The organism is Embleya sp. NPDC050493, assembly GCF_044458105.1.
Lineage (GTDB): Bacteria > Actinomycetota > Actinomycetes > Streptomycetales > Streptomycetaceae > Embleya.
Window position 1 is genome coordinate 481,763 of record NZ_JBITHP010000004.1, and the last position, 45,218, is coordinate 526,980.

General features: G+C 71.5%; 33 protein-coding genes. 18 read left to right on the top strand and 15 right to left on the bottom strand.

Features of this window, described 5'->3' with window-relative positions; all coding sequences use genetic code 11:
* The first annotated feature begins 174 nt into the window (after positions 1 to 174).
* The 3 genes from ACIBM5_RS11995 to fahA are packed head-to-tail and all read left to right on the top strand — an operon-like array spanning position 175 to position 3,489.
* Positions 175 to 1,377 (top strand): homogentisate 1,2-dioxygenase, encoded by a 1,203-nt coding sequence (locus ACIBM5_RS11995; RefSeq protein ID WP_396006721.1) that lies wholly within the window; start codon positions 175 to 177, stop codon positions 1,375 to 1,377.
* Positions 1,374 to 2,246, top strand: a complete 873-nt coding sequence (locus ACIBM5_RS12000; RefSeq protein WP_396006722.1) for a hypothetical protein — start codon at positions 1,374 to 1,376, stop codon at positions 2,244 to 2,246. Before ACIBM5_RS11995 ends, ACIBM5_RS12000 begins: the two co-directional genes overlap by 4 nt.
* Before the next feature lie 22 nt (positions 2,247 to 2,268).
* Positions 2,269 to 3,489, top strand: a complete 1,221-nt coding sequence (gene fahA / locus ACIBM5_RS12005) for a fumarylacetoacetase (RefSeq protein WP_396006723.1) — start codon at positions 2,269 to 2,271, stop codon at positions 3,487 to 3,489.
* A gap of 225 nt (positions 3,490 to 3,714) precedes the next feature.
* Here fahA and ACIBM5_RS12010 read toward each other — a convergent pair whose 3' ends face one another.
* From ACIBM5_RS12010 to ACIBM5_RS12020, 3 genes are all read right to left on the bottom strand, one after another.
* Positions 3,715 to 4,206 carry a hypothetical protein gene (locus ACIBM5_RS12010; protein WP_396006724.1) on the bottom strand — a complete coding sequence of 164 codons (492 nt, stop codon included), beginning with the start codon at positions 4,204 to 4,206 and terminating at the stop codon, positions 3,715 to 3,717.
* A gap of 195 nt (positions 4,207 to 4,401) precedes the next feature.
* On the bottom strand, positions 4,402 to 5,289 hold the full coding sequence (locus ACIBM5_RS12015; RefSeq protein WP_396006725.1) for a CAP domain-containing protein: 888 nt from the start codon (positions 5,287 to 5,289) through the stop codon (positions 4,402 to 4,404).
* Between the two features lie 91 nt (positions 5,290 to 5,380).
* On the bottom strand, positions 5,381 to 7,018 hold the full coding sequence (locus ACIBM5_RS12020) for an ABC-F family ATP-binding cassette domain-containing protein (protein WP_396006726.1): 1,638 nt from the start codon (positions 7,016 to 7,018) through the stop codon (positions 5,381 to 5,383).
* Between the two features lie 85 nt (positions 7,019 to 7,103).
* Between ACIBM5_RS12020 and ACIBM5_RS12025 the strand changes: the two genes are divergently transcribed.
* Complete coding sequence (locus tag ACIBM5_RS12025; protein WP_396006727.1) at positions 7,104 to 7,850, top strand: PIG-L deacetylase family protein; 747 nt, start codon at positions 7,104 to 7,106, stop codon at positions 7,848 to 7,850.
* Between the two features lie 364 nt (positions 7,851 to 8,214).
* Here ACIBM5_RS12025 and ACIBM5_RS12030 read toward each other — a convergent pair whose 3' ends face one another.
* The 6 genes from ACIBM5_RS12030 to ACIBM5_RS12055 form a co-directional block, all read right to left on the bottom strand.
* Positions 8,215 to 9,348, bottom strand: a complete 1,134-nt coding sequence (locus ACIBM5_RS12030; RefSeq protein WP_396006728.1) for a DegT/DnrJ/EryC1/StrS family aminotransferase — start codon at positions 9,346 to 9,348, stop codon at positions 8,215 to 8,217.
* A gap of 32 nt (positions 9,349 to 9,380) precedes the next feature.
* Entirely contained in the window at positions 9,381 to 10,871 is a 1,491-nt protein-coding gene (locus ACIBM5_RS12035; RefSeq protein ID WP_396006729.1) for a hypothetical protein, read from the bottom strand.
* A 95-nt stretch (positions 10,872 to 10,966) separates the two neighbouring features.
* Positions 10,967 to 12,052, bottom strand: a complete 1,086-nt coding sequence (locus ACIBM5_RS12040) for a GNAT family N-acetyltransferase (RefSeq protein ID WP_396006730.1) — start codon at positions 12,050 to 12,052, stop codon at positions 10,967 to 10,969.
* Positions 12,049 to 13,152: a glycosyltransferase gene (locus ACIBM5_RS12045; RefSeq protein ID WP_396006732.1), complete on the bottom strand. Its 1,104-nt coding sequence runs from the start codon at positions 13,150 to 13,152 to the stop codon at positions 12,049 to 12,051. Before ACIBM5_RS12045 ends, ACIBM5_RS12040 begins: the two co-directional genes overlap by 4 nt.
* Positions 13,152 to 15,080, bottom strand: a complete 1,929-nt coding sequence (locus tag ACIBM5_RS12050) for an AAA family ATPase (protein ID WP_396006733.1) — start codon at positions 15,078 to 15,080, stop codon at positions 13,152 to 13,154. The genes ACIBM5_RS12045 and ACIBM5_RS12050 overlap by 1 nt, the downstream gene beginning before the upstream one ends.
* 147 nt (positions 15,081 to 15,227) lie before the next feature.
* The gene (locus ACIBM5_RS12055; RefSeq protein ID WP_396006734.1) at positions 15,228 to 16,424 is read right to left on the bottom strand and encodes a glycosyltransferase; all 1,197 of its coding nucleotides are present in this window, start codon (positions 16,422 to 16,424) and stop codon (positions 15,228 to 15,230) included.
* Between the two features lie 129 nt (positions 16,425 to 16,553).
* Between ACIBM5_RS12055 and ACIBM5_RS12060 the strand changes: the two genes are divergently transcribed.
* From ACIBM5_RS12060 to ACIBM5_RS12085, 6 genes are all read left to right on the top strand, one after another.
* Positions 16,554 to 17,684 (top strand): glycosyltransferase, encoded by a 1,131-nt coding sequence (locus ACIBM5_RS12060; protein ID WP_396006735.1) that lies wholly within the window; start codon positions 16,554 to 16,556, stop codon positions 17,682 to 17,684.
* 122 nt (positions 17,685 to 17,806) lie between these two features.
* The gene (locus ACIBM5_RS12065; protein WP_391589815.1) at positions 17,807 to 18,928 is read left to right on the top strand and encodes an ABC transporter permease; all 1,122 of its coding nucleotides are present in this window, start codon (positions 17,807 to 17,809) and stop codon (positions 18,926 to 18,928) included.
* A complete protein-coding gene (locus ACIBM5_RS12070) occupies positions 18,918 to 20,138 on the top strand; it encodes an ABC transporter ATP-binding protein (protein ID WP_396006736.1) in 1,221 nt (406 codons plus the stop codon). Before ACIBM5_RS12065 ends, ACIBM5_RS12070 begins: the two co-directional genes overlap by 11 nt.
* A gap of 6 nt (positions 20,139 to 20,144) precedes the next feature.
* Complete coding sequence (locus ACIBM5_RS12075; RefSeq protein ID WP_396006737.1) at positions 20,145 to 21,416, top strand: glycosyltransferase family 4 protein; 1,272 nt, start codon at positions 20,145 to 20,147, stop codon at positions 21,414 to 21,416.
* Entirely contained in the window at positions 21,413 to 22,501 is a 1,089-nt protein-coding gene (locus tag ACIBM5_RS12080) for a glycosyltransferase family 4 protein (protein ID WP_396006738.1), read from the top strand. The genes ACIBM5_RS12075 and ACIBM5_RS12080 overlap by 4 nt, the downstream gene beginning before the upstream one ends.
* Positions 22,498 to 22,719, top strand: a complete 222-nt coding sequence (locus ACIBM5_RS12085) for a hypothetical protein (protein WP_396006739.1) — start codon at positions 22,498 to 22,500, stop codon at positions 22,717 to 22,719. The genes ACIBM5_RS12080 and ACIBM5_RS12085 overlap by 4 nt, the downstream gene beginning before the upstream one ends.
* 91 nt (positions 22,720 to 22,810) lie before the next feature.
* On the opposite strand, the gene ACIBM5_RS12090 is transcribed toward ACIBM5_RS12085, so the two are convergent.
* The 3 genes from ACIBM5_RS12090 to ACIBM5_RS12100 are packed head-to-tail and all read right to left on the bottom strand — an operon-like array spanning position 22,811 to position 26,037.
* Entirely contained in the window at positions 22,811 to 23,962 is a 1,152-nt protein-coding gene (locus ACIBM5_RS12090) for a glycosyltransferase family 4 protein (protein ID WP_396006740.1), read from the bottom strand.
* Complete coding sequence (locus tag ACIBM5_RS12095; protein ID WP_396006741.1) at positions 23,959 to 25,092, bottom strand: GNAT family N-acetyltransferase; 1,134 nt, start codon at positions 25,090 to 25,092, stop codon at positions 23,959 to 23,961. Before ACIBM5_RS12095 ends, ACIBM5_RS12090 begins: the two co-directional genes overlap by 4 nt.
* Positions 25,093 to 25,110: 18 nt before the next feature.
* Positions 25,111 to 26,037 (bottom strand): polysaccharide deacetylase family protein, encoded by a 927-nt coding sequence (locus ACIBM5_RS12100; protein ID WP_396006743.1) that lies wholly within the window; start codon positions 26,035 to 26,037, stop codon positions 25,111 to 25,113.
* A 327-nt stretch (positions 26,038 to 26,364) separates the two neighbouring features.
* On the opposite strand from ACIBM5_RS12100, the gene ACIBM5_RS12105 reads away from it, so the two are divergent.
* The 5 genes from ACIBM5_RS12105 (at position 26,365) to ACIBM5_RS12125 (ending at position 32,348) form a co-directional block, all read left to right on the top strand.
* On the top strand, positions 26,365 to 27,957 hold the full coding sequence (locus tag ACIBM5_RS12105; RefSeq protein ID WP_396006744.1) for a GNAT family N-acetyltransferase: 1,593 nt from the start codon (positions 26,365 to 26,367) through the stop codon (positions 27,955 to 27,957).
* The gene (locus tag ACIBM5_RS12110; RefSeq protein ID WP_396006745.1) at positions 27,957 to 29,525 is read left to right on the top strand and encodes a GNAT family N-acetyltransferase; all 1,569 of its coding nucleotides are present in this window, start codon (positions 27,957 to 27,959) and stop codon (positions 29,523 to 29,525) included. Before ACIBM5_RS12105 ends, ACIBM5_RS12110 begins: the two co-directional genes overlap by 1 nt.
* A complete protein-coding gene (locus ACIBM5_RS12115; RefSeq protein WP_391589825.1) occupies positions 29,522 to 30,337 on the top strand; it encodes a polysaccharide deacetylase family protein in 816 nt (271 codons plus the stop codon). Before ACIBM5_RS12110 ends, ACIBM5_RS12115 begins: the two co-directional genes overlap by 4 nt.
* Positions 30,291 to 31,487 (top strand): glycosyltransferase, encoded by a 1,197-nt coding sequence (locus ACIBM5_RS12120; RefSeq protein ID WP_396006747.1) that lies wholly within the window; start codon positions 30,291 to 30,293, stop codon positions 31,485 to 31,487. The genes ACIBM5_RS12115 and ACIBM5_RS12120 overlap by 47 nt, the downstream gene beginning before the upstream one ends.
* An 87-nt stretch (positions 31,488 to 31,574) precedes the next feature.
* Positions 31,575 to 32,348: a sugar transferase gene (locus ACIBM5_RS12125; protein WP_396006749.1), complete on the top strand. Its 774-nt coding sequence runs from the start codon at positions 31,575 to 31,577 to the stop codon at positions 32,346 to 32,348.
* A gap of 357 nt (positions 32,349 to 32,705) precedes the next feature.
* Here the strand turns inward: ACIBM5_RS12125 and ACIBM5_RS12130 are convergent, their stop codons facing one another.
* A complete protein-coding gene (locus tag ACIBM5_RS12130; RefSeq protein ID WP_396006751.1) occupies positions 32,706 to 32,861 on the bottom strand; it encodes a hypothetical protein in 156 nt (51 codons plus the stop codon).
* 679 nt (positions 32,862 to 33,540) lie between these two features.
* Positions 33,541 to 34,596 (bottom strand): O-antigen ligase family protein, encoded by a 1,056-nt coding sequence (locus ACIBM5_RS12135; protein WP_396006753.1) that lies wholly within the window; start codon positions 34,594 to 34,596, stop codon positions 33,541 to 33,543.
* A gap of 98 nt (positions 34,597 to 34,694) precedes the next feature.
* Here ACIBM5_RS12135 and ACIBM5_RS12140 point away from each other — a divergent pair, with 98 nt between their 5' ends.
* Entirely contained in the window at positions 34,695 to 35,312 is a 618-nt protein-coding gene (locus ACIBM5_RS12140) for a NeuD/PglB/VioB family sugar acetyltransferase (protein ID WP_396006755.1), read from the top strand.
* Here ACIBM5_RS12140 and ACIBM5_RS12145 read toward each other — a convergent pair.
* Complete coding sequence (locus tag ACIBM5_RS12145; protein ID WP_396006757.1) at positions 35,305 to 36,240, bottom strand: NAD-dependent epimerase/dehydratase family protein; 936 nt, start codon at positions 36,238 to 36,240, stop codon at positions 35,305 to 35,307. The genes ACIBM5_RS12140 and ACIBM5_RS12145 overlap by 8 nt on opposite strands.
* Before the next feature lie 233 nt (positions 36,241 to 36,473).
* Here ACIBM5_RS12145 and ACIBM5_RS12150 point away from each other — a divergent pair, with 233 nt between their 5' ends.
* Positions 36,474 to 39,701 (top strand): DUF4082 domain-containing protein, encoded by a 3,228-nt coding sequence (locus ACIBM5_RS12150; RefSeq protein ID WP_396006759.1) that lies wholly within the window; start codon positions 36,474 to 36,476, stop codon positions 39,699 to 39,701.
* 232 nt (positions 39,702 to 39,933) lie between these two features.
* Positions 39,934 to 44,682: a DUF4082 domain-containing protein gene (locus ACIBM5_RS12155; RefSeq protein ID WP_396006760.1), complete on the top strand. Its 4,749-nt coding sequence runs from the start codon at positions 39,934 to 39,936 to the stop codon at positions 44,680 to 44,682.
* Positions 44,683 to 45,218: the final 536 nt, after the last annotated feature.

Here is a 45,218-nt window from a genome sequence, read left to right on the forward strand (position 1 = left end):
TATTTTTGGGGCTTGGTGTTCGTCGTGGTGGGGGAGGGGGGGGGCGAGTCCCCCTATCAGTCCGTCCCCCCCCCCCCCCCCCCCGCCCCGGCCCCCCCCCCCCCCCCCCCCGCGCCCCCCCCACGGGAGTCGGGCCGGCAGGGCACCGGGAGCGGACGGAGGAGTCGGGCAGTCATGGCGTACTACCGCAGCGTGGGCGAGGTGCCGCCGAAGCGGCATACCCAGCACCGCCGCCCGGACGGCGGCCTGTACTACGAGGAGCTGATGGGGGAGGAGGGCTTCTCCTCCGACTCCTCGCTGCTCTATCACCGCGCCATCCCGTCGGCCATCGCCGACGCGAGCGTGTGGGAGGTCCCCGACCAGAGCATCGTCGCCAACCACCCGCTCAAGCCGCGCCACCTCAGGCTGCACGAGTTGTTCGCGGACAACGAGTGGAAGGCGGTCGACGCGGTCACCGGCCGCCGGCTGGTGCTGGGCAACGGCGACGTACGGATCTCCTACGTGGTCGCGGGCAGCCCCTCCCCGCTCTACCGCAACGCGCTCGGCGACGAGTGCGTGTACATCGAGTCCGGCTCCGGCACGGTGGAGACCGTCTTCGGCGCGCTCACCGTCGGCGCCGGCGACTACGTGATCCTGCCGCGCGCCACCACCCACCGGTGGGTGCCCGGCACCGAGGAACCGCTGCGCGCGTACTGCATCGAGGCCAACTCGCACATCGCGCCGGCCAAGCGCTACCTGTCCCGGTTCGGCCAACTGCTCGAACACGCGCCGTTCTGCGAGCGCGACCTGTGCGGGCCGGTCCAGCCGCTGTTGGCCGAGGGCACCGACGTCGAGGTGCTGGTCAAGCACCGCGGCCTGGGCGGCGAGATCGCCGGCACCCGCTACGTGTACCCCACCCACCCGTTCGACGTGGTCGGCTGGGACGGCTGCCTGTACCCGTACGTGTTCAACATCTCCGACTTCGAGCCGATCACCGGCCGGATCCACCAGCCGCCGCCCGCACACCAGGTGTTCGAGGGCCAAGGCTTCGTGATCTGCAACTTCGTGCCGCGCAAGGTGGATTACCACCCGCTGTCGATCCCGGTGCCGTACTACCACTCCAACGTGGACTCGGACGAGGTCATGTTCTACTGCGGCGGCAACTACGAGGCCCGCAAGGGGTCCGGGATCGGCCAGGGCTCGATCTCACTGCACCCGGGCGGGCATTCGCACGGGCCGCAGCCCGGCGCCTACGAGCGCAGCATCGGCATCGAGTTCTTCGACGAGCTCGCGGTCATGGTGGACACCTTCCGGCCGCTGGGCGTCGGCGAGGGCGGCATCGCGAGCGAGGATCCGGGTTACGCGTGGACCTGGGCCGGGAAGGCGCCTGGACCATGAGCGCACCCACCGACGCCCCCGAGACCCTGCACCAGGCCCTGTTCACCGGACTGTGGGACGACGCGGCGCTGTTCCCGCCCGGCAACGCCCCGATGGCCGAGGCGGTGCCGGCCCACCGGCTGTACCGCACCGAGTGGTTCGCACCGTTCGTGCGCAACTTCCTGGTCGGCGCGGCGCACGTGCCCGACCTGCTCGACCTCGCCGATCCCGACGCACCGCTGCGGATCGTGCTCGTGGCCCCCGGCGGCCCCGCCACGGTGGGGCCCGCCGTACGCACCATCCTGAGCACCCCCGGGTTGATCCTGGAGGGCATCGAGGTCGCCGGCGACGGCGAGATCGGCAAGGCGGTCGCGGCGCTGCACGAACACCTGCCGGAGATGACGGCGGGCTACGTCGAGGTCCTCAAAGGCGCGGGCCTCGACGCAGACCTGGACAATCTCGCCGGCACGTACGGGCGGCCCAAGTTCCGCACCGGCGGTACCGCCGCGCACGCGTTCCCGGACGAGGCCGAGCTGGCCGCGTTCGTGCACGCGTGCCGGATCCGCGAACTGCCGTTCAAGGTCACGGCCGGGCTGCACAACGCCGTGCGGCACACCGACCCGACCACGGGTTTCGAGCACCACGGTTACCTCAACCTGTTGCTCGCCACCCACCACGCCGTCGCCGGCGCCGAAACCGACGTGCTCGCGGACGTGCTCGCCATCCGCGACAGCGCCGAACTCACCCGGATGGCGCACCGGCTGACCCTGACCGAGCGCACCCGCCTGCGCGGCTACCTGACCTCGTACGGCACCTGTAGCGTCGCCGAGCCGCTCCAGGACGCGCTCACGCTGGGTCTGCTCGGCGAGCCTCCACATCACCGCGACTGATCCGATCGAGGAGCCCCACGCCATGCCCACCACCTGGGTCCCGCTGCCGACCGACACGGTGTACGGCATCGACAACCTGCCGTACGGCGTGTTCACCACCGACCGCGAACCGGATCGGCCGCGCGTGGGTGTGGCGATCGGCGACTTCGTGCTGGACGCCGGCGCGGCGGCACACGCGGTGGGCGCGCCGGCCGACGTGCTGGACGCGCCGAGCCTGACCGAGCTGATGGCGGCCGGCCGGGCGACCTGGAGCGCGGTGCGTGCCTCGCTCACCACCTGGCTGACCGACACCGACCTGCGGGCGAGCGTCGAACCGCATCTGATTCCGCGTCAGGAGGTGGTGCTCCGGCTGCCGTTCGAGGTCGCGGACTACGTCGACTTCTACGCCTCCGAGCACCACGCGACCAACCTCGGCAAGATCTTCCGGCCCGGCTCCGAGCCGCTGACGCCGAACTGGAAGCACCTGCCCATCGGCTACCACGGCCGGGCCGGCACCGTGGTCGTCTCGCACACGCCGATCGTGCGGCCCAGCGGGCAGCGCAAGGCGCCCACCGACGCGGCGCCCTCGTTCGGGCCCACCCGCCGACTGGACATCGAGGCCGAGGTCGGCTTCGTGGTCGGCACCGGCTCCGAACTCGGCACCCCGGTCGGCCTGGGCGACTTCGCCGAACACGTCTTCGGGGTGTGCCTGCTCAACGACTGGTCCGCCCGCGACATCCAGGCCTGGGAGTACGTCCCGCTCGGCCCGTTCCTGGGCAAGTCCTTCGCCACGTCGGTGTCGCCGTGGGTCGTGCCCCTCGAAGCACTCGGCGTCGCGCGCGTGGCACCCCCCGCGCGCGACGTCGAGCCACTGCCCTACCTGGACGACCGCGCCGGCGAGCCGTGGGGCCTGGACCTGGCCCTGGAGGTCCGGCTCAACGGTCACCTGATCTCCCGGCCGCCGTTCGCGGCGATGTACTGGACGGCCGCGCAGCAGCTCGCGCACATGACCGTCAACGGCGCGGCGCTGCGCCCGGGCGACCTGTTCGCCTCCGGCACGGTCAGCGGCCCCGAGGCGGATCAGCGCGGCGCGCTGATCGAGATCACCTGGAACGGCGAGAACCCCCTCAAGCTCCCGGACGGGTCCACCCGGACCTATCTGGAGGACGGCGACGAGGTCACGATCACCGCTACCGCTCCCGGCCCGAACGGCACTCGTATCGGATTCGGCGAGGTAAGCGGGCGCATCCTGACGGCGCGCTGACTCGATGCCGGCTCCCGCAACTTGCGGGAGCCGGCATTTCGCTGTGTGCGGGCATTCCACGAGGTGCTCGCGGCGGCCCGTACCGGGGGCCACGGCGGCCTCGTGCGGCTCTGCCGTGAGCTCCCGGCCGTCCGGCCGCGGTTCGCCGTCGATGCCGGCCACGAGCGTCCGCAGGGGCGGCCGAGCCACCCGGTGCGGACCCTCGTCCCGGTCATGCGCCGCGAGTCATCCGGTCCGGATCGCCCGGTGTTGGCCGCTTTTGTCGTAATAGCCGGGGCTTGCCACCAGCGCGGTGCGGAAGTACAGGCCCTCACCGACCACGCCGTTGTTGTTGCCGTGGCCGGGCACGAACGGCTGCCACAGGGCCACCAGCAGCTCCGGGGCCACCAGCGACGCGCCCTCGGTCTCCACCCGCACGGGTGTCAGTTCGCCGAGCAGTCGGGTGACATCGACGGCGGGCGTGCCGAAGACGTCGACGCCCAGACACAACACCGTGTCCGCGAAGTCGTCCTCGGACCGGTGCACCTCGATCGCCTCGACCAGTCCGTCCTTGTCGCTCACCACATGAATCGAGAGGTCCGCACCGAAGTGGGCGAACCCACGAGTGCGTCCCGACAGATCTCCTCCGAGTTCGCGCAGAGCCGCCTCTGCCTCGTCCATGGACATGCCGATCTTGATCGGCCCTACGCCGTAAGGCGGATCCAACTCAAGCTGCACGTGATCTCCCTCGCCTCGAACAACCGAGTATGGCGCACCCTCATCGGGGCCCCTCGCACCCGGTTGCCGGTTCGGCACCCGTGGGCGACCCGGTGCCCGTACCCGAACGACAACGTTCCGGTCGCCGCCGGCACCGGCTTCGCCTTTGTACCCGTTCGGGTCAATCGAGCCGCCGCCGACACCGGCTCCGGCGCGTCAGCGCGGGGTGCCGAAGACCTGGGTCCACGAGGTGCCGTAGGTACCGCCGGTGACATACCCGACACCGATCTCGGTGAACTCCGGAGTGAGGATGTTCCTGCGATGACCGGGAGAGTCCATCCAGCCCTGGACGACCTCGGCCGGGCTCTGCTGGCCGCAGGCGATGTTCTCGCCTATCCGGCTGTACAGGTAGCCCGCCGCGATCGCCCGGTCCCACGGCTCGCGGCCGTCCGGATCGGTGTGCGAGAAGAACGCCCGGTTGATCATGTCCGCACTGAATGCCTGTGCACACGCCGTCAGTTGTGGCTGCGGGGCGAGCGGGCCCAGACCGTGCCGGGCCCGTTCGGCATTGGTCAGCTCGACCACCCCGCGCTGGAACTCGGTGAGCCCCGACGGGGTTTGCGTCTCCTCCTCGACCTCGACGCCGAAGTCCCGAGCGATCCCGGCCAGCCCGTCCGCGTACCCCTGACCCAGTGCGCGCACCTTCCAGCCCGCGCCGCGCCGGTAGATCTCCGCCAACAACAGCACCGTCTCGGTACGCGGCCGAGGCGGGGTGAACCGTGCCAACAGCGTGCCGCCCGCACCGGTGAGCGTCATCGCCGGCGGCGGCAACTCGCCCAGGGTGTGCGTGGTGTCCGCGGGGCTGACCACCACCGTCACCCGCACGGCGCCCGCCCGCAGGCCGCTCGGGTCCACCGTGACGGTGTCCCCGCCCAGGCGCACCCCGGGCGCGGAGAGCTGGTTGAAGAAGACGAAGTCCGCGTCGCCGGACACCTGTCGATCCTCACCCGTGATCAACGCGGAGATGTCGAACGGACCGGGCACGCGTACGCGGACCACGCCGCCCGGCAGGGATTGGTTCGCACCCGGGGGCAGTTCGTTCATGACCTCGGATTCTAACGACGGATCAGACCCGGTGGCCCGGCGGTCCACGACCCGGATCGGACCCGGCGACCCCCGCCGGCCACGACCCGGATCAGAGCTCGGTGACCCGGCCGTCCGCGACTGCGATCCGTCGGGTGGTGCGCACCGCGTCCAGCATCCGCCGGTCGTGCGTGACCAGGAGCAGCGTGCCCTCGTAGGACTCCAGCGCGGACTCCAACTGCTCGATCGCGGGCAGGTCCAGGTGGTTCGTCGGCTCGTCCAGAACCAGCAGGTTGACCCCCTCGGCCTGGAGCAGCGCCAGCGCCGCACGAGTGCGCTCACCCGGGGACAGCGTCGCCGCCGGGCGCAGCACGTGCGCCGCCTTGAGCCCGAACTTGGCCAGCAGCGTGCGCACATCGGCCGGAAGCAGGTCCGGCACCACCGCGCAGAACGCGTCCAGCAGCGGCCGGTCGCCCAGGAACAGCCCACGCGCCTGGTCCACCTCGCCGACCACGACACCCGAGCCCAGCGCGCCGTGACCGGCCGTCAACTCGACCCGCCCGAGCAGCGCCGCGAGCAGCGTGGACTTGCCCGCGCCGTTCGCGCCGGTGATCGCGACCCGGTCCGCCCAGTCGATCTGCAGCGTCACCGGACCCAGCGTGAAGCCGCCGCGCTCGACCAACGCCCCGTTCAGCGTGGCCACCACCGCGCCCGCGCGCGGGGCCGCGGCGATCTCCATCCGCAGCTCCCACTCCTTGCGCGGCTCCTCGACCACATCCAGGCGCTCGATCATCCGCTCGGTCTGCCGCGCCTTGGACGCCTGCTTCTCGCTCGCCTCGGATCGGGTCTTGCGGCTGATCTTGTCGTTGTCGGTGGACTTGCGGCGCGCGTTGCGGGTGCCCTTGTCCATCCACCCGCGCTGCATCCGGGCCCGGGCCTCCAGGTCGCCGCGTTTGTCGGCGTACTCGTCGAACTCCTCGCGCGCATGCCGGCGGGCCACCTCGCGCTCGGTCAGATACGCGTCGTAGCCGCCGCCGTAGCTGCGGATCTGCTGCTGGACCAGATCCAGCTCGACCACCCGGTCCACCGTGCGGGCCAGGAACTCGCGGTCGTGGCTGATCACCACGGTGCCCGCACGCAACCCGGTGACGAACTTCTCCAACCGGTCCAGACCGTCCAGGTCCAGGTCGTTGGTCGGCTCGTCGAGCAGGAACACGTCGTACCGGCTCAGCAGCAGCGACATCAGACCCGCGCGGGCGGCTTGACCACCCGACAGCGCGGTCATCTCACGATCCAGGTCCACGGCCAGGCCCAGATCGGCGGCGACCTCCTCGGCCCGCTCCTCCAGGTCCGCGCCGCCCAGGTCCAGCCAACGATCCAGGGCGAGGCTGTACTCGTCGTCGGCGCCCGCACGGCCCTCGACCAGGCCCTCGGTCGCGGTGTCGAGCGCGGCCTGCGCGGCGGCCACGCCGGTACGTCGGGCCAGGAACGTCCGGACCGTCTCGCCCGGCCGCCGCTCCGGCTCCTGCGGCAGATGGCCCACCGACGCGGTCGGCGGGCTCAGTTGGATGGACCCCGCCTCCGGCTCGGCCAGGCCGGCGAGGAGCCGCAACAGGGTGGACTTGCCCGCGCCGTTCACCCCGACCAGGCCCACCACATCGCCCGGGGCGATCACCAGGTCCAATCCGGAGAACAGGACACGGTCACCGTGTCCGGCAGCAAGGTCTTTGACGACGACTGTGGCGCTCATGAGGATACGAATCCTATCGGCCGCCGGCAGGATGACCACGTCCGCGTGGCACCGGCCCGTGCGGCCACCTGGGAAGGACCAAGCGATGACCACCGAACCCCGGCCCGAACCGTACGAGGCGCTGCCCGAGGACTGGGAGCGCGCCGTCGCCATCGTGGCGCACCCGGACGACCTCGAATACGGCGCCGCCGCCGCGATCGCGCGCTGGACCCGGCAGGGCAAGCACATCACGTACGTCATGGTCACCAGCGGCGAAGCCGGCATCGACGGACTCGATCCGGACGAGTGTCGCCCGCTGCGCGAGGCGGAACAGATCGAGTCGGCGCGGATCGTCGGCGTGGACACGGTCGAGTTCCTCGGTTACCCGGACGGCGTGCTCGAATACGGCCTGCCGCTGCGCCGTGACCTGTCCCGCGTGGTTCGCCGGCACCGGCCCGAGATCGTGATCACCGGCAACTTCCGCGACACCTGGGGCGGGGTCATGCTCAACCAGGCCGATCACATCGCGGTCGGCCGGGCGGTCGTGGACGCGGTGCGCGACGCGGGCAACCGCTGGGTGTTCCGCGAGCTGCTCGCCGAGGGGCACGAGCCGTGGGGCGGGGCGCGTGCGGTGTGGGCGGCAGGTTCGCCGCAGGCACGGCACGCGGTGGACACCACCGAGGACTTCGCCCTCGGCGTCGCCTCGCTGGAGGCGCACGCGGCCTACCTGGCCGGGCTGGGCCAGGGGCAGATGGCGAACGCGGGGGAGTTCCTGGAGGGCATGGGCCGGGCGGCCGGAGCGCTCCTGGGCACCCGGTTCGCGGCCTCGTTCGAAGTCTTTCCGATGGCATGACGATCAGCCGACGAGTGCTCCCTGCGCTGTGCGGCTGATGCACAGGCGGTGCCCCAGCCGGGGCCGGGTGCCACCGCGGCTCGGCCCGATTCGCGGCGGGTGGCGTCGAGCAACCTTTACCGCCCCCGCCGCGTCGCCGATCGTGGCGTAGTCCACCGCGACGAAGTTCACCGGCCGGCCGCGCCGCGCCGCGCCTCGCACGCGCCGGCCCGGCCGGGCCGAATTCAGCCCGACCGGACGCATGTGGAACGGCCGGGCCGAAGCGGTACTCGTCCGCCCGGCCGGACCGGCACCCTACGGCTCGGCCGGACCGACTCGCCTGGGCCCGGCCGGGCGAACGTCCGTCAGCCCGGCCCCGCGGCGCTTAGGCCATCCGTACCTCGCCGGCGTGCGCATGCAGGCGGATCACCGCGTCCGCGACGCGGCGAACCGTGGGCTCGTCCATGTGCGACCACAGCGGCAGCGTCAACACCCGCGACGACACGTCGTCGGTGATCGGCAACGGCCGCGAAGGCAGGTGCGCGTACGCCTTCTGGCGGTTCACCGGCGGGTGGAAGTAGCGGCGCGAGTCGATCCCGTCCGCCTTCAGCGCCCGGGCCAGTGTCGGTGCGTCCAGCCCGAAGGCGTCCGGGTCGACGATCAGGGTCATGTCCTTCCAGGTGGACACGTCGCCCTCGGCGAGCGCCGGCAGCCGCAGCCCCGGCACCTCGCGCACCGCGTCCGCGAACACCCCCACCAGGTGCGAGCGGGTGGCCACCCGCTCCGGCAGGCCCCGGAGCGAGACCAGTGCCAACGCCGCGTGCAGCTCGGACATCCGCGCGTTCAGCCCCGGGAACAGGCAGTCGTAGTCGCCCGGATTGCCGTATCCGCGGCCCAGCCGGCAGGCCTGCGCCAGCCCCTCGTCGCGGGTGGCGATCAACCCGCCCTCGCCCGCGATCACCACCTTCGTCGGACTCAGCGAGAACACCTCCGCCGTGCCGAAGCCGCCGATCGGCGTGCCCGCGCGCCGGCTGCCCAGCGCGTGTGCCGCGTCGTAGACGATCGGTACGTTCGCGTCGGCCGCGACCTTCGCCAACTCCTCGACCCGGCACGGCGTTCCGTACACGTGCGTGGCCATCAACGCGGACGCGCCCGACTCGGCCAGCAGCGCCGCCGCGTCGGTCGGGTCCAGGGTCAGGCTGTCCGGATCCACCTCGGCGAACACCGGGGTCGCCCCCGCCCAGTGCGCCGCGTGCGCGGTGGCCGAGAAGGTGAATCCCGGCATCGCCACCGAACCGCTCACCCCCAGCGCCTGAAGCGTGAGCATCAGCCCGCTCGTGCAGTTCGACACCGCCACCACGTACGGCACTTCCAGCTGCGCCGCCGCGGCCTCCTCCAACTCGCGCACCGTGGACCCGTCGGTCAGCTGACCGCTGGTCAGGATCGCGTCCAGCCGCCGGGTCAACTCCTCTCGCTCGGGCACCTGCACGCGGGTCAGCGGCAGCCCCTCCGCGAACATCGCATCTCCACCGAGTACTGCCGGCTTGCCGGTCACCGCCATACCCCATCCCCCCTGGATCCACCGGGATACCCCGGACTGGTCGAACTTGCTTCCCCACTCATGGCATCGGCCGCGGTGGCCGGCGAGGGCCGCCCCACCGTGCGCCGTCGCCTGCGTTCCGAACTCCCGCCCTTGTCGGTATCGGTGCGATCCGGCTTCGACACCGCGAGCAACACCAGCACGAACGGGAACACCTGGACCCGTTCGCGGGTGAGGATGCCGAAGTTGCGGATGTTGGCGAACGCGAGCGCGAACACCAGCGTGTAGACGATCACGAAGGCCACGTAGGGTCTTCGGATCAGCAGACCCGGGATGCGTTTCAACCGGGGCAGCGCGACCACGAACAGTCCCATCAGCACCACGCCTTCCAGCGACGCCACCAGGGCCTGGATGTTGTGCGCCTCGAACGGGAACGGCCGGAAGAGCACGGTCACCAGCGACTGCGGCAGCGCGGCCGGCGAGATGGACAGCGCCGCCGAGTCGTCCACCGCCTGCGCCGAACCGCCCTGCGCGGTCTGCGTCTGGGTCTTGGCGATCACCTGATTGGCCTGCGCGGCCCCGATGCCCGGTGTCCCGAAGAAGGTGCCGACCTGCTGGAGCGCGAGTACGCAGCCCACGCCGAGCACCAGGATCCCGAACCCGGCCCGCAACGGGCCCAGCGCGGAAGCCTGTTGCGGCCGGTTGCGCAGCAGGTAGCCGACACACAGCCCGCACAGCAGCAGCACCGTGACATGCGGGCGCACCATCGTGGTGCCCACCGCGCCCAGGATCAGGAACACGAACGCGCCGCGCCGGCGCACCAGGAGCAGCGCCACGCCGTAGGCGGCCATGCCCAGCGTGAACATCATCCAGGTGTCCTTGCCGATCCCGGACGGCCAGAACAGGAGCGACGGCAGGAAGAACAGCAACTTGCCGTAGCGGCGCCGGTCGCCGTCCGGATAGGCCACGTTGAACGCGCGCCAGAACAGGTACAGGCCCCAGAACCCCAGCCACGAATAGACCAGGTAGCCGGCCAGCAGCGACTGCCCGACGATCGCGTACACGATCCCGGTGACGATCATGATGAAGCCGGTGCCGATCACCTTGCGGCCGATGTCCACGGTGAAGTCGCCGTCCCGGAAGTGCGGCGCGATGGCCCGCCCGACCAGGTCGTAGGTGGCCGCATCGGCTCGGCCCTCGTAGAGCACGAAGGACATCCAGTACCGGGCGAAGCAGGCGAGCAGCTTGGCCACCAGGGCGCCGATCACCAACCGGCGCACCCACGGCGGCTCGTCGCGGGAGAACCGGGACAACAGCGGCACGCTGATGGTCAGCAGCAGCGGGAAGACGATCAGCGCGCCCCACGTGTCGTACGGGCGATACTCCATCGCCCACGCGAACACCGAGACGTAGCAGCCCACCGCGGTGAGCGCGAGCAGGGAACCCCACGGCAGTCGCGACGGAGGCACCCACCGGGCGTACGGCGCAAGACGGGACGACAACGGAGCTCCTTGCGGGGACGACGTACCTGTGCGGCGTCGGGCGGGCGGCGGCGGGTGCCGGGTCGGAACCGGTCCGGCGGCGGCCCGCCGAATGGCTAGAAGACCTCCAAGTCCCCCAGGGAGAGCTGCCACGAGCGCAGGTCGTGGACGTCGATCGGATGCGGGTGCACGGTCCGCGCGACCAGCAGCATGCCGGTGCGCGGAGGTGTGGCGTATCCCGCGTAGCGAGCCGCCCGCGCCGCCTCGGAGCCGCGCGCCAGATGCGTGGCGACGTGGTCGCAGCCGGACATGGCCACCCCGGAGAACAACTTGCGTGCGGTGTCCCGGTCGCCGGGGCGTACCACCATCTGGGACAGCGTGAATTCGACCAGCGGACCGCGCAGCCGCGGGCGGCCGAACACCACGCCGGTCAACTCACCGTTCTTGTACGAGGCGACCACCCGGTAGTCCAGGCCCGGCGCGTCGCCGTAGCGCCAGCGCAGGAAGTCGCCGGTGAGCGCGGTGCGCAGCTTGTCGTGCCCGATCGCCGCATCGCCCGCGTCCGCCTCGGCGACCAACTCGTCGAAGCCCACCGCGGCCTTGGGATCGGAAAAGAACTGACGTGCCGTCGGAAAGCGGCAACGCGCCGCCGGGTCGATCGAGTTCCAGGACTGCGAGGTGCCGGACAGGTCGCCGGTGGCACGCAACTCCTTGAGTCCGCGCGCGAACGCGATCGGTCGGATCGGGTGCAGCGACACCGGCACCTTCCCGACCTCGTGCCAGCCCATCTTCAGATAGCCCGGCAGGCTGTTGCCGTTCGGCGTGTTGAACACCAGCGAGGTGTCCGCCTCGATCCGCTCCAGCAGGTCGGTGGTCAACCGGCGGAACAGGCCGCGGCCCTGGACGTCCGGATGGGTCGCGGTGTCCACCGCGCGCACCGCCCGGATCACCTCGCCGCCGAGCACGAACTCCCAGCGCAGGAACAGCCGTACCGCGACCACCCGGCCGTCCGCCTCGGCGACCAGGCCCGGGCTGGCGCCGAACGGGTTGTCCCGATGCTTCCACCGGAAGAACTCCGAGGTGCGTTCGCCGGTCGGCCCGCCCGACAGGGCGTCGCCGAGCAGCGCCAACACCCGGGGCTCGTCGTGCTTGCCCAACTCGCGGACGGTGAACGGCGAACCGCCTGCCTCCGGTCCACTCACCGCGATCCCTCCAGTACTCGCGCGTACACGTCCTCGATCCGGCGTTGCGCACCCGCGACATCGAACTCGTCCGAGCGCTCGGCCGCAGCCGCGCCGCACGCCCGCCGGCGCGCCGGATCGGCGGCGAACGCGGTCAGGGCGTCGGCGAACGCCACCGGATCACCGGCCGGCACCACCGTGCCCTCGACCCCGTCGGTGACGATCTCCGGCATGCCGCCCACGGCGGTCACCACCGACGGCAGGCCGACGGTCATCGCCTCCATCAGCGAGACCGGCAGCCCCTCCTGCCGCGAACTCAGCGCGAACACGTCGAATGCCGACAACAGCGCCGGCACGTCGCCGCGCGAACCGGCGAAGACCACCCCGCCCTTGAGGTCGGGCCGGCTCGCCCGCTCGCGCAGTGTCGCTTCCAGTGGGCCGGAGCCGATCAGCACCAGGACCGCGTCCGCATGCCGGGCCCGGAGCAGCGCATGCGCGTCGAGCAGTCCCAACTGGTCCTTCTTCGGCGTGAAGTTGGCCACCGTGCCGACCGTGAACGCGTCCTGGTCCAGGTCCAGCGCCTGCCGGGCCCGCTCCCGCGCGCCCGGGCCGGCGAAGGCGTCGCCCAGGTCCGGGCCGTGGTGGATCACGGTCGGCGCGGTCCCGGGCCGCAGCCGGGCCGGCCGGATGCTCTCCGCCACCGCGCCGGAGACCGCGATCACCCCGCTGTTGCGCCGGTAGGTCCAGGCGTTGGCGATCCGGGTGGGTCGCCGATACCGCGGCCACATGTTGTGCTCGGTGTGCACGATCGGCACCCCGCGCGAGAGCACCCGCGCGGCGACCGCCGGCACCGGCATGTGCGTGTGGATCAGGCCGTAGCCGCGCGTCCGCAACAGCGCGCGCAGCCGCAGCGGCCAGGCGCGGCCGCCGCCCAGGCAGTGCACCGTGATGCCCAGGGCGCGCAGGTTCGGCACCAGCGCGTCCTTCCACGGCAGCACGTAGGCGACCTCGACCTCGTAGCGCTCGCCGTCCAGGTGCCGCGCGCAGTTGACCAGCAACTGCTCGGCGCCACCGCGCCCCAGACCCTTGGCGAGCCACAGGACACGAACGCGGTCACCCATCAGCGATCCTCCGAGCCGAGTTCGACGCCGGCCCACGTGTCGAAGTGCGGCCCCAGGTGCGCACCGTCACCGGCGCCGTTGTGCAGCGCCCGCTCTGCCGCGGACTGCACCCGGAACCCGGGGGAGTCGCTCGGCCCCTCGGTCGGGGCGAGCGGATCGGCGCGATGCGTACCCCGGCTGTCCGACGGCGACTCGTGCTCACTCTCGGTGAGTTCGCCGCGCTTGGCCCAACTCGGCGCGGGCCGCTCGGTGTCCTCGCTCTCGACCGGGCTCGCGTGCGCCGAGCGGCCGCGCAGCACCAGGCCCGCGGTGGAGCTCATCCGGCCCACCGCGCCGCCGGCGCGGGGCCCGCGCTTGAGACCGCCGCCCATCGATCGTTGCGGGTCCACCCCGAGCAGCACGACCCCGGCGATCGGCACCCCGGTACGAGTCAACAGCTCGCCCACCCGGGAGGCCTGATCGGCCGTCAGGTTGCCGCTGCGGGCCACCACCAGCATCGCGTCCGCGTGCTGCACCAGGTCGTTGGTGTCGTTCGCGTACAACAGCGGCGCACTGTCCACCAGCACCACGTCCGCGTGATGCCGGGCCCGCTGGACCACCTCGCCGGCGCGCAGCAGCAGTGCGGCCGGGTAGGCGGCCGGGGCGCCGGCGGTGATCACCCGCACGTTCGGGATGTTCGTGCCGCGCACCACGTCCTGCAGGTCGGTCTCCCGCTCGGCGAGCAGCGCCTCGGACATGCCCTTGCCGGGCTTGGCGCCCAGGTAGAGGTGGGTCGCCGGATTGCGGAAGTCACAGTCCAGGACGAGCACCGAGCGGCCCGCCTCGGCCAGCGCCGCGGCCAGGTTGGCCACCGTGCTGGTGCGTCCGTCGCCCGGACGCGGCGAGACCACCAGGATCACCGGCGCCGGGTCGCTGATCCGGCGCACCGGCATCGCGGTGGCCCTGGTCTGCCGGGGGTCGGTGCCGCTGAGCCGATAGGCCAGCCCGGGCGGACCGGACAGCAGCAGCGCCGAACGCAGGGTGCGATACGCCTCCGCGACCGGGCTCTCCGGCCGGCCGGCGACCAGCACCGCATGCCCCGCGCGCTGACGCCGGGTCGCCCGCGGCACCTCGGCGATCACCGGCAGACCGAACGCGTCCTCCAACTGGATCCGCCCGCGCAGCCGTACGTCCATCCGGTCCACCATCAGCGCCGCGATCAACCCGAGCGCGAGCCCGAGTGCCGCCGCCAGGCCGATCCGCAGCGGACGCGAAGTCGGCGCCAGGATGCTCGTGGTGGAGTCCGGCGTGCTCTTGAGGCCGTCCATCACCTCGACCTTGGGGTCGTTCAGCGGGTTGACCAGCTCCTGCTGTTGACCCACCAGCGTGGTGTACTGCCCGCGTTTGGCGTCGAACTCCGCCTGGAGCGTGGCCTTCTTGCCCACCGGTGCGTTGGTGGTGCTCTTCTCCAGACCGTCGATGTCGGTCTTCAGCTTGTCCAACTGGGCGGTCATGCTGTCCGCCTGGCCCTGCCGGGTCCTGCGCTGCGACTCGGCGAACGCGGCCACCGTCTCCTGTGCCCACGCGGTGGCCAGGTCCTCGGCCGCCTTGCGGCTGGGCGCCTTGGCCGCGATCTGGACCAGGCCCAGGTCCGGATTCAATTGCGAGGTGACCTTGCTCGCCAGGACGGCCGGATCCGGGTTGTTCAGCCGCTTCGCCGCGCGGCGGGCCACCTCACCGCCGTCCGTCATCAGTTGTACGGGCGCGAGATTGAACTCCTTCGCCGAGTTCGGCGCCGGCACCACGTTGACCGAGCTGGTCCACTGATTGCCTGTGCCCTTGGGGTCCGATGGGGTCAGGATCAACCCCGCGAGCAGTCCGATCGCCAGACACGCGAGTACCAGCGGCCAACGGCGCTGGAGCACGGAGAAGTAGCTAGAGGTTTCCACCGGTCCCCCTCCGGTTCGAGTTGCCGCCCTGCGAGCGGACCGCGGGGCAGGCCAAACGTAGAGCACGCGCGGTGCCGATCGGGCCCGGGACTGTGCCGGAAGTGTGGAGATTCCGTCGAGATCCGAACGGGTGTGTTCGCGTGGCCGTCACCGCACCGGACCTGACGCCACGTCACGGCCGGCTCGCGGGTCGACGGCCCGGGCATAGAACGCGACCATCCGGTCGCAAACGCTGTCGATCGTGTACTCCTCGCCGAAACGTCGATACGCCGCTTCCGTGCGCATCGCGGTCTTCTCCCGCTCCGTCAGGGCCGCGACCAGCGCCGTCGCCAGTGCCTCGGGCGAGTCCGGCGGCACCAGCGCCGCACAGTCGCCCGCCCCGGTGATCTCGCGTACCGGAGGCAGGTCGCTGGTGACGATCGGCGCCCCCACCCCCATCGCCTCGATCAGCACGCTGCCCAGCCCCTCCCAGCGCGAAGGCAGCACGAACACATCGGCCGCACCCATCAGATCGGGCACGTCGTCGCGGTGTCCCAAGAACCGTACGGGCTCCGCAGCGCCGGTGGAATCCCCGATTCCGCCGGTTTCGGCGGCCAGCCGGCGCAACGACTCGGTTCGGCTCCCGTCCGGTCCGGCCAACAGCAGCACCGCGTCCGGGACCTCGCGGCGCACCCGGGCGAACGCGGTGATCAGCACGTCCAGACCCTTTTGGTACTCCTGCCGGGCGGCCGTGACCAGGACCGGGACGTCCGCCCCCAGGCCCAGCGCGGCCCGGGTGAGCTCGCGGCGATCCCGCGCGGCGGCCAGCAGTTCGCGGTCGCGTCCGCGCGGCACCACCTCGATCCGCGAGCGGCGCACGCCGAGCCGACGGGACATCACGCCGGCCACGTGCTCGGTCAACGCGTGGAAGCGGCGCACCCCGCGCGCGCTGGCCGCGTCCAGGCCCTGGGCGGCCCGCAGCTTCCACGGACGAATCCCGGGCTGGGAGCGCATCTCCGCGCCGTAGGAGGTGTTCACCAGGCTGGACACGACCGGAACGCCGGTCGCCAGGGCGGCGATTCGCCCGGCGATGTCCGCCTCGTACAAGGTCGTGTGCACCAGATCCGGGCGCCGGTCGCGGATCACCCGCGCGAGCCCGCGCACCGAACCCGCCCGCGAGCTGTGATGCACGCCGAACAACGACACGCCGGCCGCGGCCAACTCCGGTTGAAATCCGTCCATATCCAAGAGATACGCGATATCCAGCGTGATCCCCCTGCGGATCAACTGCGGGGCCATCGCCACCGCCGCCCGCTCGGCCCCACCGACCCGATCCACGCTGTCGATCACCTGGAGCACGTGCACTGCATCACCCCTGCCATCCCCGCCATCTCCCCGGCAAGCCGCCGACCACAGGGCGCCCCCACCCCACACGGCTGAGCATGTCATCGATACGCCCCCGGCGGGGCGGGATTCGTGACAACCTGTCACCTCATGGGGACACCGACGGACCGGCGTGCGGTCCTGCACGTCGTGACCGACCCACGGCGCCGGGGCTCACAGGCGTTCGCCCACGATCTGGACGTGGCGCTGCGCGAACGCGGCCGGGCGTCCTCGATCGTCGCCCTCGCGGGCACCGGCGAGATGCCCATCCCGACCCTGGGGCCGGGCCGGCTGCACCCGCGCACGCTGCGCGCACTGCGCCGGCGTGCGGGCGGCGTGGGCCTGGTGATCGCCCACGGTTCGACCACACTGGACGCCTGCGGGATCGCGCTCGCGGGCGCCCGGACCCCGTTCGTCTACGTCAACATCGGCGATCCGCGGCACTGGGCGAACGACGCGCTGCGCCGGGCCCGGGTCGGGATGATGCTGCGCCGCGCGACGGCGATCGCGTCGGTGTCGCCGATGGGCCGGGAAATCCTGCTGGATACCCACCGGTTGGCGCCGGAGCGGGTGCGGTCGATTCCCAACGGCCGCCGGCCGGAACGGTTCCTGCCGCCGGACGAGAGCGATCGGGGCAAGGCCCGGGCCGAGTTGGGGTTGCCCGCGGAGGCGACGGTGCTCGCGGTGGTCGGCGCGTTGGCCGGCGAGAAGCGCGTCGCGCTCGCGATCGAGGCGTTCGCGCTGCTCGCCGATTCCGGCTCCGACTCCGGGACCGGCGCGGCGGGCGCCCAACCCGCTGACCCTTGGCTGCTCGTGGCCGGGGAGGGGCCCGAACGGGCGGCCCTGGAGGCTCTTGCCGAACGGCGGGCACCGGGCCGGGTCGTCTTCACCGGCAACCTCGCCGACCCGGGCCCGGTGTACCGGGCGGCCGACGTGCTCGTGTTGTCCAGCACCAGCGAGGGCGTCCCGGGCGTGCTCGTCGAGGCGGGCATGTGCGCGATCCCCGCCGCGGCGACCGATGTCGGCTTCGTGCGCGACGTGGTCGTGGACGGGGTCACCGGCGCGCTCGCCGACGTCGGCCCCGGCGCCGGGGATCCCCGGGCGCTGGTCGCCGCGATCCGCCGGGTGTTGGCCGATCGGGGCTCGATGGGCCGTGCGGTCAGGGCTCGTTGTCTGGAACGGCACGCGATGGACACCGTGGTGGATGCGTGGATCGCGCTGCTCGACGAGCAACGTCGATGACGCTCCGGCACCGGGTGGAGGGGAAGCGGTAGGGCGGGAGCGCCGATTCCCGTACGGCCGAATGCGACTCGTGGGGAGATCGCATGTGCCAAGGTTGTTGTCGAACCAGGGAGGGGGAGTCCGTGGGGGAGTATGTGGGGGGTGCCGTCGGCATGCCCGGCGACGGCATGGGCCGGGTCGACGGTGTCGGCCGGGTGGGCCGGCACGCGCGGCCGGGCGGCAGTGTCGACGAACCCGCCGACCACCGAACACACGTCAACGGAGCGCCCAGCACGGGCCACGGGGGAGCGACCACGCCGACCATCGACAGTCGCACCGGTACCGGACGACACGCGGCGCCCACGGCGGGCGTCGGCAGCGGGACCGGCCGGATCGCCGCAGCACAGGCACCCGACCCCGAGATCAAGGGACCACCACCGGAACTCAAGTTCAAGCGCCGCACCAGCCTGATCCGGGGCATCCGCGAGCTGTGGCATTCGCGCGAACTCGTGCGCACCCTGGCCGAGCGCGACCTCAAGGCCCGCTACAAACAAGCCGTTCTCGGCTTCGCGTGGGCGGTGATCACTCCCGTGTTGCTGATGGTGGTGTTCACCGTCGTCTTCCAGCGCGTGGGCAACCTCAGCGAGACCGCGCACAAGTACGACGTGCCCTATCCGCTGTTCAGCTACCTCGGGTTGCTCCCGTGGACGTTCTTCATGTCCTCGGTGACCCAGGGCTCCTCGTCCCTGGTGTCCAACGGGCCGCTGCTGAACAAGGTCTACTGTCCGCGCGAGGTCTTCCCGTTCGCCACCGTGATCGTGGCCACCGTGGACATGCTGATCGCCTCCTCCGTACTGGTCGTGCTCTTCGCGGCGTACACCACGCCGCCCGCGGCGACCAGTTGGGCGCTGCCGATCCTGCTGCTCATCCAGTTCGAGGTCACCCTCGGTGTCGTGCTCGTGCTGTCCGCGGCGGTGGTCTACTTCCGCGACATCCGCCACGTGCTGCCCCTGCTCATGCAGATGGGCATGTTCGCCACCCCGGTCGCCTACGGCATGGACCAGATCACCAAGGACTGGCTGCTCCCGTACGTGATCTTCAACCCGCTCGCCGCCGTGATCGACGGATACCGGCGGTCGATCCTGTACGGACAACAACCCGACTGGGAACTCACCGGCGCCGCCGCCGGATCGGCGACCGTGCTCCTGATCGTCGGATACAAGATCTTCAAGAAGCTCGAAGCGGGGATCGCCGATGTCGCCTAGCCTCACGACGATCAAGGCGCCGGCCAAGCCGGGCGCACTGCCGCTGGGCACCATCCGGGCCGAACACCTGTGGAAGCGATTTCGCGCGGACAGTCAGCGCATGCTCCTGCGGGACAACCTGGGCCGCATCGCGCGCAAGATGTCCGGTCGCGACCAGGCCGACTGGCGCTGGGCGTTGCGCGACATCGACATCCACATCGACCCCGGCGAGTCGGTCGGCCTGATCGGCTCCAACGGGTCGGGCAAGTCGACGCTGCTCAAGATGCTCACCGGGGTGATGTACCCCTACGCCGGCCGACTTCAGGTGCGCGGCCGGGTCGGCGCCCTGATCGAGGTCAGAGCGGGCATCCACCCCGACCTGACGGGACGTGAGAACGCGTTCCTGTACGGCTCGTTGCTAGGCCTCAAGCGGGCCGAGGTGGCGAATCGGTTCGACGACATCGTGGACTTCGCCGAATTGGGCACCGCGATCGACCGGCAGGTCAAGTGGTACAGCTCCGGCATGCAGATGCGCCTCGGCTTCGCGGTCGCCGCCTTCCTGGAACCGGACGTGCTCCTGGTCGACGAGGTGCTCGCGGTCGGCGACGCACTGTTCCAGCAGAAGTGCCTGGACCGGATGCGGGTGGTGCTCGAACAGGGCACCACCCTCGTACTGGTCTCGCACGACCTCGCGTCGGTGGAGTCGATCTGCACGCGCGGAATCTGGCTGGAGCAGGGCGAGATCCGCAGCGACGGCCCGATCCGGCAGGCACTGCGCGGGTATCGGGACAGCGTCGAGGAGGAGACCGAGGCGCGCACCCGCACCGACGAGGCCATTCGCACCACGTACGTGGACGTGCGCGGTGTGGACACGGCCGGCCCCACCACGAACCGGTCGATGGTGGTCGAGGCGGAGTTCGCCGGCGACCACCACGGACCCGCCACCGTGCACATCGGCGTCACCGAGGGCACCGCGAGCCCGGTCTTCACCACCCGCCGGGACGTGCAGTTCGGCCGATCGGGCAACCGGGTCAGGTGCACCCTGGACCGCCTGCCGCTGCCGCGCGGGCGATACGCCCTGTGGATCGGGGTCTACGACCGGGACGGCCACCCGCTGACCACGTGGCATCCCGCGAAGCAGTTCGACGTGGCAGGCCCCGAGTTGGACACCCCGCCGCGCGCGGTGGTGCTGGCCGCGCCGGTCTACGTCGACCACACCTGGGAGGGGTGAGCGGCCGTGCGCATCCTGGTGTGTCCGCACGACATGCAACTCGGCGGCAGCTCGATCAACGCCGTGGACCTGGCCCGGGCGGTCCGCGATCTCGGCCACGAAGTGTGGGTGATGGGCCGTCAGGGGCCGCTCCGGCAACGGGTGGCCGCGGCCGGGCTGCCACTGCTCGCGCTGCCCGAGCGGGCACACGTACGGCCCTCGCCCGCGGTTTCCCGCACGATCGCCGCGGCGGTGCGCCGGCACCGGATCGACGTCGTGCACACCTATGAGTACTGGCCGCTGGTCGAGGCGTTCCTGGGCGCGTTCGTGCCCCGCGGCACGCCCGTGCTGGGCACGATCATGTCGATGGGCAGCCTGCCGCCGTACTTCCCGCGCACCGGCGTGCCGTTGACCGTGGGCTACGGCGAGTTGTACGAGGAGACCGGCGAACTGCGCGGCCTGGAGGGTGCCCGTGTGCACCTGCTGGAGCCGCCGGTGGACACCGCGATCGACCACCCGATCACCGCGCCGGCAGCCGGCGACGAGCCGGACGTCGACGTCGACGCCTTCGCCGCCGAACACGGCCTGCTCGAACCCGCACCCACCGTGGTGGTGGTCTCGCGGCTGGCCAGGCACCTCAAGCAGGAGCACCTGGAACGCACCATGGACGCCGTCGCCCGGCTGGCCCCGGAGCTGCCCGGGTTGCGCCTGGTGATGGTCGGCGGCGGCTCGATCGAGCGCGAACTGCAGGCCCGGGCCGCGGCCTTGAACGGCGACCTGGGGCGGCGGGCGATCGTGCTGACCGGAGAGATGGCCGACCCGCGTCCGGCCTACGCGCTGGCGGACGTGGTGGTGGGCATGGGCAGTTCCGCGCTGCGCGGGATGGCGTTCGGCAAGCCCACCGTCGTGGTCGGCGAGCAGGGCTTCGGCAAACCGGTGACACCGGAGACGATCGGCGACTTCGACGCGCTCGGCTTCTACGGCCTGGGCGCGGGCCGGGTGCCCGTCGAGCAGGATCCGCTGGTCGGTCAACTCTCCGCGCTGCTGCGGGATCGGGCCGAACGCGAGCGGATCGGCACGTGGTCGCTGGACCTGGTGCACGAGCGCTTCGCGCTGGAGGGCCAGGCCGCCCGGCTGGTCGAATGGTACGAACAGGCCCGCCTGGAGCGGCCGGTGGCCCGCGGCCGGGTGGGCGAGGCGGTCCGGGTCGGCGGGCGGCTGGTGGGCTTCAAGGCGAGCCAGCGCGGCCAGGCCCTGCGCGCCCGCACCCGCGGTCCGCGCGGGGCCACGACCGGATGACCGAGCCGACCGGCCGGTCCGGCCTGACCATGCTGCACGTCGGGGCGTTCTCCGGGTCGGTACCGGCGTTGCGCCGGGCGCTGGCGGACCGCACGGCGGTCGAGGCGCACGACCTGATGCCGCTGACCCGTGCGCCGGGCCTGGCCGGCGCACGGCTGCGGGCCGTGCGCGAGGCGCGCCGGGCCGGGCCCGGGACGCCGTGGACCAAGACCGACGCCTGGACGGCGGCACTGGACCGCAGGGTGCGGGCCCGCGGACTGCTCGGCCCGCGCCGCCCGGTGCTGATCGTGCAGACGCTGCCGGCCCTGGTGCCGCCGGCGGGAGTGCGCTACGGCGTGTACACCGACCGGGTGGGCCTGGAGGGCGCGGCGGTCGGCGGCGTGCATCGATCCCGCTACACCGAGGGTTGGTTGACTCGCGAACGACGGCTGTTGCTGGGCGCACACCGGGTGTTCGTGATGGGACCGAGCACGGCCGACGTCCTGGTCACCGAGTACGGCCTGGCCGCGGACCGGGTGCACGTGGTGGGCGCGGGCACCAACGTGGCGCCCGCCGCGGCGGATCCCGGCCCACGTGCGGCGGATCCGCCACGGCTGCTGTTCGTCGGCACGCAATGGGAGCTCAAGGGCGGCCCGACCCTGCTCGAAGCCTTCGCGCGCCTGCACGCCCGCGACCCGCGCCGGACGCTGACCCTGGTCGGCAGCGGGCCCGACGGCCCGCTGCCGCCCGGCGTGCGCGCGCTGGGCCGGGTGCCGCACGCGGCGATGGGCGCCGCGTACGACCGGGCCGACGCGCTGGTGATCCCCACACACATGGAGGCGTTCGGGATCGCCCTGGTCGAGGGCCTGACCCGCGGCCTGCCGTGCGTGGCCTCCACGGTCGGCAACCAGCCGTGGATCGTGGGCGACGCGGGGATCGCCGTGCGGCCGGGGGATGTGGACGCCCTGACCGAGGCACTTTCGCGGCTGAGCGCCGACTACGCCCACTTCCGCGCCCGGGCGCTGGCGCGCGGCGCGGAACTGCGCGCGACGATGACGTGGCCGTCGGTCGCCGAGCGCATCCTGACCGAGCTGAGCGGTGGTTGACCTCCGTCTCGTGCCCACAGCGCCAACGCTTCGTCGACCTGTACCCGGCCGCCGCCGACGCGGCCGAACCGCCCTCCGACGCCCCGTTTCGGGAGGCGCTGTGCCCGCACGCGGAGTTCGGCACCCACGTGGCCGAGCAGAACTCGCACGCCGAGACCGACGACGAGCTGCACCCGCTCCGCGAAGTACCGCACTGGGACCGGCCGCCGACCGACTGACACCCGACCCGCCGGCCGTGGTCGAGTCCGCACCCGGACCACGGCCGACGGCCAACGAGGCCCCGGTCGCTCGCCCGTCGCGACCGCCCGGTTACCCCCGGCGGCGGCGCAGCGCCGCGCGCTCGTAGACCCGGGCGAAGCCGTCAAGCATGTGTTGCCGGGTGAAGCGGGACAGCGCCCGTTCCCGGCTCGCCGCGCCCATACGGGCCCGCAACACGTCGTCGGTGAGCAGTTCCCGGCACGCCATCACCAGGCCGCCCCGGTCGCCCGCGCGCAGCAACCGCCCGGTCACGCCGTCCGCGACCACGTCGGTCACGCCGCCCACCGCCGTGCCGACCACCGGCACGCCCGCCATCATCGCCTCCGCGACCGCGAGCCCGAAGCCCTCGTAGTGCGACGTGGACAGGAACAGGTCGGCCGCGTCGAAGGCGTCGCTCAGCCGAGCCAGCGGCGGGACCACCCGGACCCGCTCGCCGACCCCCAACTCCTCGATCAGCGCGTGGATCTCCGGCTCCTGACGACCGATCACCAGGAACACCACCGGCGGACCGGCGTCGCCGAGCTTGCGCACCACGTCCGCACCGACCCGCACCATCAGGGGGATGTTCTTCTGCGTCGCCCGGCCGACCCCGACCACGACCCGCGCCTCGCGCGGGATGCCCAGCTCGGCGCGCAACGCGCGGCCCGCCGCCGGGTCCGGCACATGATCCGGAACGCCCAACGGCACCAACGGGATCCGTTCCGGCCGCCACCCCACGATCGCCGCGGTCGCGTCGCGCACGTGGGTGGAGTGGGCGAACGGGCGGAAGCCGGCCGCCTTGACCATGCCGACCTCGATGGCGTTGGTCAGCCGCGAGTGCAGGCCGTCCTTGAGCGGCTCGTGCACCTCCAGCACCCGGGGCATCCCCGGGGAGCCCAGAGCGGCGGGCAACGAGAGTCGGGCCGTACCGCTGTGCGCGTGCAACACGTCCGGCCGCAACTCGCGCACCCGCGAGGCGATCCGCAGCCCGAGCCGGATCTCGTCCTGCGGCCGGGTGGGCCCCTCGTGGTCGAGGGCGTGCACCGTCACATGGGCGCCCAACTCGTCGAGCCGATCCTCCTCCCAGGCCGGCCTGGCGATGATCGCGTGGCAGTCGAAGCGCTCCGGGTCGAGCCCGGCCAGCACCTGCCGGCTCACCTGGGGAATCCCACCGCCGACGCTGAGCCGCCACACCACGTGCACGAGCCTGATGCGATCCTTCACGCTTCCCCCCGAACCGGCCGCAGCCGGCGATTCCTGACCCGGCGGGCCGCGGACTTCGCGCCCAACAGCGCGCCGCCCGCCCCCCGGGCCACCAGCCATGTCGTGTCGTATCGATCGACGGCGCCGAATCGGTGCTTGAACTCCTCGGCCCCGCGCAGGAAATCGAAGGTGCGAACCCCGCGGGCGGCCAGCGCGGTGAGCGTCTCGTGGAACAACACCGTGCCCAGGCTCGCCTTCGCGTAGGCCGGGTCCCAGCCCAACTGGTAGTAGGCGAAGGTGTCCTGCCACAGGAACCCGTACAGGACCCCCACCGGTCGGCCCGCCGGATCGCGGGCGACCAGCGCGCAGGGTCCACGGTCGGCCGCGGCGCGCGCCGCCAGCGCCGCGTGCAACGGGCGCCGGGTGGCGTCGAACGCGCTCGACCCGCCGATCGCTTCGCGGCGCAACCGGTGCAGCCGCAGCAGGTCGTCGAACAGCTCGGGGGTCGTCGCGTCGGGTGCCACCCACGTGAAGGTGATCCCGTCCTCGGCCAGCTTGCGCGCCTTGCGCCGAACCCCCTGCCGGTGCCGGGCCGAGCCGAGCGCGGCCGGGTCGGCGGGCATCACCGGGCACGCGGTGCGTTCGATCTCGCGGGCGCCGGGCGGCAGGAACGGATCGCCGGTGCCGGCATCCAGATGCGGGAAGAGCATGGTGCGCCGCCGGGCGAGTGAGGCCAGCCAGGCCCGGACGTCCTGGTGCCGGCGCGGATCGACGGCGAACCCGCAGTGGTCCGCGGCGCCGGGCCCGGTGCCGAGCAGCGTCCAGCTCAGCACACCGCCGGGCAGCCGCGGATGCAACCGCTCACGGGTGCGCAGCAGCGGTACGACCGCCTCCGCGGCGCCGTCCTCGGCGCGCCACACGGCCACCACCGCGCGGCCGGCCTGCTCCCGGCCCAGCGACTCGGTCCAGCCCAACACCCAGTCGGGCGTGGTGAAGTACGACGTCCCGGGCGTCGCGGCCACCAGCGCGCGCCAGGACGGAACGAGAGCCGTCAACTCGCCGGGCGAGCGCAACAGCGTGGGCAGAGCAAGCACGGTGATCCCCCCGGATCTGTCCGTCGACCGGATCCGGCGCTTCGCCGACCCGAACAACCCGCCGATTCAAGCAGGTCAACGGCCGCCGCGCAGCGCGTGCAGGGCCGGATGCAGCCCGGACAGGATCGTCGCGAAGCGATCCGGGCGGGTGTTCGACCCCACCCGCAGGCGGGAGATCCGCAGCGGGTGGTCCGGCAGTCGAGGCCCGAGCCGGTGATCGAACAGGAACCCGGTGCGGTAGCCGAGTTCGGTCAACAACCGCTCGGCCCGCACGTCCCAGTTCCCGTTCGGATACGCGAACGAACGCGGGGCCCGACCGAGCAGCTCGGTCAACCGCTCGTGCGCCTGCACCACTTCGGCCCGCACGTCGGCGTCCGAGCACCGGTCGAGCAGCGGATGGGTGAGCGAGTGGTTCTCCACCCGTACACCGCCCGACTCCAGGGTGCCCAGGTCGGCGCCGGTCAACTGCTCGGTCCGCACCGGCTCCCGCCCCTCGCGCAGCGCCGCGAGCAGACGCAGACGCCGCTCCTGCGGCACCGTCTTCAGGTACGCCACCCACCCGCTCGGCGACCGCTCCGGCTCACCCGCCACCCGCGCCCCGGCGGCGACCAACCGGTCCGCCTCGTGCCACCAGAACGGCGTCCCGGAGTCGATCGCCGAGGCCACCACGTAGGCCACACCCGGGATGCCGCGCTCGCGCAGCAGTGGCAACCCGTGCTCCAGAATGCTGCGTTCACCGTCGTCGAAGGTGAGCAGCACCGCCTTGGCGGGCAGCGCGCGCCGCGTCGCCAGCGCCGTCTCCACCTCGTCCAGGGATACCGGCCGGGCGATCCGGCGCAGCCGGTCCAACTGCCCCGCGAACGTGTCCGGATCCGAGATCCCGTGATACCCGAGCACCGCGAGCCGCAACCGGGCGCGATGCGCGAACCACACCTGCGCCGGGGATCGCCGCAACAACGCGTCGCCCCCGGACCGTACCGAGCCCACCATCGAACCGCCCACCCAAGCCTCCCCAGCCCCGCGGCTCCCGCTGCCGGAACCGTAACAGCGGGGTCGGGTCCCGTCAGCCGGTCGCCGAACGTCCGCCCACGGCCCGTCACCCGACGTCCGCCCACCGGTCACATCGGGGCAAGCCCGCGTACCCCGGATATCGGGGAGCATCACGGACGACTCGTGGACGGATTGCGAAACACCCTTCACGCGTGACCCATCCGGCCTAATCTGGTCGGCGGGTGACTCGTGTCCCGGCCGTGTGGGGGCGGGGGACGCCGGTTGGGCACAAACGTTCCGATGCCGCTCACATCGGGACCGCGAGGTGGGGGCCGGGCGATGGTCAATCGTGCATCGACCCTGCACGCCGAGGAGATCGACACCGATCTGGCGCGTGCGTGGGACGAATTGGTGGCAGGACGGGGGGTCCAGGCAGACGTCTTCGATACGCACGCGTGGATGTCGTCGTGGCTGACGAGTCGACCCGAACGGACCGAACACGTGCGCATACCCGGGGTATTCGCCGCCGGCCGTCCGCTGGCCCTGCTCCCGCTGGAACTCGACGCGAGCGGACGCGCCCACGAACTCGGCCGAGGCCAACGCGAACGCACACGTGTCGTATTGGGCGCCCCCGAGCCGCAGTCCGCCGTCCTGCGCCAACTCGTCGGCGAACTGCGCCGGATCGGCATCCGGGAACTGACGCTGTACCGCATGCCCAGCCGGGACCCGGCCACGCACGCCCTCCTGGCCGCGCTGCGCGAGGCGGGCTACGCGGTGGACGTGCGCGAACGCATGACCGACATGATCGAGGCCACCCCCGACGGCTGGTCCGGCTACCGGGCCCGACACCGCGGCTTCGACAGCGCGATCGCCCAGACCACCCGGCGGGCCGGACAACTGTGGACACTGCGGGTGGCGGCATTCGGCGCGCCGGGCGCCACGCCGCTCGCGGCCGGCCTGGCCGACCACGACGAACTGTTCGACCTGAGCTGGAAGGGCCGACTCGGCGCCTCGCCCGAGCGCCGCCGGTTGCTCACCCGTGCACTCGACGCGCGCGGCATGGCCCGGCTGTACGTGCTCTACGCCGACGACCGCGCCATCGCGTCCTGTCTGGGCGTGCGCATCGGTCCGGTCGTGCAGTGGCACACGATCGCCTACGACCCGGCCGCCGCGATGCTCTCGCCGGGCAACGTGGTGCACTGGCGCGCCCAGGAACTGGCCTTCGCCGAGGGCGGTCTGGCGTTGATCGACCTACTGCCCGGGGCGAGCCCGCTCAAGGACCGGATCAGCACCGAACGGCCCGCGCTGCTCGACGTGTGCGCAGCCCGGGTGCCCCGCCGGGTGTTGCCGCTGCTGCGCGGCGCCCGCGAGATGCAGCGCGCGGTCCCGATCGCCGCCCGGGCCCGGGTCCGCGGCCTGCGCGCGCGGGTGAGCACGGTCGACGCCGGCTCCTCCGGCACCGCGCGCCGACTCGAAGCCAGACCCGCGACCGAGATCCCGACCCGGGCCGGCGTCCGGCTGACCCTGGACCAACCCACACTGCGCCTGTTGGCCGTGGCCTGCGCGCGCAAGGGCCCGCAGGAGATGCGGGCCGACTGGGGGCCGGACGACCGCTGGTACCGGATCGGCACCGGCCCGCTGGCGGTGGCCCGCGTCGACCACCACGAACCCGTACCCACCCTGCGCGAGGTCGTGCGCTACGACCCCACCTACACCCTGGAGGCGATCGCGCTGATGCTGGCCGACCTGCTCGCGTCGCCCGTCCGCTACCTGGACGAGGTGCCCGTGCGCGACCCGCGCCTGCGCTGGCCCCGCGCGTGGAGCCCGCCGACCGCCGAACCCGCCCCGAGCGGAGCCGAATCGGTCGCGCCCGGAGCCGCCGTCGCCGGCACCGGCTCGCGCGGTGTGTTCAGCCGCTCCGAGGGGGCCTGATGCGGGCGCGCCCGATGCACCCGCTGGAGATCGACCCCACCTTCGCCGCGTCCTGGGACCGGCTGGTGGCCGCCCGCGGCGTGCACGCCGACCCGTTCGACACCCACGCGTGGTACGCCTCCACCCTGCACGGCCACCACGATCCGCTCGACGACATCCGTGTGGTGTCCGTGCTCGACGACGCCGACCAGCCGCGCGCACTGCTGCCGCTGGAGCGCATCGGCACCGACCGATGGGGGGTCTTCTCGGCACACCGCAGACCCCGCAGCCACGTGGTCGTGCACCCCGACGAACCGCACGGCGCCGACTCGATCGCAGACGCCCTCGCCCGCGCCGGCATCCGCGAACTGCGCCTGCACCGCATGCCCAGCCGGGACCCGGAGACCCACCGGCTGATCGCCGGACTACGCGCGTGCGGCTACACCGTCGACGCCCGGGAGAAGGCCTGCGACATGCTCGCCGGCGTCGAAGGCGGCTGGGCCGGCCACAAGGCCCGATTCCGCAGCTTCGACCGCTACGCGCACCGCTTCGCCGGTCGGGTGCGCGCGCACTGGGACCTGACCGTCGAGGAGACGGCCGGCGCCGCGACCGGGCGCGACCTGGACGCCGGATTCGCCATCTACACCGACCTGTTCGCCCGCAGCTGGAAGGGCCCGCTGCAACCCGCCGCCGCCGAGGCCCGCCGCGAGCTGATCGCCCGCGCCGCCCGGCACGACTGGGCCCGGCTGTACATCTTGCGCGTGGACGGCGTACCCGCCGCGATGCACCTGTGGTTCCGCCTCGGCGACGTGGCCACCTGGCACTCCACCGCCTACGACGAGCGCTTCGCCGCGCTGGGTATCGGCACCGTCGTGCAATGGGAAGCCCAGGAGCGGGTGTTGACCGAACCCTGGCCCGCCAAAAGCAGCCCGCGCCTGGTCGACCTGATGCCCACCCGAACCCCGCAGAAGTTGCGACTGGCCCCCGAACGCCCCGCCCTGTGGGACATCGAGGCCATCCGCGACCGACGCGTGTTGGCCGCCACCCTGCCCGCCCGCGGCTTCGCCCGAGCCACCCGGATGTCGGTCGAACAACACCTGCGGGTACGCCGCGCCAAGGCCGCCGAACCGGCGCCGACCCCGGTCGCCGAGACGGTGATCGCGCCCGCGATCAACCCGCACGGCGAGCCCGGCCACAAACTCGACCCGGTGCACGAAGCCGGCGTCGAGGACAACCGACCCATCGCGCTGGCCTGCGGCTACCGCGGAACCGACGTGGTCGACGGCGGTCGGGACCGCGGCGAGACGTGGTGGCTGGTCGGCGAGGAGCCGCACACCCTCGTGCACCTGGCCGCGGACCGCACGGTGCGCACGGTCGCCGCACTGGGCACCCGGGACCGACCACGCGCGTGGGAGCCCGGCGAGGCGGTGCGCAGCGTGGCCACCGCCCTGGGTGAAACCCTGCGCCTGTACGTGCTCGACCCCGCCGGCAGCGCCGGCACCCCGCTTCGTCAGGAATCCGAACCGGTCCCGTGGCCCCACGCCCGCACCGCTCCCACCCGGCACACCTCGAAGGGCACCACCCGATGACCGCCATCAGCGGCGACCGCGTGCGCGCCACGCTCAAACGCGGCCTGGCCGCCACCGCCCTCGCCCGCGATCCGGCACCCGGCGCGACCCTGCTCATCTATCATCGCGTCGGGGGCGGCAGCCGTGACGAACTCGACCTGCCCGCCGACGCGTTCCGCGCCCAGCTCGACCTGCTCCCACCCGCGCACGTGGTCTCCCTCGACACCGCGGTGGACCGGCTCGCGGCCGGCGACCCGACGCCCTCGATCGTGCTCACCTTCGACGACGGCTTCGCCGACGTGTACGCCAACGCCTGGCCGGAACTGCGGGCCCGAGCGCTGCCGTTCACCCTCTACCTGGCCACCGGCTGCATCGGCGAACAGATGCGCTGGGAGGGCTCCACCGGCACCAGCGGCGGATCCGCCGCGCTGAGTTGGGACCAGATCGCCGAACTGGCCGAGTCCGGCCTGGCCACGATCGGCAACCACACCCGCAGCCACGCCCGCCCCGAGGCACTCACCGCGGCCGAACTCGACGACGCCTCCGACGACATCGAACGCCGACTCGGGCTGCGCCCGGCCCACTTCGCCTATCCGTGGGGGATCGCCGTCCCGGACATGGAGCACGCCCTGCGCTGCCGGTTCCGCAGCGCCGCCACCGGCGTGCTCGGCCGCAACCTTCCGGGCTGCGACCCGATCCGGCTGCGCCGGGTCCCGGTCCGGCGCACCGACCCGCCCGCGTTCTTCCGCGCCAAGCTCGGCGGCCGACTCGCCCAGGAGCGCGCCTATGCCGCCGTGGTCGGCCTGGGCAAGCGGGCCGGTGCGCATGCGTGAGCCGCGCGGCCCGGGCGGTCGACCCCTGCGGGTCGCCCACCTGACCACCATCGACATGAGCCTGGCCCTGCTCCTGCGCACCGAACTCGAGGAGGACGTCGCGGCGGGCTTCGAGACCTACGGGATCAGTGCCGCCGGCCCCTACGTTCCCGAGATCGAGGCGCTGGGCGTCACGCACGTGCCGCTGAACTCGCTCACCCGCGCCTGGAGTCTGCGCAGCGACGCCGCGGCCGCCGGCGAACTGGTGCGCACGCTGCGCCGATTGCGCCTGGACGTGCTGCACACGCACAACCCCAAGACCGGTGTGCTCGGCCGGATCCTGGGTCGTGCCACCGGTGTCCCGGTCGTGGTCAACACCTGCCACGGCCTGTGGATCCGGCCCGGCGACCCGTGGGCCCGCCGGGCGTTCGTGCTCGGCACCGAGGGCCTGGCGGCCCGCGCCTCGCACGCGGAGCTGTACCAGAACGCCACCGACCACGCGACGCTGCGCCGGGCCGTGCCCGGGTGGCGCTCGCGCGTGGTCGGCAACGGTACCGATCTGACCCGCTTTCGACCAGATCCCGCCGCTCGGGCGAGCGTTCGGCGGGCACTGAACGTGGCCGAAGACGAACTACTCGTGGGCGGAGTCGGGCGGCAGGTCGCGGAAAAGGGCATCCTCGAATACGTGGAGGCAGCCGGACTGCTCGCAGGCAAGGCCCGATTCGTCTGGATCGGACCGGAGGACCCGGACAAGGCCGACGCGGTGTCCCGCGCCGTGCACGGCTCCCGGGTCGAATTCGTCGGTGCGCGCTCCGACATGCCCGCGGTGTACAACGCGCTCGACGTGTTCGTCCTGCCCTCGCACCGCGAGGGCTTCTCACGATCGGCCATGGAAGCCGCGTCCTGCGGGCTGCCCATGGTGCTCAGCGACATCCGCGGCTGTCGGGAGATCGGCACCCACGGTGAACATCTGCTCCTTGCACCGCCCGGCGAGCCCCGGTTGTTGGCCGCCGCGATCGACCGCCTGATCACCGAACCGGACCTGCGCGCCGAACTCGGCGCCGCCGCCCGGCTGCGCGCTCTGGCCGAGTTCGACCAGCGCAGGGTGGCGGGCATCTCGATCGACACCTATCGGGCCGTGGCCGGGCGCCGCGGCCTGGGTTGGACTTGACGCACAACGGGCGACGGCCGGTGAGGGAGACACCGCCGGCGCCCGAAGCTCGCCACACCGAACGCCATACCAGGGGAGGGGCATGGAATGCGACGACTGTTCGACATCACCGTGGCCGTGCTGGCATTGGTTCTGATGGGACCGGTCCTGCTCGCGATTTACGTGATGATCCGCGCGACCATGGGTGGGCCCGTACTGTTCCGCCAGACACGCAGCGGTCTGCGCGGCCGCGACTTCGAGATCCTCAAGTTCCGCACCATGCACGACCCGCGCCATCCGGACGAACCCGATGCCACCAGGATCACCCGGACCGGCCAACTGCTGCGCACCACGAGCCTGGACGAACTGCCGCAACTGATCAATGTGTTGCGCGGCGACATGGGCATCATCGGGCCGCGGCCGACGCTGCCGAGCCAGGTGGTGCACTACACGCAACGCCAGCGGGGCCGGCTCGACGTGCGACCGGGGCTGACCGGTTGGGCCCAGGTCCAGGGGCGTAACGCGCTCAGTTGGCCGGTGCGGATCGAATACGACCTCTGGTACGTGCGCAACCGCAGCGCCCGGGTCGACCTGGTCATCCTGTGGCGCACGATCGGCGTGCTGCTGCGGCCGACCGGGATCACCGCCGCCGGCGGGGTCAATCCGGGCTTCCCGGTGCCGGTCGCCAACCTGCCCCAGGAGGATCCGGGGCGCGGGGCCGCAGCTCGGCCCGGCGCCGTACGGCAGGACCGGGGCGAGACGTTCCCGCTGCCCAGACCCATCGTCTGGTCCGCACCGATCACCCACTCCCCGGTCGACCCGACCCGGATGTTGCCACCGCAGCGGCCGGCGGGTGAATCGTTGGCCGAAGAGGTCTCCTGACGCCGAAGCGTCCGGATGTGCGGATGTCCGTGCCCGATCGTGGGGATCGAGCACGGACATCACGCAGTCAGGGGCCGGGGAGCCCGGTGGGTTCGGGTAGCCCGGGAAGCCCGGCGGGTTCGGTGACCTCGGTGCGTACAGCGGGCCCGGGCGACCCGGTCAGCCCGTGCCTTGCCGCCGTCGCTGAGCGGCCGACCTCGGCGAAGCCGCTCGCGCCGCTGTTCCCGCAGCCGTAGCCGGAGATCCTGGTGAAGGTCGACTCGGGTGCCGACGAACCGGGTCGGCACGGGCGGCGCGACCGGCGGTTTGGGGTGGAGCCGCCGGGTGTGCCGCCGAACTCGCTCGGCGAGGCGATGGTCACTGGGCCAGGCCGGCAGCCGCGAGGGCGGGCATGCCCAGACCCACGGTCCACACCCCGCGGCCGGGTCGGAGCGGCCGCCGGGGAGTACGGACCGAGCGCGCGAAGGCTTCCCCGAAGTCGGGTGCGCGGTTGGCCCGAGGATCAGTGAGCATTGAAGCAGTCGCGCAGCGTATTCGAAGGACCTGAGGCGATATTGCGAAAAAGGCTTTCGAGAATCATCCGACACCGTTTCGGGGGTATGGAAGGACATCCGCGCACCGCGTCGACCGCATGCTCGACCGGCCCGTGTCCACCTGGTGTAAGGGCTGTGACCTGCGCCTACAACGGGATGCCCAGGGCTCGTCCACACCTGCGCGGCAGCGGCCCCCCGGACCGCCCGTCCCGCTTTTCTCATTCTCTGGAAAATCCCGCAACGAACTCGAAACGGGATTCCGGCAATCCTGCACGCGGATCGACAAACCTGCGAATCGACGTGACATTCCCCTTGCCTGGGAAATATGTGCGCCCGTGTTGCGGCGATTCCACAAAATAGACGCGGAGTCGTCCGCGCGACACGGATCTGAGCATCATCTGAGGTTTCGCATGCAGAGACTCGGGTGAATCCGGCATTGCCCCCAAAAGCCCTGAGGTCGCCATGGCGGACAATGCGACACCATGCGCAGGCCGCCCCGCGGTCGACCGGAAACCAACCGGCAGCCGACCCGGGAACCGCTCCGCGGCCGGCCCGGGAACCATGCCGCAACCGACCCGTGAGCCGCTCGGCGGCCGACCCGGAACCATGCCGCAGTCCACCCGGAAGCCCCCGCCCGGCCGACCCGCGACGCCCCCGCCCTAGACGCCCCCGCGCGCCAATCGTGCCCGCAGCGCCGGATCCGGACCGGCCGTCGCCGCCCCCGTCAGCAACCCGACCGCCACCAACACCACCGGAAACTCCGCCACATAGTCGATCGACGCCTGCGCCACGAACGCCGTGAACGTCGCCGACCCGACCACCACCACCGCGACCGGTTGCGGCGAGCGCCACAACCGCACGTACACCCACCCCACCAGCGCCACCAGACACAGGGCGCCGGGCAGCCCCTGCTCGGCGCCCTGCCGCAACCACAACGAGTGCGCCGAGTGCACGTCCGCGTCCGAACTCGCCGTCGGACTGTTCGTCACGAACATCCCCGGGCCCGTCCCGCGCAGCGGATGTCTCTTCGTCAGATGTACGCCGTCGCCCCACAGTTGCACCCGACGCTCGGTCAGACCGGCCTCGGCGGCGCCCTCCAGGCCGCCCGTGCGGGTACCGAGCGCCCCGAGCACCACGGTGCCCAGCCCCACGCCGACCACACACACCGCAGACACCAGCACGACCGTGCCCTTGCGCCGCACCGCCGCCGACGACAACCCGGCCAACAACACCACAAGCGCACCCACCGCCGCCGCCACCGAACGTGTCGCGAACGCAGCGAGTACCAACAACCCTGCCAATAACAGGATTTCACCCCGCCGCCGATCGGACGCGGCGACCAGCGCGGCCAGACACGCGGCCCCCACCGCCTGCGCCACCAACGCGCCGTTCGCATTCCCGTAGTGCAACGGCGGCGCGGTCGCGTCCCCGCTCAACGCACCCGGCCACAACATCAACATCCCCGCCACCGCGCCGGCGACCACCGCCGGCGGCAGTAACGCCGAACGCGCGCCGAGCAATCGCCCCAGCACATACCCACCGACCACGGCCGACAGCGCGAACAAGAACGCCGCCGGCTCACCGGCCCGATTCGCCGCCGCCACCAGTGCCCACATCGCGGTCGTCGCGACCACGCCCGTGCCCAGCAGATCAAGCCGGGACAGATACCGCGCCGAACTCCGGACCCGACGGTCCCCTTCCCGGTCAACACCCACCGCACAACCCGCTTCCGCTCGACGAACCGGACCCACCCGTACCCGCGCCCGCGCGCGTGTGCTCATCCCGGCCGCCCGGCGATGCCAGGATGTCCCCCATGCCGCTCTACATCTGCGGGGCCGGCGGCGTCGGCCGCGAAGCCCTCGACGCCGCGCTCGCCAACACGCTCACCGTCACCGCGTTCCTCGACGACGCCCGCGCCGGCGAAAAAGTGCGCGGCCTGCCGGTGCTGGGCCCGGGCGAAGTCGACTCCGGCGACTACCTGGTCGGCATCGCCGCCCCGGCGGCCCGCGCCCGACTGGCCCTCCTGCTCGACGAACGCGGCCTGCGCGCCGTCACCCTCGTGCACCCGCGCGCGGTGATCTCGCCGGAGACCACGATCGCCGCCGGCTGCCTGATCCAGGCCAACGCGCACGTCTCCAGCAGCGTCACCCTGGGCCCGCACGCGCAGGTCCACTACAACGCCACCATCGGACACGACGCCGTGCTCGACACGCGCAGCACGGTGTACCCGGGCGCGAACATCTCCGGCAACGTGCACCTGTGCGAGGACGTCACCGTCGGCAGCAACGCGGTGGTCCTGCAAGGGTTGACCGTCGGTGCCGGCGCCTTCGTCGGCGCGGGCGCCGTGGTCACCCGGGACGTACCGGCGGGCACCACCGTGGTGGGCTCACCCGCTCGACCGCTGCGCCCGCGCGAGGAGCGGCTCAGCTGAGTCGAGACCGGAACCACGCGACCGTCTGCGCGAGTCCGTCCCGCAACTCGACCGGCTCCGCGGTCGGGAACAGCGCGCGCAGCCGCGACCCGTCGGCCTGCGAATCGCGCACGTCGCCGGGCCGCGGCGGTACGTGTTCGACCTCGACCGACTGCCCGAGCACCTGCGTCAACAAGTCGATCAACGCGTTCAACGAAGTCCGCGAGCCGAACGCCAGGTTGACCGGGATGTCCGAGACCACCCGGCGCAGCACCGCGTCGGTGAGCACCGCGCAGACGCTGCCGATGTTGGTGAAGTCGCGCGTCTGCTCGCCGTCACCCTGCACGGACAGCGGCCGACCGGCCAACGCCGCGTCCACGAACCGCGGGATCACCGCCGCATAGGCGTGATCGGCCGGCTGCCCGGGCCCGAACACGTTGAAGAAGCGGAACGGCAGCACCGGCAGGTCATAGCAGTTGCCGTACGCGAGCAGATACGACTCGGTGGCCAACTTGCTGACCGCGTACGGGCTCAGCGGTGTGGTGCGCATGTCCTCCCGCTTGGGCAACTCGCGATTGGCGCCGTACACCGACGACGAGGACGCGGCCACCACGTGGATGTTCCCGGCCCGTCGCGCCGCCTCCAACACCTCCAGCGTGCCGGTCGCGTTGGCGTGATGGCTGGCCAGCGGCGCCTCCACCGACCGGGGCACCGAGGGCAACGCGGCCAGGTGCACCACCGCCTCCGCGCCCGCGAACGCGTGATCGAGCAACTCCGGCTCCAGGATCGATCCCTGATGGAACGTCACCTTCAGGCCGGCCAAACTTTCGAGCGACCCCGTGGACAGGTCGTCGACCACGTGCACGTCGCGCACGACGTCGTGGTCCTGCAACGCGGCGGCCAGATTCGAGCCGATGAAACCGGCGCCGCCGGTGATCACTACCTTCACAAAGTCCCCCCCGGACCATCGTGCGGAACCATCCCCGCCGGTGCCTGTGATTCGAACTACCCCAAGTCCGACCCGAGGCCGACCCACCCCCGGTTCCCGCACTGTACCCACGGCCCGCTTCACGAGAGGGCAAAACCCGGACAACAGGCCGGAACGTGCGCCACACTTTCCCCTATCTCGGACCCGGGACACCGCCCCGGGAACCGAAGTTGGGGTGGGGGACACTCATGAACATGCCCAGGCCACGGCTGCGCAGAGCAACGATTCCAACGCTGTTCGCGTTGTTGCTCGCGCTCACCGTCGCGGCTCCGAACACACCGAAGGCATCCGCGGGGCCCTGTGACGCACCGGTCACCAACGCGGTCGTCTGCGAGAACAGCAAGACCGGCAACCCGCGGACCGAATGGGACGTCAGCGGCGCCGGCAGCACCTCCATCCAGGGCTTCTCCACCGACATCAGCGTCAATGCCGGTGGCCAGATCAAGTTCCGGATCGACACCACCGCGAGCTCCTACCGCGTCGACATCTACCGGCTCGGTTGGTACAACGGCAGCGGCGCCCGCAAGGTCTACACGATCCCCGCCTCGGCGGTGACCCCACGTGATCAGCCGAACTGCGACACCGACAACCTGGTGACCGGACTGATCGACTGCTCGAACTGGACCGACTCCGTGTCCTGGACCGTACCCGCCGACGCGGCCTCGGGCTACTACATCGCCAAACCCACGCGCACCGACGGCTCTTCGGGCGCGAGCCACATCCCGTTCGTGGTCCGCAACGACGCATCGCACTCGGCGCTGCTGATGCAGGCATCCGACACCACCTGGCAGGCGTACAACGCGTACGGCGGCAACGACCTCTACGCCGGCCAACCGGTGGGGCGGGCCTACAAGGTCAGCTACAACCGGCCCTTCACCACGCGCGCCGACAACCCCGCGGACTCGCTGTTCAACGCCGAATTCGCGATGTTGCGCTTCCTGGAACGCAACGGCTACGACGTCACGTACTCGACCGGTGTCGACACCGATCGACGCGGCCAACTGATCAAGAACCACCAGGTGTTCCTGTCGGTGGGCCACGACGAATACTGGTCCGGCGCACAACGGGCCAACGTCGAGGCGGCCCGCGACGCGGGCGTCAACCTCGCCTTCTTCTCCGGCAACGAGGTGTTCTGGAAGACCCGTTGGGAGAACGGCGGGATCAACGGGAACGGCCCCGACCACCGCAACCTGGTGGCGTACAAGGACACCCACGCCAACCAGTCGATCGACCCGCTCGGCCCGTCCGTGTGGACCGGCACCTGGCGCGACCCGCGCTTCTCGCCACCCGGTGACGGCGGCCGGCCGGAGAACAACCTCACCGGCACCATCTTCACCGTCAACTGCTGTACGACCGACATGAACGCCAACGGCGCCGACGGCCGGCTACGGCTGTGGCGGAACACCCGCCTGGCCACCCTCGGTCTCACCGCACAAACGACGCTCGGAAGCGGAACCCTCGGCTACGAATGGGACTCCGACCTGGACAACGGCGCCCGACCCGCAGGCCTGATCCGGCTCTCCACCACGGTCAAGTCCGGCATGTCGGTGCTCCAGGACCAGGGTTCGACCTACGCCGACGGCAGCTCGAAGCACAGCCTGACCCTGTACCGCGCGCCCAGCGGCGCCCTCGTCTTCGGCGCGGGCACCGTGCAGTGGGCGTGGGGCCTGGACGTCTACCGGGTCGGCGCCAACGGCACCGTGGACACCGCGATGCAGCAGGCCACGATCAACCTCTTCGCCGACATGGGCGTGCAGCCCGGCAGCCCGATGGCCGGCATGGTCGCGGCCGTCAAGAGCACCGACACCACGCCGCCCGTCTCGACCATCACCGCGCCCACCAACGGCGGCAGCCTGCCCGCGAACAGCAACGTGACGATCACCGGCACCGCGACCGACACCGGCGGCAAGGTCGGCGGCGTCGAGGTCTCGGTGGACAACGGCGCCACCTGGCACCCCGCCACCACCGGCCGGGAGAGCTGGACCTACGTGTTCACCACCGGCCCGGGCGGCTCGCTCACCCTCAAGACCCGGGCCACCGACGACAGCGCCCGCACCGAAACCCCGTCCGCCGGCGTCACCGTCACCATCGGCGGCCCGCCGCAACCCGTCGTGTGCCCGTGCACGTTGTGGACGCCGACCGACCAACCCTCGTCCGGGCCCGACCCGGACACCGCCGCCACCGAACTCGGCGTCAAGTTCCAGCCCGACCGGGCCGGCTTCATCACCGGAATCCGCTTCTGGAAGGACGCCGCGAACACGGGCACCCACACCGGGACGCTGTGGTCCTCGTCCGGCACCCAACTGGCCACCGCCACGTTCCCCGGCGAAACCGCGTCCGGCTGGCAGCAGGTGAACTTCGGTCAGCCGGTGCCGGTCACCGCCGGAACCACCTACGTAGCGTCCTACCAGGCACCCAACGGCAGATACAGCGCCGACCAGGGCGGCCTGAGCGCCGCGCACATCCGCGGTCCGCTCACCGCGCCGGCGAGCAACACCGCCGGCGGCAACGGGGTGTACCGCTACGGCACCGGGTTCCCGACCTCGACCTGGAACGACGCCAACTTCTGGGTCGATCCGGTGTTCACCACCTCCGACACCACCCCGACCGGCCCCGCACCCGTGGTCACCGTGACCACCCCGGCAAACGGAGCGATCACCGCCCCGGTCGGCGGCAACGTCACCGCGACCTTCGACCTCGCGGTACAGCCCGCGACGATCGTGTGGTCGCTCACCAAGTCGGACAACAGCACCGTCGCCGGCACCGCGAGCTACAACGCCGGGACCAGGACCGCAACCTTCGATCCGACCGCCGACCTGGCCCCGGGCACGTCGTACACGGTCACCCTCGGCGGCGCACAAACCGCCGAGGGCACCCCGATGGTCCCCCGGACCTGGTCCTTCACCACGGCCGGCGGCACGCCACCACCGACCTGCGACCCCTCCTGCACGATCTGGCCCGCCACCGCGACGCCGGCCGTGCTCTCCGACACCGACACCACCGGCATCCAACTCGGCGTCAAATTCAGCAGCACCGTCCCCGGTAAGGTCACCGGACTGCGGTTCTACAAGGGCCCCGGCAACACCGGCACGCACACCGGCACGATCTGGTCCGCCCAGGGCAGCATCCTGACCAGCGCGGTCTTCGGCAGCGAAACCGCCTCGGGCTGGCAACAGGTGAACTTCACCCAGCCGGTCCAGATCGCCGCCAACACCACCTACGTGGCCTCGTACTACGCCCCCCAGGGCCGGTACTCCTCCACGGAGGGCGGCCTGACCGCGGCGGGCGGCACCGGGCCGATCAAGGCAGCCGCGTCCGGAAGCGTCGGCGGCAACGGCGTGTACGTCTACGGGACCGGCTTCCCCACCAGCACCTGGAACGACAGCAACTACTGGGTCGACGTCGTCTTCACCACCAACTAGCCACAGCGGTACCGGGACACCCGACGGACCCGACACCGGGCACCGAAACCGACCGACGCACAGCGGTACCGGATCCCCCGAGCGACCCGGCACCGAGCACCGAACCGGCAGCCGGCGGCATCGATCCGCCGGCGGCCGGCCTCGGGAGGCCGCGGCGACCCGACTTCGGCGCGCCGCGCACCCCTCCCGACCATACGAACCGACCGTCATGCCATTGAGGAGCACCAACTCGATGAAGGCTGCCCGCGCCAGGACCAGATCGGGTCACCGACAACGCAGAGGGACGTGGACGAGCATTGCGTTCGCCGCGATCGGCGCGTTGCTGTTCACCTTGTTCGCACCGATCACCGCGGCCCAGGCCGCGCCATGCAGTCCGTGCTCGCTGTTCGCCGGCGCCGCCCCGACCGGCGCCGTGACCGACACCGACGCGGTGGCCGTCGAGGTGGGGGTGCGCTTCAGGCCCGCCGGCAACGGCACCATCACCCAGATCAAGTTCTGGAAGGACGCCGGCAACACCGGCACCCACACCGGCCGGATCTGGAACACCACGACCGGCACCGCGACCTCGGTGACCTTCATCGACGAGAGCGCGTCCGGCTGGCAGACGGCCAACTTCACGCCCCCGATCCCGGTCGCCGCCGGGTCCACCTACATCGCCTCCTACGTCGCACCGGTCGGCCGCTACACGGTTACCGACAACTTCTTCGCCACCGACCACACCGTCGAACAACTCGTCGCCCCGGCGAGCAACGGCACCCAGGGCAACGGCGTCTACACCTACAACCCCGGCAGCGGCATGCCGACCGACTCCTACCAGGCCGGCAACTACTGGGTGGACGTCTCCTTCGTCCCCGGCGCCGACACCACGCCGCCCACGGTCACCCAGACCACACCGGCCGCGGGCGCCACCGGAGTGGCCACCGCCGCACCGCTGTCCGCGACCTTCAGCGAGCCGGTACAGCCCGCCACCGTGCAGTGGGCGGTGGGCCGAACGGGCGGCCCGGCCGTCACCGGCACCACCACGTACAGCGGCAACACCGCGACCTTCCAGCCCACCACGGCGCTCGCCGTGTCCACCGGCTACACCGTCACGGTCAGCGGCGCCAAGGACGCCGCGGGCAACACCATGGCCGCCAAGTCCTGGTCCTTCACCACCGGCACCGGCAGCAGCCAGTCCGTGGAGACCAGCATCTGGACCGGCCCGGTCAGCCCGAGCACGCCCAACCAGACCGACAACAACAGCGTCGAGGTCGGCGTCAAGTTCCGCACCACCACCGACGGCCAGATCAAATCGATCAGGTTCTGGAAGCTCACCGGCAGCACCGGCCCGTACGCGGTCAGCCTCTGGGACAAGAACACCCAGACCCGCCTGGCCACCGTGCCCAACGTGAACCGGACCGGCAGCGGCTGGCAGACCGTCGACCTGCCCACCCCGATCACCGTGCACGCCGGCGTCACCTACGTCGCGTCCTACTTCGCGCCCAACGGCAACTACCCGGCCAACACCGGCTCGTTCTCCCAGCCCGTCGGCAACTCGATGATCACGGCCCTGGCCGACGGCGTCGACGGCGGCAACGGCGTGTACAAGTACAACGCCGGCAGCGTCTACCCGACGGACAGCTGGAACGGCAGCAACTACTGGGTGGACGTGGTCTTCAGCACCAACGCCGAGGACACCGTCGCCCCCGCGGTCACCGACATGACGCCGACACCGAACGCCAACGGCGTGCTCTCCGGCATCCAGCCCTCGGTGACCTTCAGCGAACCGCTCAAGCCCACCGGCCTGAGCTTCGTGCTCAAGCGCAACGGCACGGTCGTGCCCGCCGAACTCGAACTCGACAACCCGACCACACCGACCCAGCTCACCCTCAAACCGGACGCCGAACTGGCCTACGGCACGCCGTACACACTCACCGTGAGCGGCATCAAGGACCGATCCGACAACGCGATGCCGGACGCCACCTGGAGCTTCACCACCGGCCAGGCCCCACCGACGCCGCCGTGCGACGCGCCCAACACCGGCCCGATCCTGGTGATCAAGGCCGACTCCAACCCGTTCAGCTGCTACTACACCGAGATCCTGCGCAGCGAGGGCCTCAACTCGTTCGCGGTCAAGGACGCAAGCGCGGTCACCGCGACCGTACTGAACGGCTACACCACCGTCGTGCTCGGCGACTTCGCCCCCTCGGCGCAACTGGTCACCGACCTCACCACATGGGTCAACGCGGGCGGCAACCTGATCGCCATGCACCCGCGCGCCGCCCTGGCCGGCCTGCTCGGCCTGGGCACCTCCGGCGGCTTCCAGGCCAACCAGTACATGAAGGTCGACAGCGGCACCGCCGCCGGCGCCGGCATCTACAGCCAACTGAGCATGCAGTACCACGGGCCCGCCGACGTCTGGACGGTCCCCGGCGGCGTCGGCACGGTCCGGGTCGCAGACCTGTACACCCGCACCGGCACCAGCCCGCTGGGCCCGGCCGTGACCACCCGCACCGTGGGCAGCGGCACCGCGTCCGCGTTCACCTACGACCTGGCCCGCTCGATCGTGCAGACCCGCCAGGGCAACCCGGCCCAAGCCGGCGTCGAGAACGACAACTTCTCCGACAGCGGCGGCCCGCTGATGCGCGCCGACGACATGTTCTACCCGGACTGGATCGACCTCAGCCGAGTCCAGGTCCCGCAGGCCGACGAGCAGCAGCGCCTGTTCGCCAACCTGATCGAGCTCGGCAACCGCGCCAAGGCCCCGATCCCGCGGACCTGGTACCTGCCCGGCAACGCCGCCACCACCGCGCCCGACCTGCTCAAGGTCGTGATGGTCTCCACCGGTGACAACCACGGCCAGAACCTCAGCGACATGCAGGGCAGGGTGACCCGCTACAACAACAACAGCTCCGACCCGGCCTGTGCGAGCCCGATCGCCGCGCTGCGCGACGCCGCGGTACGGAACTGGAAGTGCATGCGCGGCACCATCTACGTCTGGGGCCCGGGGCCGCAGGGTACCCAGGCGCCCTCGGTGTCCGACGTCCAGAACTGGACCGCGCAGGGCTTCGAGATCGCCCGCCACGTGGATCAGAACGGCAGCTGTCCGCAACTTCGCGCGGGCGCGTCCCAGACGGACATCAACGCCGGGCTCGGCGCGGTGTACGAGAACAGCCTGGACGACTTCACCCGCTACGCGCCGCTGAAGCCGACCACCAACCGCACGCACTGCCTGACCTGGCCCGACTGGAGCTCGAACGCCGCGATCGCCCGGGCCAAGGGCATCCGGCTCGACACCAACTACTACTACATGCCGGATTACTGGAAGAACACATGGGGCGGGCCGCTGATGAAGGCGAGCCCCGGCTTTTTCACCGGTTCCGGCTTCCCGATGCGATTCACCGACCCCAATGGTCAGATGATCGACATCTACCAGGGCACCACGCAGATCAACGACGAATTCCAGCAGGTCTACCCGGACACGTTCGACCAGCTCGTCAACGGCGCCAACAACGACGGCTTCTACGGCGCATTCGTGATGAACAACCACACGGACTCGGCGAACGCCAACGGCGGAGTGGGCAACGTGGGCCAGCTCGACATCGAGCAGGCACTGATCGCCTCGGCCAAGGCGAAGAACGTCCCGATCGTGTCGGCCAAACAACTGCTGGACTGGACGGACGCCCGAAACGCCTCCACGATCACCGGCCTCAACCGAGTGGGCAACTCGGTCACCTTCACCGTCAACCAGAACGCGGCCGCGACCAACCTGATGACGATGCTGCCCACCACCGGCTCGGGCGGCACCACCCTCACCGCGCTCTCCCGCGGCGGCTCGGCGGTCACGTTCCAGAAGACCACCGTCAAGGGCATCGAGTACGCCGTCTTCGACGGGACCTCGGGCGCATACACCGCGACCTACGCCACTCCGGTGGCGCCGCAGATCGCCCAGGCCAAGGCCGCCCCGGCCGCGGACGGCTCGGGCACGCTGACCTGGACGACCGACGTGCCCTCGACCACCGAGATGCAGCTGGGTACCAAGCCGGACCAGCTGTCGATCACCCAGAAGAGCGTGGAGACCGCGGGCGAGCACAAGGTCGCCCTGGGCGCACTCAAGCCCGACACCACCTACTACTACCGACTCACCTCGGAGAACGCGAAGGGCGAGCGCAGCGTCTGGCCCGCCCCCGATACCAAGCCCGCTGAATTCCGCACCCCCAAGGCCGACCGCAAGGCGCCGGTGATCAGCGACGTCTCGGTCAAGACCTGGCCGGACGGCAGCGCCGACCTGACCTGGAAGACGGACAAGCCCACGACCACGTCGGTGCTTCTGGGCGACACCCCGGCGTCGGTGCGACCGGTGTACGCGGACCGGAAGCAGTCGACCACCGAGCACCACGCCAAGCTCGGCCACCTCGGCTCGGGCAAGACGTACGCATATCGCCTCGCGGGCGTCGACGCGGCCGGGAACGAAGGCACCTGGACGGGCGGCGGCGGAAAGAAGAAGGACACCGCGCGGCTGGTGATGCCCAGACCGGGTGTCGCCGAGACCGGCGCCTTCGATTTCACCAACGGCAGCGTGTCCGGGGGAGCGGTGAGCGGCGATCGGCCGGACGCGCTCACCCTGGACAGGGCCGCGACCGGTACCTATATGTCGAAGCCGTTGGACGCCGGCCGGATGGTGACCTGGCTGGCCGGTGACTGGCAGGCCGAGATCCCCAAGGGCAGCACGCTGCGGGTATCGGTGCGGACCGGCACGACGGCCGTCCCGGACGCGAGCTGGACGCAATGGAAGGACCTGTCCCGACCGGGTGACACGGTTGGCAGCGCGTCGCGATTCCTGCAATACCGGGTGGAGCTCACCGGCGACGGTCGCGCGCTTCCCACCCTCAAGGGAATCGGCTTCACCCACGACGGCACGGTCACCACCACGCCGCCGGTGACCGAGGCGGGACCGAACACGCTGCCCGGCCCGAAACCCGTGACGGGGAAGGGGCGTTGACCCTCGGCTGAGCCCGCGGGGACGGTACGCACGGCCGGGCCCGGAGCGATTTGGCGCTCCGGGCCCGGCCGTGTACTGTTGCGAAGTCCGCCCGGGAGGCGAGCAAATCCATGATCACCGATTAGGCGATCGGGAATGCGCTCCGCTAAAGTCTGCGGGCACCGCCAAATGCCTCGGAGAATGCAAATTCCCGATGCCCGAGGCGGTGGGCCAAGCAGGCCGGAAGGACTGCTAGGCTCGGCGGGCCGGAAGCGGAAGAAACGCAAGTTTCGAAAGCGGAAGGCACGAAGAAACGGACGAAAAGCGGGTCGCAAGATCTGCTAGAGTCCGGGAGGCGGAAAACGCGGAAACGCGGTGGAAGCCGAAAGCGAGGAAAGCGAAGCCGCCGAAACGGTGTGCTAAGCTGGAAACGCGAAAGCGAAACAAAAGAAACACAGCAACACAAGCTCAACAAGCTACACACTGAACGTTAAACGCCCGGAGGGCGCGGTTGATTCCGCACCGAAGGAAGCGTCCGTTCCTTGAGAACTCAACAG

What these genes read in the sequence shown, in the direction of transcription:
- ACIBM5_RS11995 (WP_396006721.1), top strand. Translation starts at nt 175, where the DNA reads ATGGCGTACTACCGCAGCGTGGGCGAGGTGCCGCCGAAGCGGCATACC.
- ACIBM5_RS12000 (WP_396006722.1), top strand. Translation starts at nt 1,374, where the DNA reads ATGAGCGCACCCACCGACGCCCCCGAGACCCTGCACCAGGCCCTGTTC.
- fahA (WP_396006723.1), top strand. Translation starts at nt 2,269, where the DNA reads ATGCCCACCACCTGGGTCCCGCTGCCGACCGACACGGTGTACGGCATC.
- ACIBM5_RS12015 (WP_396006725.1), bottom strand. Translation starts at nt 5,289, where the DNA reads ATGAACGAACTGCCCCCGGGTGCGAACCAATCCCTGCCGGGCGGCGTG.
- ACIBM5_RS12020 (WP_396006726.1), bottom strand. Translation starts at nt 7,018, where the DNA reads ATGAGCGCCACAGTCGTCGTCAAAGACCTTGCTGCCGGACACGGTGAC.
- ACIBM5_RS12025 (WP_396006727.1), top strand. Translation starts at nt 7,104, where the DNA reads ATGACCACCGAACCCCGGCCCGAACCGTACGAGGCGCTGCCCGAGGAC.
- ACIBM5_RS12030 (WP_396006728.1), bottom strand. Translation starts at nt 9,348, where the DNA reads ATGTTCGCGGAGGGGCTGCCGCTGACCCGCGTGCAGGTGCCCGAGCGA.
- ACIBM5_RS12045 (WP_396006732.1), bottom strand. Translation starts at nt 13,152, where the DNA reads ATGGGTGACCGCGTTCGTGTCCTGTGGCTCGCCAAGGGTCTGGGGCGC.
- ACIBM5_RS12060 (WP_396006735.1), top strand. Translation starts at nt 16,554, where the DNA reads ATGGGGACACCGACGGACCGGCGTGCGGTCCTGCACGTCGTGACCGAC.
- ACIBM5_RS12070 (WP_396006736.1), top strand. Translation starts at nt 18,918, where the DNA reads ATGTCGCCTAGCCTCACGACGATCAAGGCGCCGGCCAAGCCGGGCGCA.
- ACIBM5_RS12080 (WP_396006738.1), top strand. Translation starts at nt 21,413, where the DNA reads ATGACCGAGCCGACCGGCCGGTCCGGCCTGACCATGCTGCACGTCGGG.
- ACIBM5_RS12105 (WP_396006744.1), top strand. Translation starts at nt 26,365, where the DNA reads ATGGTCAATCGTGCATCGACCCTGCACGCCGAGGAGATCGACACCGAT.
- ACIBM5_RS12110 (WP_396006745.1), top strand. Translation starts at nt 27,957, where the DNA reads ATGCGGGCGCGCCCGATGCACCCGCTGGAGATCGACCCCACCTTCGCC.
- ACIBM5_RS12115 (WP_391589825.1), top strand. Translation starts at nt 29,522, where the DNA reads ATGACCGCCATCAGCGGCGACCGCGTGCGCGCCACGCTCAAACGCGGC.
- ACIBM5_RS12120 (WP_396006747.1), top strand. Translation starts at nt 30,291, where the DNA reads ATGCCGCCGTGGTCGGCCTGGGCAAGCGGGCCGGTGCGCATGCGTGAG.
- ACIBM5_RS12125 (WP_396006749.1), top strand. Translation starts at nt 31,575, where the DNA reads ATGCGACGACTGTTCGACATCACCGTGGCCGTGCTGGCATTGGTTCTG.
- ACIBM5_RS12130 (WP_396006751.1), bottom strand. Translation starts at nt 32,861, where the DNA reads ATGCTCACTGATCCTCGGGCCAACCGCGCACCCGACTTCGGGGAAGCC.
- ACIBM5_RS12140 (WP_396006755.1), top strand. Translation starts at nt 34,695, where the DNA reads ATGCCGCTCTACATCTGCGGGGCCGGCGGCGTCGGCCGCGAAGCCCTC.
- ACIBM5_RS12150 (WP_396006759.1), top strand. Translation starts at nt 36,474, where the DNA reads ATGCCCAGGCCACGGCTGCGCAGAGCAACGATTCCAACGCTGTTCGCG.
- ACIBM5_RS12155 (WP_396006760.1), top strand. Translation starts at nt 39,934, where the DNA reads ATGAAGGCTGCCCGCGCCAGGACCAGATCGGGTCACCGACAACGCAGA.